52 protein-coding genes and 1 pseudogene (2 of these 53 running past the window's edge) are annotated in these 57,671 nt (G+C 51.5%); 39 read left to right on the forward strand and 14 right to left on the reverse strand.

From position 1 onward, the window contains the following. The 7 genes from B9L19_RS00105 to dnaA all read right to left on the reverse strand — a co-directional run. Window positions 1–913, reverse strand: partial view of an HD-GYP domain-containing protein gene (locus tag B9L19_RS00105; RefSeq protein WP_025949256.1) — the 5' portion only. It extends 155 nt beyond the left edge of the window; the window shows 913 of its 1,068 coding nt (coding positions 1–913); it begins with the start codon at window positions 911–913; the stop codon falls past the left edge of the window. A gap of 146 nt (window positions 914–1,059) precedes the next feature. Continuing rightward, window positions 1,060–3,516: a DNA gyrase subunit A gene (gene gyrA, locus B9L19_RS00110; RefSeq protein WP_025949255.1), complete on the reverse strand. Its 2,457-nt coding sequence runs from the start codon at window positions 3,514–3,516 to the stop codon at window positions 1,060–1,062. A 150-nt stretch (window positions 3,517–3,666) separates the two neighbouring features. After that, window positions 3,667–5,589, reverse strand: coding sequence for a DNA topoisomerase (ATP-hydrolyzing) subunit B (gyrB, locus tag B9L19_RS00115; RefSeq protein WP_025949254.1), 1,923 nt, complete (start codon window positions 5,587–5,589; stop codon window positions 3,667–3,669). 46 nt (window positions 5,590–5,635) lie between these two features. Beyond that, window positions 5,636–6,754, reverse strand: a complete 1,119-nt coding sequence (gene recF, locus B9L19_RS00120) for a DNA replication/repair protein RecF (protein ID WP_047752448.1) — start codon at window positions 6,752–6,754, stop codon at window positions 5,636–5,638. An 11-nt stretch (window positions 6,755–6,765) separates the two neighbouring features. Beyond that, a complete protein-coding gene (gene yaaA, locus B9L19_RS00125) occupies window positions 6,766–6,996 on the reverse strand; it encodes a S4 domain-containing protein YaaA (RefSeq protein WP_081804120.1) in 231 nt (76 codons plus the stop codon). A gap of 451 nt (window positions 6,997–7,447) precedes the next feature. Further along, window positions 7,448–8,584, reverse strand: a complete 1,137-nt coding sequence (dnaN, locus tag B9L19_RS00135) for a DNA polymerase III subunit beta (protein ID WP_047752450.1) — start codon at window positions 8,582–8,584, stop codon at window positions 7,448–7,450. A 172-nt stretch (window positions 8,585–8,756) separates the two neighbouring features. Further along, entirely contained in the window at window positions 8,757–10,109 is a 1,353-nt protein-coding gene (gene dnaA, locus B9L19_RS00140; RefSeq protein WP_047752451.1) for a chromosomal replication initiator protein DnaA, read from the reverse strand. A 477-nt stretch (window positions 10,110–10,586) separates the two neighbouring features. On the opposite strand from dnaA, the gene rpmH reads away from it, so the two are divergent. From rpmH to B9L19_RS00210, 12 genes and pseudogenes are all read left to right on the forward strand, one after another. Beyond that, window positions 10,587–10,721 (forward strand): 50S ribosomal protein L34, encoded by a 135-nt coding sequence (gene rpmH / locus B9L19_RS00145; protein ID WP_003253900.1) that lies wholly within the window; start codon window positions 10,587–10,589, stop codon window positions 10,719–10,721. A gap of 81 nt (window positions 10,722–10,802) precedes the next feature. Next, entirely contained in the window at window positions 10,803–11,168 is a 366-nt protein-coding gene (gene rnpA / locus B9L19_RS00150) for a ribonuclease P protein component (RefSeq protein ID WP_025949249.1), read from the forward strand. A 73-nt stretch (window positions 11,169–11,241) separates the two neighbouring features. Further along, a complete protein-coding gene (spoIIIJ, locus tag B9L19_RS00155; protein ID WP_025949248.1) occupies window positions 11,242–12,006 on the forward strand; it encodes a YidC family membrane integrase SpoIIIJ in 765 nt (254 codons plus the stop codon). Continuing rightward, window positions 12,003–12,659 (forward strand): RNA-binding cell elongation regulator Jag/EloR, encoded by a 657-nt coding sequence (gene jag / locus B9L19_RS00160; protein WP_025949247.1) that lies wholly within the window; start codon window positions 12,003–12,005, stop codon window positions 12,657–12,659. The genes spoIIIJ and jag overlap by 4 nt, the downstream gene beginning before the upstream one ends. 315 nt (window positions 12,660–12,974) lie before the next feature. Beyond that, the gene (gene mnmE, locus B9L19_RS00170) at window positions 12,975–14,363 is read left to right on the forward strand and encodes a tRNA uridine-5-carboxymethylaminomethyl(34) synthesis GTPase MnmE (RefSeq protein ID WP_025949246.1); all 1,389 of its coding nucleotides are present in this window, start codon (window positions 12,975–12,977) and stop codon (window positions 14,361–14,363) included. Window positions 14,364–14,381: 18 nt separating this feature from the next. Beyond that, on the forward strand, window positions 14,382–16,271 hold the full coding sequence (gene mnmG / locus B9L19_RS00175; RefSeq protein WP_047752454.1) for a tRNA uridine-5-carboxymethylaminomethyl(34) synthesis enzyme MnmG: 1,890 nt from the start codon (window positions 14,382–14,384) through the stop codon (window positions 16,269–16,271). A gap of 23 nt (window positions 16,272–16,294) precedes the next feature. Then, entirely contained in the window at window positions 16,295–17,011 is a 717-nt protein-coding gene (gene rsmG / locus B9L19_RS00180; RefSeq protein ID WP_047752455.1) for a 16S rRNA (guanine(527)-N(7))-methyltransferase RsmG, read from the forward strand. 402 nt (window positions 17,012–17,413) lie between these two features. Then, complete coding sequence (noc, locus tag B9L19_RS00190; protein WP_025949243.1) at window positions 17,414–18,259, forward strand: nucleoid occlusion protein; 846 nt, start codon at window positions 17,414–17,416, stop codon at window positions 18,257–18,259. Window positions 18,260–18,384: 125 nt separating this feature from the next. Beyond that, window positions 18,385–18,540: pseudogene (locus tag B9L19_RS00195) on the forward strand (IS701 family transposase); the annotation flags it as partial. Between the two features lie 255 nt (window positions 18,541–18,795). Next, the gene (locus tag B9L19_RS00200) at window positions 18,796–19,557 is read left to right on the forward strand and encodes a ParA family protein (protein WP_011232953.1); all 762 of its coding nucleotides are present in this window, start codon (window positions 18,796–18,798) and stop codon (window positions 19,555–19,557) included. Then, window positions 19,550–20,419, forward strand: coding sequence for a ParB/RepB/Spo0J family partition protein (locus B9L19_RS00205; RefSeq protein WP_025949242.1), 870 nt, complete (start codon window positions 19,550–19,552; stop codon window positions 20,417–20,419). Before B9L19_RS00200 ends, B9L19_RS00205 begins: the two co-directional genes overlap by 8 nt. 53 nt (window positions 20,420–20,472) lie before the next feature. After that, the gene (locus B9L19_RS00210; RefSeq protein WP_047752457.1) at window positions 20,473–21,174 is read left to right on the forward strand and encodes a DUF554 domain-containing protein; all 702 of its coding nucleotides are present in this window, start codon (window positions 20,473–20,475) and stop codon (window positions 21,172–21,174) included. 72 nt (window positions 21,175–21,246) lie between these two features. Here the strand turns inward: B9L19_RS00210 and yyaC are convergent, their stop codons facing one another. Beyond that, the gene (yyaC, locus tag B9L19_RS00215) at window positions 21,247–21,870 is read right to left on the reverse strand and encodes a spore protease YyaC (protein WP_025949240.1); all 624 of its coding nucleotides are present in this window, start codon (window positions 21,868–21,870) and stop codon (window positions 21,247–21,249) included. A gap of 184 nt (window positions 21,871–22,054) precedes the next feature. Between yyaC and B9L19_RS00220 the strand changes: the two genes are divergently transcribed. The 20 genes from B9L19_RS00220 to rlmH all read left to right on the forward strand — a co-directional run bounded on the left by B9L19_RS00220 (window position 22,055) and on the right by rlmH (window position 42,150). Continuing rightward, window positions 22,055–22,960, forward strand: a complete 906-nt coding sequence (locus B9L19_RS00220) for a mechanosensitive ion channel family protein (protein ID WP_025949239.1) — start codon at window positions 22,055–22,057, stop codon at window positions 22,958–22,960. A gap of 12 nt (window positions 22,961–22,972) precedes the next feature. Next, window positions 22,973–23,170: a DUF951 domain-containing protein gene (locus B9L19_RS00225; protein ID WP_089113806.1), complete on the forward strand. Its 198-nt coding sequence runs from the start codon at window positions 22,973–22,975 to the stop codon at window positions 23,168–23,170. A 56-nt stretch (window positions 23,171–23,226) separates the two neighbouring features. Continuing rightward, window positions 23,227–25,248 (forward strand): molybdopterin-dependent oxidoreductase, encoded by a 2,022-nt coding sequence (locus tag B9L19_RS00230; RefSeq protein ID WP_089113807.1) that lies wholly within the window; start codon window positions 23,227–23,229, stop codon window positions 25,246–25,248. Between the two features lie 239 nt (window positions 25,249–25,487). Continuing rightward, window positions 25,488–26,588 (forward strand): redox-regulated ATPase YchF, encoded by a 1,101-nt coding sequence (ychF, locus tag B9L19_RS00240; protein ID WP_025949235.1) that lies wholly within the window; start codon window positions 25,488–25,490, stop codon window positions 26,586–26,588. A gap of 214 nt (window positions 26,589–26,802) precedes the next feature. Then, window positions 26,803–27,090: a 30S ribosomal protein S6 gene (gene rpsF, locus B9L19_RS00245; protein ID WP_011232945.1), complete on the forward strand. Its 288-nt coding sequence runs from the start codon at window positions 26,803–26,805 to the stop codon at window positions 27,088–27,090. A 30-nt stretch (window positions 27,091–27,120) separates the two neighbouring features. Then, the gene (gene ssb, locus B9L19_RS00250) at window positions 27,121–27,615 is read left to right on the forward strand and encodes a single-stranded DNA-binding protein (RefSeq protein WP_011232944.1); all 495 of its coding nucleotides are present in this window, start codon (window positions 27,121–27,123) and stop codon (window positions 27,613–27,615) included. Between the two features lie 97 nt (window positions 27,616–27,712). Continuing rightward, window positions 27,713–27,949, forward strand: a complete 237-nt coding sequence (rpsR, locus tag B9L19_RS00255; protein WP_008880812.1) for a 30S ribosomal protein S18 — start codon at window positions 27,713–27,715, stop codon at window positions 27,947–27,949. 136 nt (window positions 27,950–28,085) lie between these two features. Beyond that, complete coding sequence (locus B9L19_RS00260; protein ID WP_025949234.1) at window positions 28,086–29,012, forward strand: YybS family protein; 927 nt, start codon at window positions 28,086–28,088, stop codon at window positions 29,010–29,012. A gap of 46 nt (window positions 29,013–29,058) precedes the next feature. Beyond that, window positions 29,059–31,035 (forward strand): DHH family phosphoesterase, encoded by a 1,977-nt coding sequence (locus B9L19_RS00265; RefSeq protein ID WP_089113808.1) that lies wholly within the window; start codon window positions 29,059–29,061, stop codon window positions 31,033–31,035. Next, the gene (gene rplI / locus B9L19_RS00270; RefSeq protein WP_025949232.1) at window positions 31,032–31,481 is read left to right on the forward strand and encodes a 50S ribosomal protein L9; all 450 of its coding nucleotides are present in this window, start codon (window positions 31,032–31,034) and stop codon (window positions 31,479–31,481) included. The genes B9L19_RS00265 and rplI overlap by 4 nt, the downstream gene beginning before the upstream one ends. A 78-nt stretch (window positions 31,482–31,559) precedes the next feature. Further along, a complete protein-coding gene (gene dnaB, locus B9L19_RS00275; protein ID WP_025949231.1) occupies window positions 31,560–32,924 on the forward strand; it encodes a replicative DNA helicase in 1,365 nt (454 codons plus the stop codon). A 217-nt stretch (window positions 32,925–33,141) separates the two neighbouring features. Next, complete coding sequence (locus B9L19_RS00280) at window positions 33,142–34,428, forward strand: adenylosuccinate synthase (protein ID WP_025949230.1); 1,287 nt, start codon at window positions 33,142–33,144, stop codon at window positions 34,426–34,428. 188 nt (window positions 34,429–34,616) lie between these two features. Beyond that, the gene (gene yycF, locus B9L19_RS00285; protein ID WP_025949229.1) at window positions 34,617–35,330 is read left to right on the forward strand and encodes a response regulator YycF; all 714 of its coding nucleotides are present in this window, start codon (window positions 34,617–34,619) and stop codon (window positions 35,328–35,330) included. 6 nt (window positions 35,331–35,336) lie between these two features. Beyond that, window positions 35,337–37,166 carry a cell wall metabolism sensor histidine kinase WalK gene (gene walK / locus B9L19_RS00290; RefSeq protein ID WP_025949228.1) on the forward strand — a complete coding sequence of 610 codons (1,830 nt, stop codon included), beginning with the start codon at window positions 35,337–35,339 and terminating at the stop codon, window positions 37,164–37,166. Then, complete coding sequence (locus B9L19_RS00295) at window positions 37,159–38,487, forward strand: YycH family regulatory protein (RefSeq protein WP_025949227.1); 1,329 nt, start codon at window positions 37,159–37,161, stop codon at window positions 38,485–38,487. Before walK ends, B9L19_RS00295 begins: the two co-directional genes overlap by 8 nt. After that, a complete protein-coding gene (locus B9L19_RS00300; RefSeq protein ID WP_025949226.1) occupies window positions 38,474–39,256 on the forward strand; it encodes a two-component system regulatory protein YycI in 783 nt (260 codons plus the stop codon). The genes B9L19_RS00295 and B9L19_RS00300 overlap by 14 nt, the downstream gene beginning before the upstream one ends. Before the next feature lie 6 nt (window positions 39,257–39,262). Then, the gene (locus B9L19_RS00305) at window positions 39,263–40,057 is read left to right on the forward strand and encodes an MBL fold metallo-hydrolase (RefSeq protein ID WP_025949225.1); all 795 of its coding nucleotides are present in this window, start codon (window positions 39,263–39,265) and stop codon (window positions 40,055–40,057) included. 101 nt (window positions 40,058–40,158) lie between these two features. Continuing rightward, a complete protein-coding gene (locus B9L19_RS00310) occupies window positions 40,159–41,379 on the forward strand; it encodes a S1C family serine protease (RefSeq protein WP_025949224.1) in 1,221 nt (406 codons plus the stop codon). A 54-nt stretch (window positions 41,380–41,433) separates the two neighbouring features. Next, entirely contained in the window at window positions 41,434–41,586 is a 153-nt protein-coding gene (locus tag B9L19_RS00315) for a CxxH/CxxC protein (protein ID WP_011232932.1), read from the forward strand. 84 nt (window positions 41,587–41,670) lie between these two features. Next, window positions 41,671–42,150, forward strand: a complete 480-nt coding sequence (gene rlmH / locus B9L19_RS00320) for a 23S rRNA (pseudouridine(1915)-N(3))-methyltransferase RlmH (protein ID WP_025949223.1) — start codon at window positions 41,671–41,673, stop codon at window positions 42,148–42,150. Window positions 42,151–42,231: 81 nt separating this feature from the next. Here the strand turns inward: rlmH and B9L19_RS00325 are convergent, their stop codons facing one another. Continuing rightward, a complete protein-coding gene (locus B9L19_RS00325; protein ID WP_025949222.1) occupies window positions 42,232–43,470 on the reverse strand; it encodes a GGDEF domain-containing protein in 1,239 nt (412 codons plus the stop codon). Window positions 43,471–44,147: 677 nt separating this feature from the next. On the opposite strand from B9L19_RS00325, the gene B9L19_RS00330 reads away from it, so the two are divergent. Beyond that, entirely contained in the window at window positions 44,148–45,302 is a 1,155-nt protein-coding gene (locus B9L19_RS00330) for a glycerate kinase (RefSeq protein WP_047752460.1), read from the forward strand. Window positions 45,303–45,430: 128 nt separating this feature from the next. On the opposite strand, the gene manA is transcribed toward B9L19_RS00330, so the two are convergent. After that, window positions 45,431–46,393: a mannose-6-phosphate isomerase, class I gene (manA, locus tag B9L19_RS00335; protein ID WP_047752461.1), complete on the reverse strand. Its 963-nt coding sequence runs from the start codon at window positions 46,391–46,393 to the stop codon at window positions 45,431–45,433. 191 nt (window positions 46,394–46,584) lie between these two features. After that, on the reverse strand, window positions 46,585–48,111 hold the full coding sequence (locus B9L19_RS00340; protein ID WP_047752462.1) for an FAD-dependent oxidoreductase: 1,527 nt from the start codon (window positions 48,109–48,111) through the stop codon (window positions 46,585–46,587). A gap of 183 nt (window positions 48,112–48,294) precedes the next feature. Between B9L19_RS00340 and B9L19_RS00350 the strand changes: the two genes are divergently transcribed. After that, on the forward strand, window positions 48,295–49,674 hold the full coding sequence (locus tag B9L19_RS00350) for an ATP-binding protein (protein ID WP_089113809.1): 1,380 nt from the start codon (window positions 48,295–48,297) through the stop codon (window positions 49,672–49,674). A gap of 148 nt (window positions 49,675–49,822) precedes the next feature. On the opposite strand, the gene B9L19_RS00355 is transcribed toward B9L19_RS00350, so the two are convergent. Next, the gene (locus B9L19_RS00355; RefSeq protein ID WP_025949216.1) at window positions 49,823–51,211 is read right to left on the reverse strand and encodes an amino acid permease; all 1,389 of its coding nucleotides are present in this window, start codon (window positions 51,209–51,211) and stop codon (window positions 49,823–49,825) included. Between the two features lie 231 nt (window positions 51,212–51,442). Here B9L19_RS00355 and B9L19_RS00360 point away from each other — a divergent pair, with 231 nt between their 5' ends. From B9L19_RS00360 to qoxD, 5 genes are all read left to right on the forward strand, one after another. Continuing rightward, the gene (locus tag B9L19_RS00360; protein ID WP_025949215.1) at window positions 51,443–52,186 is read left to right on the forward strand and encodes a TrmH family RNA methyltransferase; all 744 of its coding nucleotides are present in this window, start codon (window positions 51,443–51,445) and stop codon (window positions 52,184–52,186) included. A gap of 251 nt (window positions 52,187–52,437) precedes the next feature. Then, window positions 52,438–53,343 (forward strand): cytochrome aa3 quinol oxidase subunit II, encoded by a 906-nt coding sequence (gene qoxA, locus B9L19_RS00365; RefSeq protein WP_033024080.1) that lies wholly within the window; start codon window positions 52,438–52,440, stop codon window positions 53,341–53,343. A 17-nt stretch (window positions 53,344–53,360) separates the two neighbouring features. After that, window positions 53,361–55,307, forward strand: coding sequence for a cytochrome aa3 quinol oxidase subunit I (gene qoxB, locus B9L19_RS00370; protein WP_025949213.1), 1,947 nt, complete (start codon window positions 53,361–53,363; stop codon window positions 55,305–55,307). A 3-nt stretch (window positions 55,308–55,310) separates the two neighbouring features. Beyond that, window positions 55,311–55,925, forward strand: coding sequence for a cytochrome aa3 quinol oxidase subunit III (gene qoxC / locus B9L19_RS00375; protein WP_025949212.1), 615 nt, complete (start codon window positions 55,311–55,313; stop codon window positions 55,923–55,925). A 1-nt stretch (window position 55,926) separates the two neighbouring features. Beyond that, entirely contained in the window at window positions 55,927–56,226 is a 300-nt protein-coding gene (qoxD, locus tag B9L19_RS00380; protein WP_025949211.1) for a cytochrome aa3 quinol oxidase subunit IV, read from the forward strand. A gap of 187 nt (window positions 56,227–56,413) precedes the next feature. Here the strand turns inward: qoxD and B9L19_RS00385 are convergent, their stop codons facing one another. Together B9L19_RS00385 and B9L19_RS00390 are read right to left on the reverse strand one after the other, a co-directional pair. Then, window positions 56,414–57,136, reverse strand: coding sequence for an amino acid ABC transporter ATP-binding protein (locus B9L19_RS00385; protein WP_025949210.1), 723 nt, complete (start codon window positions 57,134–57,136; stop codon window positions 56,414–56,416). Then, a protein-coding gene (locus B9L19_RS00390) for an amino acid ABC transporter permease (RefSeq protein ID WP_025949209.1) crosses the window boundary here: on the reverse strand, window positions 57,133–57,671 show its 3' portion. 118 nt of this gene lie beyond the right edge of the window; only the last 539 of its 657 coding nucleotides appear in the window; its start codon lies off the right edge, out of view — the gene reads right to left on this strand; its stop codon occupies window positions 57,133–57,135. Before B9L19_RS00390 ends, B9L19_RS00385 begins: the two co-directional genes overlap by 4 nt.

A 57,671-nucleotide genomic window follows, 5' to 3' on the forward strand; every position in this document is an offset into this window, starting at 1 on the left:
CTCCTGTTTGCAGGCCGATGAGATTGTTCACCAGCGCGGCGACAGCTTCTGTACTCAGTTTGCCGAACTGCTCCCTTTGCATCGTTTCAATGGCCCGAAACGGCGACTGTTTGCGACGGTATAACCGTTCTGAAGTCATGGCATGGTAGACATCAGCGACGGCAACGATCTGGCTGTAAGGGTGAATTCTTTCTGCTTTTACTCCGAGCGGGTAGCCGCTGCCGTCATTTCGTTCATGATGCTGCAACACGGCAAGTTTTGCCCCATAGTTTAGCGCAGGGATTTTTTGCACCATGCGGTAGCTGAAGACAGGGTGCTGCTTTACTTCATTGAACTCGGCTTCAGTGAGCGCTGACGGATTTGTCAAAATTCTCCTACTTACTTTCGCCATGCCACAGTCTGCTAGCACACCGGCAAGGGCGATTTGGTGGCATTCCCCTTCGCTGTATCCAAGCTGCATGGCCAAAAAGCCCGCGAGCAGCCCGACGCTGACGGCATGATGGTGCAAATATTCGTCCTTTGTTGCGTAATGATGCAACATAAGCAACTCCCGTTTTTGGCCCGCCATTCGTTCAAAAAGCGAAATGATGACCCCTCTGATTTCGCCGATATCAACCGGCAAACCGGCTTGCCACGATTGAAACCATGTTTTGTATCGTTGGACCGCCTCTAAGTAGAAGGACATCGGCTGTTTGGCAGCCGCCGTTGATGCGGAATCGACGTTGGGAAATGGTTCACCGTTAGCAAGCAATGGTTCAACGTCCACTTCCTCAACGAGGAATTTTTCAAGTACGAGTAGCAACGGTTTCGTGATCACAGTGTTTTTCGGTATAATTGGACGTTTCGTCTTGCCGAGCACATCTTCAGCGAGCACGCATCCTTCGCGAAGCTGGGAGCGTTTCACACGGACCATCGATTCGTGCCCCCTTTGTCTTTTTTTCATCTGTATTTCTATCGTAACATGATTTTGGCCGTGATGGCAGGCTTTTGAAACAGAAAAACGACGCCCCGCGCCTATAGGCGAAGCGCCGTTTCCGTTAGGCTGAATGATCTTCTTCTTTATTCCTCGTCCCTTTCTTCCTCAGGCACTTTCGCCACCGTAGCGACGCACTCATGCCCATCTTCGCCAGAGAGGCGAATGAGCTTAACGCCTTGGGCGATTCTTCCCGTCCGAGAAATATCGCTGACGGCAATGCGAATGAGCACGCCACCGGTCGTGATCACCATGATGTCTTCATTGCCGACGACGGTTGTCACCGCAACGACAGGACCGTTTTTATTCGTGACGTTGCACGTTTTCAATCCTTTGCCCCCGCGGCTTTGCACGCGGTATTCCGAGGCCGGAGTGCGCTTGCCGAACCCTTTTTTCGTGACGACAAGCACATCATGATGGTCTTCTAAAATTTCCATGCCAACGACTTCATCCCCGTCATCAAGCGTGATCGCTTTGACTCCAGTCGCGCTTCGGCCCATCGCCCGCACGTCGGTTTCCGGAAAACGGATGAGCATGCCGTTTTTCGTACCGATGATCAAATGCTTTTTGCCATCCGTCAGCCGGACAGAAATCAGTTCATCCCCTTCGCGCAAATGGATGGCAATAAGCCCGTTGTTGCGAATATGGGCGAACGCTGAAAGCGGGGAACGTTTGGCAATTCCTTGCTTTGTCGCAAACACGAGGTAGCGTTCATCGCTAAACTCGCTTTCAATCGGAATCATGGCGTTGATCCACTCATCTTTATCGAGCTCAAGCAAGTTGATGATCGGCAGCCCTTTGGCTGTGCGGCCGAATTCCGGGATCTCGTAGCCTTTTGCCTGATACACTTTCCCTTTATTCGTGAAAAACAGCACGGTGTCATGAGTCGACGTAATGAGCAAATGTTCGACAAAATCGTCCTCCGCCGTATGCATGCCTTGCACGCCCCGTCCGCCGCGTTTTTGGCTCCGGTACGTCGATAAAGGCAAGCGCTTGATGTAGCCTTTATGAGTAAGCGTGATGACGACATGCTCTTGTGGAATTAAATCCTCGTCATCGAACTGCTCAACGGCTCCTGAAACGATTTCCGTGCGCCGCTCATCGTTGAACCGCTCCTTAATTTCGCTCAGTTCATCGCGAATGATTTGCAATACTTTCTCTTCGTCGGCCAATACGCCTCTCAGTTCTGCGATCAGACGGACAAGGTCTTGGTATTCTTGTTCGATTTTTTCCCGCTCAAGGCCGGTTAACCGTTGCAGGCGCATATCCAAAATCGCCTGCGCTTGCCGTTCACTGAGTGAGAACCGCGCCATCAGCCCTTCGCGCGCCGCCTCCGTTGTCTGTGAGCGGCGGATGAGGTCGATCACTTCATCCAAATGGTCAAGGGCGATGCGCAACCCTTCCAGAATGTGAGCACGCGCCTCGGCTTTTTTCAGCTCAAACGCCGTCCGCCGGCGGATGACGGTTTTTTGATGGTTTAAATAATGCTCCAAACACTCTTTTAAGTTCAGCACTTTCGGCTCGCCGTTTACCAAAGCAAGCATGTTGATGCCAAAACTCGTTTGCAATGCCGTATGTTTGTACAAATTGTTCAACACAACCTTCGCGTTGGCATCGCGCCGCACTTCGATCACGATGCGCATGCCGCTCCGATCGGACTCGTCGCGCAAGTCGGTGATGCCGTCAATTTTTTTGTCGCGCACAAGTTCGGCGATCCGCTCGATCAGTTTCGCCTTGTTTACTTGGTAAGGGAGCTCAGTCACAATGATCGTTTCCTTGCCGTTTGGCTGCTGCTCGATTTCGGCCTTGGCGCGCAATGTAATGGAGCCGCGACCCGTTTCGTACGCCTTGCGGATGCCGCTGCGGCCGATAATTTGTCCAGCGGTTGGAAAGTCAGGTCCTGGGATGTATTCCATCAAATCGGCAACCGTCATCTCCGGATTTTGGCTTAATGCCAACAAGGCATCAATCACTTCGCCAAGCTGGTGCGGCGGAATGTTCGTCGCCATTCCGACAGCGATGCCGGATGAACCGTTGACAAGCAAATTAGGAAACCGGGACGGCAGCACGACCGGTTCTTTTTCCGAACCGTCATAGTTGTCTTGATAGTCGATCGTGTCTTTGTTGATATCGCGCAAAAGCTCCATGGCGATTTTCGACATGCGCGCTTCCGTGTAGCGCATCGCTGCTGCCGCGTCGCCATCAATCGATCCGAAGTTGCCATGTCCGTCGACAAGCATGTAGCGGTAGTTGAAATCTTGCGCCATGCGCACCATCGTGTCATACACGGCGGCATCGCCATGCGGATGATATTTCCCGATCACTTCGCCGACGATGCGAGCCGACTTTTTATACGGTTTATCGGCAGTCATGCCGAGGTCGTGCATGGCATATAAAATGCGGCGATGCACCGGCTTCAGCCCGTCGCGCACGTCCGGCAGGGCGCGCGAAACGATGACGCTCATCGCATAGTCAAGAAACGAAGAACGCATTTCCTGGCTGATGTTCACTTCGCGGATGCGCGGTTGTTCGTGTTCTGCCATTCGTTCAAACCTCCCTTTGAAACCTCCTCCAGTCCGGACCGCCCGGCCAGGCGGACGCGGACGGACGGCGGGCGCCGCTTCGCTCGCGCGCCGGGTGTCCCCGTCGGCAAGGCGAAGCGAGGAGGGCGACTGATTCCCTCTTTTTTTAGCCTAAATGTCCAAGTTTTTCACATAACGGGCATTTTCTTCGATGAACTGGCGGCGCGGCTCAACTTTATCGCCCATTAAAATTTCAAACGTTTCATCTGCGTCAATGGCGTCTTGCAAGCTCACTTGCAGCAACGTTCTCGTTTCCGGATTCATCGTCGTTTCCCAAAGCTGCTCCGGATTCATTTCGCCCAATCCTTTATAGCGTTGAATCGTCGGTTTTGGCTGATCCGGCAGCTCGGCAAGGATTTTCTCAAGCTGGCGGTCGTTGTAAGCGTAACGCACCTGTTTTCCCTGCTCGATTTTATACAGGGGCGGCTGAGCGATATAAATGTAGCCGTGTTCAATCAATTCCCGCATATAACGGTAAAAAAATGTTAAAAGAAGCGTACGAATATGGGCCCCGTCAACATCGGCGTCGGTCATGATGATGACCTTATGGTAACGCGCCTTTGAGATGTCAAACTCTTCGCCAATGCCCGTGCCAAGGGCAGTAATAATCGCCCGCACCTCATTGTTCGACAAAATTTTGTCCAAGCGCGCTTTTTCCACGTTAAGGATTTTCCCGCGCAGCGGCAAAATCGCTTGGAAATGGCGGTCGCGCCCTTGTTTCGCGGAGCCGCCGGCCGAATCCCCCTCAACGACGTACAGCTCGCTGATCGACGGGTCTCTTGACGAACAATCAGCCAGTTTGCCCGGCAAATTGGAAATGTCAAGCGCACTTTTGCGCCGCGTCAGTTCGCGCGCTTTTTTCGCTGCCAGCCGCGCCCGCGCCGCCATCATGCCTTTTTCGACGATTTTTCGGGCAATCGTCGGATTTTCAAGCAAAAACATTTCAAATTGTTCGGAAAAGACAGCGTCGGTCACCGTGCGCGCATCGCTGTTGCCGAGCTTTGTTTTGGTCTGCCCTTCAAACTGCGGCGATGGATGCTTGATCGACACGATGGCCGTCAGCCCTTCGCGCACATCTTCGCCAGTCAAATTCGCGTCGTTTTCTTTAAAAATTTGCTGCTTGCGAGCGTAATCATTGATAATGCGCGTCAGCGCCATTTTAAAGCCAGATTCATGTGTGCCGCCTTCATGCGTATGAATGTTGTTGACAAACGAATAAATATTGCTCGTATAGCCGTCGTTGTACTGCAAAGCGATTTCTACGGCAATGCCGTCACGCTCGCCAGCGATATAAATTGGCTCTTCGTGCAGCACTTCCCGTGTTCGGTTCAAATGACGGACGTATGAACGAATGCCGCCTTCGTAAATATATTCGTTTTTTCGGCTGTCAACTCGTTCGTCCGTCAGCGTAATTTTTAAGCCGCGATTTAGAAAAGCGAGCTCACGCAACCGAGTGGCCAACGTTTCATAGTCAAATTCGGTCGTCTCAGTGAAAATTTCCGGGTCCGGCTTAAAACGGGTCGTTGTTCCGGTCCGGTCTGTCTCGCCGATGACTTGCAAGTCGGTGGACGGTTCTCCGCGCTCGTACCGCTGGTAATGGATTTTTCCATCCCGATAGACGTACACTTCGAGCCATTCCGATAAGGCGTTGACGACCGAAGCGCCAACGCCGTGCAAGCCGCCGGACACTTTATAGCCCCCTCCGCCAAATTTCCCGCCGGCATGAAGGACGGTCATAATGACTTCGACGGCGGGACGTCCGGTCGCCTCGTGAATGTCAACCGGAATGCCACGTCCGTTGTCGGCGACGGTGATGCTGTTGTCTTTGCCGATCGTCACATCGATGTTTGTGCAATAGCCCGCCAACGCCTCGTCGATGCTGTTGTCGACGATTTCCCAAACGAGATGGTGCAGTCCTTTCGACCCTGTGGAGCCGATGTACATCCCCGGGCGCTTGCGAACCGCTTCAAGGCCTTCAAGCACTTGGATTTTGCTTGCATCGTACGTCTGCTCAACCCGTTGTTCCATTGTCATGCCTGATCACCTACGCTTTCTTTGCAAACGTTCAACGGTCTCGCGGTTAAGAAGGAGCGGTTATCGAACCAGAATGGACTCGATAAATGGCCGCTTCTTGAATGATATCGTGTTTAATGCCGTCAATGCTTGTTGTTGTGACGAAAGTTTGCACTTTTTTCCGGATGGCATCAAGGAGGTGGGTTTGCCGAAAGTCATCAAGTTCTGACAACACATCATCCAGCAATAAAATGGGGTAATCGCCTAACTCGGAAAAGATGAGCTCAAGTTCTGCCAGCTTGACCGCTAGCGCGGTTGTACGTTGTTGCCCCTGGGAACCGAAAGTTTGCACGTTTTTTCCATTCACGAAAAACGCGATGTCATCGCGATGCGGGCCGACCAACGTTGTTCCCCGCTGAACTTCCCGTTCCCTCATGGCGGCGAACGTTTCACTGTATGCTTCTACTATTCTCGACAATTCCGCCTTTTCTGATACGTCGACTGACGGTTCGTATCGGATGCAAAGGCGTTCGGCGCCGCGGCTGATTTCATAGTGGATTGGCATCGCCCATTGCTCAAGCAGCGACAAAAACTGGCGGCGCCGCAACGTAATTTTGGCCGCCAACAATACAAGCTGCTCAGTTAACACATCAAGAACCGCCTCATCGCTTTGCTTGTGCGCCTGCATCATTTTTAAGTAATGATTGCGCTGCTGCAGCAGCTTTTGGTATTGGCTCAAATCATGTATATACACAGGCGACACTTGCCCAATTTCCATATCGACAAATCGGCGCCGTACTTGTGGACTTCCCTTGACTAGATTCAAATCTTCGGGAGCAAACATGACGACATTCAAATGGCCGACATATTGGCTGAGCCGCTGCTGTTCAATATGGTTACATCTTGCTCTTTTTCCTTTTTTGGAGATAAGTAACTCAAGCGTTAACGACCCGCTTCGTTTTTCCGCTCTTCCCTCTATTTTAGCATACTCTTCATTCCAACGGATAAGGTCTTTATCGTTGGACGTGCGGTGCGACTTCGCCATAGCCAAAACATAAATGGCCTCCATCATGTTCGTCTTTCCTTGGGCATTTTCTCCTAAGATGACATTCACGCCCTCGCCGAAATTCAACGTTTCATAATCGTAATTCCGGTAATTCGTCAACGTTAAGTTGGTCAAAAACACCGAACCTTCACCTACTCCACTTTCACGACGACGAACGTGCCAAACGGTTCAATGTCGATCCGGTCGCCGTCTCTCAGCTTTCGCCCGCGCCGGTTTTCCCGTTCTCCATTGACAAGCACGTGATGTTCCTGCAAAAACCATTTGGCCGCACCGCCCGTATCAATCAATCGCACAAGTTTTAAAAGCTGTCCCAGCGTAATCGTTTCCGTTGTAATCGTCACCCGTTGTTCCATCTGTGTCATCGCTCGCTTTCCTTCAAACTGCCTATTCTTTTATTTTACCGGAAAATCCGCCCATTCGCAAAGAAAGCCGATGGGAAGAGTCAGTCAAGACTTTGTGGAGAACATTTTTTCGGTTCACTACGGGTGTTGTCAATCACTAGTTAGCGAACCATTTTCAGGAATTGATATCGTAAGCGCTTTCGGACTCTCATCCCTCATCTTGAGTTTTGCATGACATTTGCTTTTTTCTACCGCGCTTCGCTTGGTGGCCCCGACGAGTGTCGCGAACAAAAGTTCGCAACCCTCGTCGGGGATCATTTCGGAATGTCACCCACAAATATTTTACTCACACCGATGGGAAGGATAGGCATAGATGTTGCCCGCCTTCTCATCGGACTTGAGAAAAAGCAGCGTTGTCGGGCGGCTTTTGCCCTTGAAGCTGAATCGTTTTCGCCAATAGGAGGGCGCTGGATCAATATGTTCTCACCGGCAAAATGAGCTGAAGCATCGAGTCGGTGTGAAGCGGACGCAACAGGAACGGCCGCATGGCCCCAGTGAAGCTGATTTGAATGTCTGTTCCATCAAGCGCCCGCAACGCGTCCATCATATATTTCGCGCTGAACGAAATGTTCAACTCTTCCCCTTCAAGAGACTCCGTTTGCAGCTGCTCCGTCACTTTCCCGATCTCCGGAGAAATCGAAGAAATTTCGAGCATTCCTCCAGGAAGCGTCGTCAGTTTCACAACGTTGTTCCTTCCTTCTCGAGCAAGCAAGGACGCTCGGTCGATTGCCTGCAAAAACTCTTTTGCATTGACGATCATGGTCGTTTTGCTTTCTGTTGGAATCAAACGGGCCGTCTCCGGATAGTTGCCGTCAAGCAGCCGGGAAAAGAAGAGAAGGTGCTCGGCCTTAAATAGCACTTGATTGGTTGTCATGACGATGTCCACCGGGTGGTTGCCGTCATCCAAAATTTTGCTGAGCTCATGAAGACTTTTTCCAGGGATGACGACGTTGTATGATACTTCATTCTCCGACTCAATTTTCACTTTGCGCATGGCTAAGCGATGACTGTCGGTCGCTGTGCAGACAAGCTCGCCATGTTCAACTTTCCAGTTGACACCTGTCAAGATTGGGCGCGTTTCCGATGTAGAAACGGCGAACACCGTTTGCCGAATCACGGTTTTCAATAAATCAGCCGGGATTTGAAACACGTTTTCTTCTTCAATTTGCGGCAGGCGCGGATATTCGTCGGCGTTTAGCCCATTGAGGCGGAATTCTGAGTGCCCCGAGCGGATGATCGTCAAAAAGTTGTCTTCCGTTTCGATTTCCACCGTTTGTTGCGGCAGTTTTTTCACGATTTCAGAGAAAAAGCGCGCCTGCAGTACGATGCTCCCCGGTCTTTTCACATCAACGAGCAACTTGCCTTCTTTTTCAAGCGGAATAAACGATTCAATTGAAATGTCGGAATCGCTTCCGGTCAGTGTGACTCCCGAGGCAGTTGCTGTTAGTTTGATTCCGGTCAAAATCGGGATCGTCGTTCTTGTCGATACGGCTTTCATCACATCTTGGACGCTCTTGGCTAATGCTTCGCGGTCAATGGAAATGTTCACGTTGCTGTTCCTCCTCATTTCTTTAGATCGTCGGAAATAAATTATAAAAATATAAAAATAAAAGCCGTAGTACTAGTCGTATGGCTTGTTAGTATGTGGATAAATAAAAAAAGCGAAGCAAGCACAGCCTGTCCACATGTGGATAAGCTGTGCATGAAACCGCTACAGTTGTTCACAGTTGTTTCAGCTTTTCTTGAATCTCTTGTATATGCCTTTGCAGCTGCGTGTCAGTTTGCAAAAGTTTTGATATTTTTTCATGGGCGTGGATGACGGTTGTATGATCGCGTCCCCCAAATTCGTCGCCGATTTTCGGCAACGAACAGTCGGTCAGTTCGCGGGAGAGATACATGGCAATTTGCCGAGGAAACGCAACCGATTTTGTTCGCTTTTTCGCTTTAAAATCTTCCATCTTGATGTTGAAATGCTGTCCAACAACGCGTTGAATGTCTTGAATCGTGATTACCTTCGGCTTTGCGCTTGGGATGATGTCTTTCAATGCCTCTGCTGCCAAGTCAGCGGTGATCTCTTTGTTGATGAGCGACGAATAAGCAACGACGCGAATGAGCGCCCCCTCAAGCTCGCGGATGTTCGAGTCAATTTGATTGGCAATATAAAGCATTACCTCGTTTGGAATGTCAAACCCCTCCGCCTTCGCCTTTTTGCGGAGGATAGCGATCCGTGTCTCTAGATCAGGCGGCGTAATGTCAGTGATGAGCCCCCACTCAAAGCGCGAACGCAAGCGGTCTTCAAGCGTTGGGATTTCTTTCGGCGGTCGATCGCTTGAGATGACGATTTGCTTGCTCTCCTCGTGCAGCGTATTAAACGTATGGAAAAATTCTTCTTGCGTTTGTTCTTTCCCGGCCAAAAACTGAATATCATCGATCAGTAGGACGTCAACGTTCCGGTACTTGTTGCGAAAGTCGTCAGGGCGGTTGTCTCGGATGGCGTTAATAAACTCATTCGTAAACTTCTCTGAAGATAAATAGACCACTTTCGCTGATGGGTTATGTTCAATCACGTAATGGCCGATCGCGTGCATTAAGTGTGTTTTCCCAAGTCCAACGCCGCCATAGATAAACAAGGGGTTGTATGCTTTGGCTGGAGCCTCAGCGACCGCCAATGAAGCGGCATGGGCGAAACGGTTGCCAGAGCCGATGACAAACGTATCGAACGTGTATTTCGGATTTAACATGCTTTGTGGGAAATCGTTTGTCTCTTCATACGGCTTCTGTTGCTTTTTCTTCGATGACTGGAACTCTAGTTCTTCATCATCCTGATTTGGCGGAATGATAAACTTGACAGCCAATTCTTCACCCGTGATGGTGTAGATCGTTTCTGCAATCAAATGAGAGTAGCGAGAATCAAGCCAATCTCTAGCAAACTCGTTCGGGGCTACGATGACGAGCGTGTCACCTCGTAAAGAGTGGGCTTTGGTTGACTTGAGCCAAGTTTCAAAGCTCGGCTTGCTGATTTTTTGTTCAATTTCCGCGAGCACACGATCCCATAAGTCATGGATATTTTCCACCCGTTGCCCCTCCCTTAAGTCAGAGGATGATCGTTTGTTTAAAAAAATAAGTTTGTGGAAAAAGCATATTAATGAAATAAAGAAGCTTTTCGACAAAATCCACCATCTGTGGGTAACATGATTAACGCGTTGTGAAAAAACTATCCACAATCTATCCACAAAATGTGGATAGATTCATCTTATCCACATGATTATCCATAGTGAAAACACAATAATAATAGCAAATAAAGCGGCTTGTTGCAACGAGATTTTTTGATTATCCACAAAATAGGCGGGGTGTGAAAAAATCATTATCCACACCATTGAATATGTGAAAAAAATGTCGATAAATGTTGTGGATTGTTGATAGGGAGAAAAAAATGATCCACAACGCTGATCAAAGTTGGAAAAACGAAGAGGCGGTTGACATTTGCTAAGATTGTTCAATATAATGAGAAAGACTGCCCGTAACTGTTATTCCCTAGGGAGGTGTCATAGATGAAACGGACGTATCAACCGAATAGACGGAAGCGAAGCAAAGTGCATGGATTCCGCGCGCGCATGAGCACGAGAAACGGCAGAAAAGTGTTGGCGCGCCGCCGCCGCAAAGGAAGAAAAGTTTTGTCTGCATAATAGGCCACTGAAGTTTCAGTGGTCTTTTTTCTCAATATTTTGCCGCCGGGAAATTAGGCGCAAATGGAGTGTTTGGGGAGAATGAAAAAAAAGTATCGGATCAAGAAAAGCGAAGAGTTCCAGGAAGTGTTTCAGAGGGGCGCTTCGACGGCCAACCGCCAGTTTGTCATCTACACGCTTGACCGCCCGGAGCAGCCTTATTTTCGCATCGGGCTGTCTGTCAGCAAAAAACTCGGCAAGGCTGTCGTCCGAAATCGAATCAAGCGCTACATCCGCCAATGCTTCCTCGAATTGAAGGAGGAGATTGCCCCTGGCAAAGACTATGTCGTGATTGCTAGACAGCCGGTGGCGGAGATGAATTATGCGGAAGTAAAAAAAAGTTTAATCCATGTGCTCCGGAAATCCGGAGGGCTGAAAAAAGGAGGCCAACCGCCGCATTCGGCTTGAAAAAATGCTCCACGCGGCAAAAAAAGATGGTAAAATACATACGTGAACTTGTATATGTGGGAGGAAAAAGAAGGTGAAAAGGCGAATCGGATTCATTATTTTGTTCGGTGCGTTAGCGGCTGTGCTGGCCGGATGCACGGAAATTCACAAACCGATTACCCCGGAAAGCAAGGGGTTTTGGAACGAGTATATCGTTTATCCGCTTTCTTGGCTGATCAAATATGTCGCCGGGCTGCTCGGCGGAAGCTTTGGATTGTCGATCATTGTCGTCACCATTTTGATCCGCTTATTGATTTTGCCGCTGATGATCCAACAGACGCGCAACGCGAAGGCGATGCAAGCGCTTCAGCCGGAAATGGAAGCGCTCCGCAAAAAATACAGCTCAAAAGACGCGCAAACTCAACAAAAGCTCCAGCAAGAGATGATGCTCTTATTCCAAAAGCACGGCGTCAACCCAATGGCCGGCTGCTTCCCGATTTTGATTCAGATGCCGATTTTAATTGGATTTTACCATGCCATCATGCGGACGAGAGAAATTGCCCAACATAATTTTTTATGGTTTGACCTTGGCGAAAAAGACCCATACTACATTTTGCCGGTCATTGCCGGCGTGACGACGTTCATTCAGCAGAAAATCATGATGGCCGGCTCCGCTCAGCAAAACCCGCAAATGGCAATGATGCTTTGGATGATGCCGATTATGATCGTCATTTTCGCGATCAACTTCCCAGCTGCTTTGTCACTTTACTGGGTCGTCGGAAATATTTTCTCCATTGTGCAAACGTATCTCATTAAAGGGCCGGAGATTGCCGCCCATTCAGGAGGAGCGAAAAAGTGAAAGAAGTGACCGCGACTGCCCGGACAGTTGAAGAGGCGGTGCAGTTGGCGCTCGCGCAGCTTGGCGTGCCGCAAGAGCGTGTGGTTATTGTTGTGCTCGATGAAGGGAAAAGAGGTTGGTTTGGCTTGTTTGGCGGCCGCCCGGCGGTTGTGAAAGCCGTGCTGAAAATCGACCCGGTTGAGGAGACGGTTCGCTTTTTGCAGCAAGTCATCGCGCAAATGGGGGCGGAAGGGGCAAGCATCGAAGCCGTCCGCCGCGGCAAGCGGGTGACGCTTCATGTGCGCGGGGGGCCGGTCGGTCTATTGATCGGCAAGCACGGGCAAACGTTAAACGCTCTTCAGTTTTTGGCGCAGCTCGTCGCCAACCGCCATGCTGATGAATACGTGTCGATTGCCGTCGATGTCGAAAATTACCGCGAACGAAGGGAAAAGGCGCTGATCGAACTGGCGCACAAGCTGGCCGCCCGGGCGGTGAAGACAGGAGAAGAAGTAAGGTTGGAGCCGTTGCCGGCGCATGAACGGAAGATCATCCATGCAGCGCTGGCTGACAACAAGCACGTCTTGACCTATTCCGTTGGCGTTGATCCGCACCGTTCGATTGTCGTCGCTCCGAAAACAGGCAAAATGTCGCCGAAAAAAGAGGCGCCTCGCTAAACGGTAGAGAGGCAGCCTCTTTTTTTATAGTATTGGCGATGGAAATGGGGGAAACGCTCCAGCAAGAGCTTCTTCAAATGGGAAAACAGGGAAGAAACAGTCTTTTTTGCCTATCCGTCCAGATGATTGTGAAGCAATCCACTAACTTTTTTTGACGGCCGCCGCTCCTATTTTTCAACAACAGCGTTGAGCGCGCCGTATTGTTATTCACATGTGGATAAGTTAAAATTGAACTAAGTGAATATGCACAAGGAAAAAAGCGGCCAAAACGGGCTGTGGATATAGAGAAAGCGGAGCAAAGAGAGGTGAACAGCTTTGACGGAATTTGATACGATCGCCGCCATTTCGACGCCAATGGGCGAAGGGGCGATTGCCATCGTTCGGTTGAGCGGAGATCAAGCGGTTGAGATTGCGGACCGGCTTTTTCGGAGCCCGAGCGGAAAGCGGCTCGAAGACGTTCCATCACACACGATCCACTACGGGCATATCATCGATCCGAAAAGCGGACGGGTCGTTGAAGAAGTAATGGTATCAGTTATGCGCGCACCGAAGACGTTTACGCGCGAGGACGTGGTCGAGATCAACTGCCATGGCGGGTTTGTTTCCGTCAATCGGGTGCTGCAGCTCGTGCTGGCAAACGGGGCGCGGCTCGCCGAGCCGGGGGAGTTTACGAAGCGGGCGTTTTTAAATGGGCGCATCGATTTATCTCAAGCTGAGGCAGTCATCGACCTAATCCGCGCCAAAACCGACCGAGCGATGAACGTCGCCCTGCAGCAAATGGAAGGGCGCCTGTCAAAATTGATTCGCGAGTTGCGGCAGACGATTTTGGAGACGCTGGCACATGTTGAAGTCAATATTGACTATCCGGAATACGATGATGTCGAAGAAATGACGCCGCGCCTTTTGCGGGAAAAGGCGGAATATGTGCGCGGGCAAATTGAAAAGCTGCTGTCGACCGCCGCGCAAGGAAAAATATTGCGCGAAGGGCTGGCAACGGTCATCATCGGGCGGCCGAACGTCGGCAAATCGTCGCTTTTGAATGCGCTCGCCCATGAAAATCGGGCGATCGTCACCGATATTCCGGGGACGACGCGCGACGTCATCGAGGAATATGTCAACGTCCGTGGTGTACCGCTTCGTTTGATCGATACGGCTGGCATCCGCGAAACCGAAGATGTCGTCGAACGGATCGGCGTCGAGCGCTCGCAGCAAATGTTGAAGCGGGCCGACTTAATTTTGCTCGTTTTGAATTATCATGAACCGCTGACGGAAGAGGACGAGCGGCTGTTTGCCATGATCGAGGGAATGGACGCCATCGTCATTGTGAATAAAACCGATTTGCCCCGGCGGATCGATATGGAGCGGGTTAAGGAACTGGCGGCCGGCCGGCCGGTCGTGGCGACATCTCTGTTGCATGAACAAGGAATTGATGAACTGGAAAAAGCGATTGCTGACCTGTTTTTTGGAGGTGAGCTGGAGGCCGGCGATTTGACGTACGTTTCCAACTCTCGCCATATCGCCTTGCTCGAGCAGGCGAAAACAGCGATTGAAGAAGCGCTTTCCGGCATTGACGCCGGCATGCCGGTTGATCTCGTCCAAATTGATTTGCGCCGGGCATGGGAGTTGCTTGGCGAAATCATTGGTGATACGGTCCATGAAAGCTTGATTGATCAGCTGTTTGCTCAGTTTTGTTTAGGAAAATAAGCGAGGAGGAAATGCCATATGGATTACCATGGAGGAACGTATGACGTCATTGTCGTTGGCGCCGGCCATGCTGGCTGCGAAGCGGCATTAGCTTCGGCGCGCATCGGAGCGAAGACGCTTGTTATTACGCTTAACCTGGATATGATCGCGTTCATGCCGTGCAACCCGTCGATCGGCGGCCCGGCGAAAGGAATCGTCGTGCGCGAAATCGACGCTCTCGGCGGGGAAATGGCAAAAAACATTGACAAAACATACATTCAAATGAGGATGCTAAACACCGGCAAAGGGCCAGCCGTCCGCGCGCTGCGGGCGCAAGCCGATAAAGTGCTGTACCAGCGGGAAATGAAAAAAACACTCGAAAATCAAGAAAATTTGACGCTTCTGCAAGGAAAAGTCGAGCGGCTGATCGTCGAAGACGGCGTTTGCAAAGGTGTCATCACTCACACGGGCGCGCATTATTACGCCAAGGCGGTCGTCATTACGACCGGGACGTTTTTGCGCGGGGAAATCATCATCGGAGACATTAAATATTCGAGCGGCCCGAACAACCAGCAACCGTCGATTAAGCTGTCCGAGCATTTAGAAGAGCTTGGGTTTAAGCTTGTTCGCTTCAAAACGGGCACACCGCCGCGCGTCAACAGCCGGACGATCGATTACAGCAAAACGGAAATCCAGCCGGGCGACGAGGAGCCGCGGGCGTTTTCGTACGAGACGACAAAATACATCACGGATCAGCTGCCGTGCTGGCTGACGTACACGACGGAGGAAACACACCGCATCATCGATGAAAACTTGCACTTGTCGCCGATGTACTCAGGCATGATCAAAGGAACCGGGCCGCGCTATTGCCCATCGATCGAGGATAAAGTCGTCCGGTTTCACGATAAGCCGCGCCATCAAATTTTCCTCGAGCCGGAAGGGCGGGAAACGGAAGAAGTGTACGTGCAAGGGTTGTCAACAAGTTTGCCGGAACATATCCAGCGCAAGCTGCTCGAGACGATCCCGGGACTTGAGAAGGCGCAGCTCATGCGGGCTGGCTATGCGATCGAGTATGATGCCATCGTGCCGACGCAGCTATGGCCGACCCTCGAGACGAAGCTTGTGAAAAACTTGTATACCGCAGGACAAATCAACGGCACGTCCGGCTATGAAGAAGCGGCAGGCCAAGGCATTATGGCCGGCATTAACGCCGCCCACCGGGCGCTCGGCCGCGAAGAAATCATTTTAAGCCGTTCGGATGCCTATATCGGCGTTTTAATCGACGACTTGGTGACGAAAGGGACGAATGAGCCGTACCGCCTGCTGACGTCGCGTGCCGAGTACCGGCTTTTGCTTCGCCATGACAACGCCGATTTGCGCCTGACCGAGCTCGGCTATCGGATCGGTCTCATTTCCGAAGAGCGGTATCAAAAATTTTTGGCGAAAAAAGAGGCGATCGAACGGGAGAAAAAGCGGTTGCAAACGGTGATCATCAAACCGACGCCAAACGTGCAGGAAGTCATCCGTGAAGCGGGTGGAAGCGAGCTGAAAGACGGCATTCGCGCCGCCGATTTGCTCCGACGCCCGGAGATGACGTACGAGCACATCCGAAAACTGGCGCCGGCTGACGAGGAGATCGCTCCGGAAGTGGCTGAGCAAGTCGAAATTCAAATCAAGTACGAGGGCTACATCCAAAAATCGCTGCAGGAAGTCGAACGGCTCAAAAAAATGGAAAACAAAAAAATCCCGGAAGATATCGATTACGACGCCATCCAAGGGCTGGCAACCGAGGCGCGGCAAAAGCTCAAACAAGTGCGCCCGCTTTCGATCGCCCAGGCGTCGCGCATTTCCGGCGTCAATCCGGCCGATATTTCGATATTATTAGTGTATTTGGAACAAGGAAGAATCGCGCGCGTGTCGAATGAATAAACAATGAGGGAAAGGATTGGCTTATGGAGGCGACACAATTTCAAACCATGCTCGAAGAGAGGGGAATTCTCCTCTCTTCCCGGGCGCTTGGGCAGTTTGAGCGCTATTACGAACTGCTCGTTGAGTGGAACGAGAAAATGAATTTGACCGCTATTACGGACAAGCCCGGCGTCTATGTGAAGCACTTTTTTGACTCGGTATCCCCGGCTTTTTACTACGACTTTTCAGCGCCGCTTGCGCTTTGCGACGTCGGATCCGGGGCGGGATTTCCGAGCCTTCCGCTCAAAATTTGTTTTCCGCATTTGCGCGTTTCCATCGTTGATTCGCTGCAAAAACGCATCCGTTTTTTAGAGCATCTGATCACCGAGCTCGGGCTTGCGGACGTGGCGCTTTATCACGAACGCGCTGAGACGTTCGCCCGTCAAAAAGGGATGCGCGAATCATTTGACGTCGTCACGGCCAGAGCGGTGGCGCGCATGCCAGTGCTTGTCGAACTTTGCCTTCCGCTCGTGAAAATGGGCGGGACATTCATTGCGATGAAAGCTGCTTCGGCGCCCGAGGAGCTGAAAGAGGGAAACAAGGCGATTTCTGTGCTTGGTGGAGAAGTGACGGCGACGGAAACGTTCACGTTGCCGTTTGACGAAGGCGAACGAACGATCATTTTCATTCAAAAAATGAGAAAAACGCCGAACCAATACCCGCGCAAACCGGGAATGCCGAACAAACAACCGATTCAGTAGCGTCTTTGCGGGCGGGGGAGGGCTTTGCCGGCTGAAAGAGAGAAACTATATAGATGCAACGAAAAAGTTTACCATATCCTTTGATGGAAAAGTCGCTTGTTCATTTTTCGACTGTCGAAGGCAAGCCACAGGCTTGCCTCCGTCACGCCTTGGCGTGACGGAAGACCGAACAACATCGCTTCACAGACCCATACATGGGTCTGAAAGCGATGTTGTTCGGTCGCCCGACAGTCAATCAAATGCCAATGCTCGGTAAACGCTACAGTTAAAGCTTCAAATTGCATCTATATAGCTGTTTTGCTCCCTGCCTTCGTCCCGCGCCAAAAAACCGACCGTAAGGCGGCGTATGCCGGGCGAGACAGAGACATTTTGGCCAAGTATGTCCAAAGGTGGTGTAGGGGGATGAAGCATCCATTTTCGCGCTTGTTCAGCTTTGGAGAAAAAGAACAGGAAGAAATGGAGGAAAAGCAAGAGCGGGAGGAAGTTCGCCACATTCCGGTCAAAAGCATTATTCCGAACCGCTTTCAGCCGCGCACGATGTTTGATGAAGAGAAGATCGACGAGTTGGCGCTGACGATCCGCACGCACGGCATCATCCAGCCGATCGTCGTCCGCGAATGCGAGAACGGACGGTTTGAAATCATCGCCGGCGAGCGGAGATGGAGAGCGGTGCAAAAGCTTGGCTGGACGGAAATCCCCGCGATCATCAAAAACTTAAATGACAAAGAAACCGCCTCCGTCGCCCTCATTGAAAACTTACAGCGCGAAGAGTTGACGCCGATTGAAGAGGCGATGGCGTACGCCAAATTGATCGAGCTCCATGATTTGACGCAAGAAGCGCTCGCTCAGCGGCTCGGCAAAGGACAGTCGACGATCGCCAATAAGCTGCGTCTGCTGAAACTCCCGCAAGAGGTGCAAGAAGCGCTCTTGCAACGGGCGATTACGGAACGTCATGCGCGCGCGTTGATTGCCTTGAAAGATAAAGAAAAACAGCTGAAACTGCTGCAAGAAATCATCGACAAACAGTTGAATGTCAAGCAGACGGAAGATCGGGTGTTAAAGCTGCTCGAGGCGGGGGAACGGAAGCCAAAACCGAAGCGAAAGGCGTTCAGCCGCGATATGCGCATCGCTGTCAACACGATCCGCCAGTCGCTTTCCATGGTCGAAAATAGCGGGGTGTCCGTCCAATCTGAAGAAGAAGAATTTGATGACTACTATCAAATTACGATTCGAATCGCGAAAAAATAATGAAAAACTGTAGATGAGCAAATTCGCTAACATAAATTGACAATCAAACAAAAAAGGAGACATGAACCGGACTCCTTGGTTAGAATAGATGTGCTACCAACTACCCACAAGGAGGTTCATGTCCCATGAATAGATTAGCACATCACCAAGGAATCTACAAGTTTTTCTTCACTTTGGGGTTGACGCTGCAACTTTCCAAACCGGTCTTGAAGCATCTCGTTCACATTGTCGATGCCTTGACCACCAAGGGATTTTCGGGAACGTTGACCGATGTCCATCACTGTTATGACGCCGCGAAGCAAGATATTCCCATTGATGTGATCAAAAAACAGCTCCATGTGGCCTAAGGGGTATCCTGTTTGTCTCTTAGAACATGGAAATTATTGTAATTAAAAATGCTCATCTACAGTGAAAAAGTCACCTTTTGCCTCATCAAGCACAGCTGATGGGGTTTTTTCTTTCAGAAAACAAAGTCATTTTCCTGTTTTCGTGCTAAAATAAAATGGATTGAGGAAGAGATAGAGGTAGGTGGCATCGTGGGAAAAGTCATTGCTATTGCAAACCAAAAAGGCGGAGTTGGAAAAACGACGACGGCGGTCAATTTATCGGCCTGCTTGGCGCATCTTGGAAAAAAAGTGTTGCTTGTTGACGCCGATCCGCAAGGCAATGCGACGAGCGGCATCGGCATTGAGCGAGGCGATGTCGACGAATGTATTTACAATGTCATCATTGGCGACATGAAAGCAAAAGATGTCATTCGACCGACGGACATCGAAAATTTATACGTCATTCCAGCGACGATCCAGCTCGCCGGCGCAGAAATTGAGCTCGTCTCGGTCATTTCCCGCGAAATCCGGCTGAGAAACGCGATCGAGCCGCTGAAAGACAAATACGACTTCATTATTATCGACTGTCCTCCTTCGCTCGGCTTGCTGACGCTCAACGCGCTGACAGCGGCCAATTCTGTGCTCATCCCTGTCCAATGCGAATATTATGCGTTAGAAGGGCTCAGCCAGCTGCTGAACACGATCCGGCTTGTGCAGCGGCACTTAAACTATGATTTGCGCCTCGAAGGCGTTCTGTTGACGATGCTTGATGCAAGGACGAATTTAGGCTTGCAGGTCATTCAAGAAGTCAAAAAGTATTTCCGTGAAAAGGTGTACCAGACGATCATCCCGCGAAACGTGCGGCTGAGCGAGGCGCCAAGCCATGGCAAGCCGATCATTTTGTACGATGTGAAATCGCGGGGGGCGGAAGTGTATTTGGAACTGGCGAAGGAGGTGCTTGAACGTGGCTAAAGGTCTCGGCAAAGGCATCAGTGCGCTGTTTGACAACCTTTCTCTCAATGAACTGAATGGGAAAGAGGAAACGGTGCGGGAAGTAAGCATTCACGACCTTCATCCCAACCCGTACCAGCCGCGGAAAACGTTTCAGCCTGAGGCGATTGAGGAGTTGAAGCAATCGATTTTGCAGCACGGCATTTTGCAGCCGCTCATCGTCCGCCGTGTACCGAACGGATTTGAAATCGTCGTTGGCGAACGGCGCTACCGGGCGGCCAAGGAGGCGAATTTGCCGTCAGTGCCGGTCGTGGTGCGCGAGTTGACTGATGAGCAAATGATGGAATTCGCCCTTCTTGAAAACTTGCAGCGCGAGGATTTGAACCCGATCGAGGAAGCGATGGCGTACAAAATGTTGATGGACAAGCTGCACTTAACCCAAGAGGAAGTCGCGAGCCGCGTTGGGAAGAGCCGTCCGCACATCGCCAATCATTTGCGTTTGTTGTCCCTCCCTCTAGATGTGCAAAAGCTGCTTATGGACGGCACACTTTCGATGGGACATGGCCGTGCGCTTTTAGGTCTGAAACAAAAAAGCAAAATGAAACCGATCGTGGAACGGACGATTCGCGAAGGGTTGAACGTCCGCCAGCTTGAAAAACTGATCCAACAAGCGAACGAAAATGTTTCACGTGAAACATCAAAGCGGAAAACGCCGGAAAAAAGCGTGTTTATTCGGGAAAGCGAATCGTTGCTGCGCGAAAAATTCGGGACGAACGTCACGATTAAACAAACGAGGAAAAGAGGAAAAATTGAAATTGAGTTTTTTTCTCCGGAAGATTTAGAGCGAATATTAGAACTGCTCGATGTGCGGTTTGACGACTAAGTCGGCCCTTTGATCAAGGCCGGTTTATTTTTTGCTGGGAAGGATTGGACAGCATGGTTTTGTTAGGAACGATTGTAAACGGATTGAGCATTATCGTAGGGGCGTTGATCGGAAAGTGGTTCCATCGCATTCCTGAACAGGTGAAGGAGACGGTGATGGGGGGGATTGGACTGGCGGTGGCGCTGCTTGGCATACAAATGGGAATGAAAAGCGAACAGTTTCTCGTTGTTATTTTCAGCCTTGTTTTCGGCGGCATTCTCGGTGAGTGGTGGAACTGGGAAGAAAAGCTGAACCGGCTCGGTCAATGGCTCGAGGCGAAAGTGAGCGGAAACGGGCAAGGAAGCATCGCGAAAGGGTTTGTCAGCGCGACGCTGTTGTTTGTCATTGGAGCGATGGCCATCGTTGGAGCGCTTGACAGCGGGTTGCGCGGTGACCATAGCGTTCTGTATATGAAATCGATTTTAGACGGTTTCGCCAGCGTCATTTTGACGACGACGCTCGGCATCGGCGTCATCTTCTCCGCCTTGCCGGTCGTTGTTTATGAGGGGAGCATCGCGCTGTTGGCGACGCAAATCGACCGGTTTGTGCCGAAGGAAGTGTTGGATTCGTTCATTGCGGAGTCAACGGCGACCGGCGGCATCCTCATTATGGCCATTGGACTCAATATGCTCGGTTTAACGAATATTCGCGTGGCCAATTTGCTGCCGAGCATTCTCATTACGGCAGCCGCTGTTTTCTTTCTTTCACTCGTTTAATGACCGGTTGTTTTGGCCGGACAGAAAAGAAATCCCCTCTTTGAACAGCTGATCAAGAGGGGGATTTGCTGCCTACCATAATGAATGCCGGTCTGTTGGGAGCGGAGGGGCAGCGAGCCGCTCTTTTCGGAGGATGAACCGCTCTGCATCGTAAATGCCGTTGGCGATTGTTTTCGCCATATTCATGACAAGGTGAAGGCGTGTATTTTGCAGGACGAAAAACTCCATAAATCCGCTGACATTGACAACCCCGGTAATATGGGCGTCGCCGACGGGAAGGAGCTGTTTGTTGACCCCAGCTCCAGGGCGGACCGGTCCTTTGGCAATCGTGATGGCGCCGACGCTTTTCAGCCGCCCCAGGCAGGCATCGACCGCGATCATGAACGGATCGTGATGAATGAGTCGAATGGCTTCTACCTTTTCTTCCAAATTAACGGCATGGATTGGTTCTTCGAGTGTTCCGTACACGTGGAAGCGAGCCAACGGCTTCTCTTTGAGCATTGTGCCGACGAGCGGTCCAAGCGAATCGCCGGTCGAGCGGTCTGTGCCGATGCAAACGATAGCGACCGGCTGAACGAGCGGATCGGGGAGCAGTGAGGCGATCCGCCAAGCGATCGACGACACCGCCCCTTGCTCATTGTAAAACACGCGGTCCTTTTCCTCCTTGGACGAGAAAAATATCGATGGTATGCTCATTCACTTCACTCCTACTTTCGTTTCAAAAGTATTAACAGTATACGGAAAATAAAAGAATGATATACATTTCATGTTCGTTTTCTTGCCTTTTCTTCGTGATAATGGGAGATCGGGCTACAAATCAGCGGCCGGTCTTGTTAAAATAAAAGCGCAGAGCAAGAAAAAGATTGAGGTGTCGCCAACGTTGAACACGATGGAAAAAACGATGAGCCGATTGTTTGCATTTTTGATAGATGAGAAATTGTGGCTCCAGATCGGAAAAGGGACGCTGAAGATCGTTCTGATCCTACTTATATGCGCCATTGCAGTGAAAGTGTTGAAAATCGCCGTTCATAACATGTTCAAAGTGCGCGAGAAGGCGCCGATCCGCATTTCTGAACGGCGGGAGGCCACGCTCGTTCGGCTGCTCGACAACGTCATTACGTACGTACTATATTTTATTGCGCTCTTGATGATTTTAGATACGTTTGGCGTTCCCGTTAAAGCGCTGCTCGCCGGGGCTGGGGTCGTCGGGCTGGCCGTCGGTTTTGGCGCACAAAGCTTAGTGAAAGACATCATCACTGGATTTTTCATCATTTTTGAAGACCAGTTCGCGGTCGGCGATTATGTGCGCATCGGCAATTTTGAAGGGTATGTTGAAACAATTGGGCTTCGGGTGACGAAAATTAAAAGTTGGACCGGGGAAGTGCACATTTTGCCCAACGGCAGCATCACTCAAGTGACGAACTATTCACTGCACAACAGCCTCGCTGTCGTCGACGTCAGCATCTCCTATGAAGAAGACATTGAAGAGGCCGAGAAAGCCATCCGCGAGCTTCTTCCGCAGCTGCCGGCGAAGTATGAAGACATGGTCGCCCCGCCGGAATTGCTTGGCGTGCAAAATTTAGCCAGCTCAGAAGTCGTATTGCGCATCACGTGCGAAACGAAGCCGATGCGCCATCTGGCGGTCGCTCGGGCGATCCGCAAGGAAGTGAAGTTGCTGTTGGACGAACGGGGAATCGAAATCCCGTATCCGCGGCTTGTGCTGCATCGCCGCGACGGACAAGAGCAGCCGGAGGCAAAGCCGCAACGGGAGCAATCGTTGTCATAGGGAGGTGGATCGATGGAAGAGAAACAGTTCGGCCTATACGATATCGTCGAAATGAAAAAGCCGCACCCATGTGGAACGAATCGTTGGAAAGTGATCCGCTTGGGCGCTGACATCCGCATTAAATGCGAAGGGTGCGCCCATAGCGTTTTGTTGCCGCGCAAAGAGTTTATCCGCAAAATGAAAAAAGTGCTCATCAAGCATGAAGAATAAGCAAATGAAGCATGGCGGCGGGGTCATGCTCTTTTGTTGCAAAAGGGGGGGAGAAAATGACGGAAACGACGCATGTGACATCATGTCCGCTCAACTGCTGGGACGTATGCGGGCTGAAGGTGACGGTGAACGAGGGGAAAGTCGTACGGGTTGACGGCGACGAACACCATCCCATCACGAAAGGGAACATTTGCGGACGCGGGCGGATGTTGAAAGAGCGGGTAAACGCCAAAGAACGCCTTCTCTATCCGTTGAAAAAAGTAAACGGGCAGTTTGTTCGCATTTCTTGGGAAGAGGCGCTTGATGACATTGCCGGGAAAATGCGGAAGTTGAAAGAACAATTTGGGCCGACAGCGGTGCTTCACAGCCATGATTACGCCAACAACGGGCTGCTGAAAAACCTGGACCGCCGTTTTTTTCATTGTTATGGTGGGGCAACAGAGCTTATCGGCAGCCTTTGCTGGGGTGCGGGCATTGAGGCGCAGACATGGGATTTTGGCAACGCCTACAGCCATGCGCCAGAAGATATCGACAACAGCCGCCACATCGTCATTTGGGGGCGAAACGTCGCCCGCACGAACATGCATTTATTCGAGCGGTTGCTTGCCGCGAAAAAACGCGGGGCGACCATTGTGGTCATCGATCCGCTGTTTGGCCCGACGGCGCGCATCGCCGATCATTACGTATGCATCAAGCCGGGAATGGACGCTTTTTTGGCGATGGGCATTATGAAAGAACTGCTTCGACTCGGGTTGGAGGACCGGGCCTTTATCAAGCAACACACAATGGGGTTTGATGATGTCAAACAACTATTGCAGACAATGTCATTGAGGGAGATTGAGCGGCATACCGGTGTTAGCTGCGATCAAATGACGGAGCTGGCCCGGTTTTACGGGGACCGGCCGACCGCAACGTATCTTGGACTTGGCATGCAACGCTATGCGAACGGCGGCAATACAATCCGATGGATCGATGCCCTTGTCGCTGCCAGTGGCAACGTTGGCATTCCGGGTGGAGGGGCGAATTTTGGCAACTTGCAGGTGGGCGAGTGTTTTGATAAAGCCGCATTGACGCTCCCAGAGCGGAAAACGGCATCGCGCACATGGACGATGATGAAGCAGGGAGAAGAGATATTGCGGGCGAATGATCCACCGATCGGCATGGTGATCGTCACGTGCGGCAATCCGCTCGCTCAAGCGCCGAACACGAACTTGATGAAAAAAGCGTTCGCTTCCGTTGAAACGGTGGTTGTGTTTGAGCAGTTCATGACCGATACGGCTGCAATGGCTGATTATGTTTTGCCAGTAGCGGCTTCGTTTGAAGAGGAAGACGTCTATTGTTCATCGATGTACCATGCGTATTTGAACTACGGGCCGAAGCTTGTCGACCCGCCGGGTGAGGCGAAGCCGGATTTGTGGATTTGGACGGAGCTGGCAAAAAGGCTCGGGTTTGGGGAGGATTTTGCCTATACGCGTGAGCAGTTTCTTGCGATGGCGCTCCGGCCGTTGGAGCATCACGGCATTACGCTGAAGCGATTGAAAACAGAACACCGCGTCCTTTTGCCTGTCGAACCGGTGCCATGGCGCGACCGCCGGTTTCAAACGCCAAGCGGAAAATACGAATTTACGTCAACCATCGCCAAGCAAAAAGGGATGGACGGCCGGTTGCAAATCATGTATCCGGCCGAATCGGAGGAGTCCAATCCGGCACGAGCCGCCAAATATCCGTATCGGCTGTTGACGATCCATCCACTCCGTTCGAATCATTCGCAACATTATCCGCTCATCCCAGCGCTTCAGACAGTTCGCATTGAGGTAGCGGCTGATGTTGCTGCGGCAAAAGGTCTTGCCGATGGCGATCGGGCGCTTGTTTACAACGACCGTGGATCGCTCGTGGGAACGGTCAAGGTGCTTGATGGCGCCTACCCAGGCACGATCAACATTGACGAAGGACAATGGGGAGTGTTCGGCGGGCCGGTCAACGTCCTCACGTCCGATTTGGAGTCGGATAACGGCTGCGGCAGCACGCTGTATGACTGTTTGGTCAATATTGAAAAAGTCACGTCGGAAGCAAAGTAAGCGGTTCACAGTTGCTTCGGATCAGTAGAAAAAAAGATATTGTCGACGACAAAATGTGGTTTGAGGCTGTTGATCCGAAAAGATGATTTTGTCATCCAAGTGTTGGGAAAAGGGCGCAAACTTCCGCCTTTTTTGAAGCGATGGGAGAGGAAACATTCCCCGCTTGCGGCGCGCTTGTCATTTTCTGCGCCAGCCCATATAATGAGGAAAGATGTGAACGGGAAAGAGGAGTGGAACGAATGGGATTGACAGCAGGAATCGTCGGATTGCCGAACGTCGGCAAATCGACGCTGTTTAACGCCATTACAAAAGCAGGTGCTGAGTCAGCCAACTATCCGTTTTGCACCATTGAGCCGAACGTCGGTGTCGTCGAAGTGCCCGATGAGCGGCTCGATGTATTGACGGAAATGTTTCGGCCGAAGCGGACGGTGCCGACTGTTTTTGAATTTACCGATATCGCGGGCATCGTCAAAGGGGCGAGCAAAGGAGAGGGGCTTGGCAACAAGTTTTTGTCTCACATCCGCCAAGTCGATGCAATTTGCCAAGTCGTCCGCTGCTTCAGTGATGAAAACATCACCCACGTGGCGGGCAAAGTCGACCCGCTCGCCGATATCGAAACGATCAATTTGGAGCTCGTGTTGGCTGATTTAGAAACGATTGACAAACGAATCGAGCGGGTCGGCAAAATCGCCAAGCAAAAGGATCAAGAGGCGGCGTTTGAATACGACATTTTGCGGCGGTTGAAGGAGACGCTCGAAGCCGGCAAGCCGGCGCGCACACTCGAGTTCACTGATGAAGAGATGAAAGTCGTCAAGCAGCTGCATTTGTTGACGATAAAGCCGATGCTTTACGTCGCCAATGTCGGCGAGGAAGATGTCGCCGACCCTAGCAGCAATCCGTTTGTCAAGGACGTGCGCGAGTTTGCGAAGCGCGACAACGCTGAAGTCATTGTTGTCTGCGCTAAAATCGAAGAGGAAATCGCTGAGTTCAGCGATGAGGAAAAACGGCAATTTTTACAGGAGCTCGGCATCGAGCAGTCCGGCCTTGACCAGCTCATCCGCGCTGCTTACAGCTTGCTCGGATTGGCGACGTTTTTCACCGCCGGCGAGCAGGAGGTGCGGGCGTGGACGTTCCGCAAAGGGATGAAAGCGCCGCAATGCGCCGGCATCATTCATTCCGACTTTGAGCGAGGGTTTATTCGCGCGGAAACGGTGTCGTACGATGACCTTGTCGCGGCTGGATCGATGGCGGCGGCGCGCGAAGCCGGAAAAGTGCGCTTGGAGGGAAAAGACTACGAAGTGCAAGACGGCGACATTATGCATTTCCGGTTCAACGTGTAACCATTGGTTCGAGGGCAGGGCGGATGCAGCAGGCACGACGCGGAAGCCGTTTTTGGCTTGACCATACCGATGGAAGATGTTTGCGCCGACGGAATGCGGCAAACTGCCTTGCTTATCGTTGTCGGTCGTGGTATAATCAACAAATGTGAGTAATGATGATTGCTCCTTGCTCTTCCAATGGAAGGGCCGCTTAGACCAAAAGGAGGTGACGAGCGTGAGAAAGTACGAAATCATGTATATCATCCGCCCGAACATGGACGATGAAGCGAGACAAGCTCTCGTGGAACGGTTCAACAACGTGTTGAAAGAAAACGGCGCGGAGATTACGAACGTGACGGATTGGGGCAAGCGCCGCTTAGCCTATGAAATTCAAAAATACCGCGACGGCTATTACATGATCGTCAATGTCGTATCGGAGCCGAAAGCGGTGCAAGAATTCGACCGCTTAGCGCGCATCAGCGAAGACATCATCCGTCATATCGTCGTCAAAGAAGAAGAATAATCTTTTCGACATGATGAAGAGGTGGTTCTGATGATTAACCGCGTCATTTTGGTCGGCAGGTTAACGAGAGATCCGGAGCTGCGTTATACTCCAAGCGGAGTGGCTGTTGCCACGTTTACGCTCGCGGTCAACCGTCCGTTTACAAATCAGCAGGGCGAGCGGGAAACGGATTTTATTCAATGTGTCGTTTGGCGCCGCCAGGCGGAAAACGTCGCCAACTTTTTGAAAAAGGGGAGCTTGGCTGGTGTCGATGGCCGACTGCAAACCCGCAGCTATGAAAATCAAGAAGGTCGGCGCGTGTACGTAACGGAAGTGGTGGCTGATAGCGTCCAATTTCTTGAGCCGAAAGGAACGAGCGAGCAGCGAGGGGCGACAGCAGGCGGCTACTATGGGGATCCATTCCCATTCGGGCAAGATCAGAACCACCAATATCCGAACGAAAAAGGGTTTGGCCGCATCGATGACGATCCTTTCGCCAATGACGGCCAGCCGATCGATATTTCTGATGATGATTTGCCGTTTTAATAAACCAATCGCTTGAAGCCCCTGTCTCTAAACAACGCGCAGGCAGCGGGCCATTCCACCGATGAGGAAACGATGGCAACGGAAAGGAGGAAACAGCATGGCAGGACGGAAAGGCGGCCGCGGCAAACGCCGCAAAGTATGTTACTTCACGGCGAACAACATTACGCATATCGACTACAAAGATGTCGATTTGCTGAAAAAGTTCATTTCTGAACGCGGCAAAATTTTGCCGCGCCGTGTAACGGGAACGAGCGCGAAATATCAGCGCAAATTGACGGTCGCGATCAAACGCGCGCGCCAAATGGCGCTTCTGCCGTACGTTGCGGATGAGTGAGACGAAAGCAAGCAGTAAGGGGGGATCCTTACTGCTTTTTTTATCTCCTCTGACTGAGCGGACACCCACTCCCAAGCAGAGTGAAAGTGGGGAAGGAGGTCAAATCACCAAAAAAACAAAGAAAGGGGAACATCCATTGCGAAAAACGCACGCCCTCACTGAAGCGGCGATTGAGCTCGCGCTGTTTGCTGTTTTGTTTTTGCTTGCGCTGTACGCGCCGGTCATTGGGATTGTCGCCGCTTTGTTTTTAGCGCTTCCGTTTATGGTGTTTACGATGCGCCATGGGTGGATTTCGGCTATGTTGCTGCTGGCAGCGGCCCTTGTCATCTCCGGTTTGATCGGCTCGCTTTTGTCGCTGCCGATGGCGCTTATGTTCGGCACCGTCGGTATGGCAGTTGGCGCGATGCTTTCGAAACAGAAAAACCGTTATCTTGTTCTTCTTGTCGGCGCGCTTGTCTTTTTGGCGAATATCGTGCTTGATTACATCATTTCGATTCAATTTTTGCACGTCGATATGATCCAAGATACGCTTGCGCTCGTGCGAGAATCGTTTGACACGGCAATGAATCTAATGAAGGGAATGGGACAAGCGCCGCCTTTGGAGATGCAAAGGCAGTTCGAACAAGGGCTGAAGCTGATCGGCTATATGGTTCCGACGCTGTTTGTCATCGCTTCGTTTGCGCTGGCGTACGCGACGATCATCGTCTCGCTGCCGGTGATGAAGAGGCTGAAGCTGCCGGTCGGTTCATGGCCGCCGTTTCGTGAGTTGACATGGCCGAAAACGGTATTGTGGTTGTATGTCTTCGTGCTCCTTCTCTCCTTGTTCCCGTTCAAAGAAGGATCGTTTGCCTATATCGCCGTGTTGAACGTATCGTATGTGTTGCAGCTGGCGATGATCGTGCAAGGATTTTCGTTTCTTTACTACGCCGCTTACAAAAAAGGGGTTGGCAAAGGTGTGGTGGCGGCAGGGACGGTCGTTTGCTTATTCCTGCCTTTTCTACTTTATCTTGTGGCGATATTCGGTATAATTGATTTAGGATTTGATTTGCGCCGCCGCATATGATAATTGGATAAGGTGAGTCATTTCTTCAGTGTAGGAGCTGACTTGAATGTCCCATTTTTATGAAAGGAAAGCGTATCGCTATCCGTTATATGCGTTAGCCGCCCTGGCGGTGCTTATGGCGATCGGCTTGTTTTACTTCCAATGGCTGCTTGGCCTCGTCGCCCTTCTTGGCGTCGGGTTTGTGCTTTATTATGTCATTGGGGCGCAACGCTCCTTGCATAAAGAGTTGGAGCACTATATTTCCAATTTGTCGCACCGGGTGAAAAAAGTAGGCGAGGAAGCGTTGATGCAAATGCCGATCGGCATTATGCTCATCGATGAAGGGGGAGAAATCGAGTGGTCGAACCGTTTTTTGGCCGCCTGCTTTAAGGAACAGACGCTTGTCGGCCGCTCTCTCGCCGAGCTTTCCGAATCGTTGGCCGCTTTTGTGAAAAGGGGAAAAACGGACGAAGAGATCGTCGAATTGAACGGAAAGCAGCTGAAAGTGGTCATTCGCCGCCCTGAACGGCTTCTTTACTTTTTTGATGTTACGGAGCATTTGGAATTGAAGCGGCAGTACGAAGCGGAACGGCTGGTGCTCGCCATTATTTTTCTTGACAATTATGATGAAATTACGCAAGGGATGGACGATCAGGCAAAAAGCCAACTAAACAGCCTCGTCACTTCCGTGTTGAATCGGTGGGCGAACGACTATGGCATTTTTTTGAAGCGGACGTCATCCGACCGATTTATTGCCGTATTGAACGAACATATTCTTGGGCGGCTCGAGAAAAGCAAATTTTCCATTCTCGACGAAGTGCGAGAGCAGACGGCAAAACATCATGCCCAGCTGACGCTGAGCATCGGCATCGGCGCCGGCGTGTCCCAGCTCCCAGAGCTCGGGGCGCTCGCCCAATCAAGCTTGGACTTAGCGTTGGGGCGCGGGGGCGACCAGGTCGCGATTAAGCAAGGAAATGGAAAAGTGAAGTTTTACGGCGGCAAAACGAACCCGATGGAAAAGCGGACGCGCGTCCGCGCCCGCGTTATTTCCCATGCGCTTCGCGAACTGATTGCAGGAAGCGACAAAGTGCTCATCATGGGCCATAAATATCCCGATATGGACGCCATGGGAGCGGCGATCGGCGTTTTAAAAGTCGTCCAATCGAACCAAAAGGAAGGGTTTATCGTCGTCGATCCGGCCAAAACGGATGCCGGGGCGCAACGGTTGCTTGAGGAAATGAAAAAACATGCTGAATTATGGTCAAGATGCCTAAAGCCGGAGCAGGCGCTTGAGCTCGTCACCGAGGATACGCTTTTGATCGTCGTCGATACGCATCGTCCGTCGCTCGTCATTGAAGAGCGGCTATTGTATCGCACCGACCATATCGTCGTCATTGATCACCATCGCCGCGGCGAAGAGTTCATTGAGGCGCCGATTCTCGTCTATATGGAGCCTTATGCTTCTTCGACATCGGAACTCGTCACCGAGCTGTTAGAGTACCAGCCGAAACGGATGAAGCTGACGATGCTCGAAGCGACCGCCCTGCTTGCCGGCATCGTCGTCGACACGAAAAGCTTTACGCTCCGCACCGGCTCGCGGACGTTCGACGCCGCATCATACTTGCGCGCCCAAGGAGCGGATACGGTGCTTGTGCAAAAATTGCTGCGGGAAAGCATCGCCAACTACGTGAAACGAGCAAAATTGATCGAACGGGCGGTGATCGATGAGCATGGTATCGCCATCGCCAAAGGGGGCGAGAACGAGGTGCATGACCAAGTGTTGATTGCACAAACGGCCGATACGCTTCTTACTTTAAGCGGCGTCGTTGCCTCGTTCGTTGTTTCCAAGCGGTCCGACGGGACGGTCGGCATCAGCGCCCGCTCGCTCGGCGATGTCAACGTGCAAGTCATTATGGAACGGCTTGGTGGAGGCGGACATTTGACAAATGCCGCTGCCCAATTGTCCGAAGTGACGGTGGAAGAGGCGGAGCAGCAGCTGCGTGAAGCCATTCATGACTATTTCGAGGGAGGGAAGCCATCATGAAAGTCATTTTTTTAAAAGATGTGAAAGGAAAAGGAAAAAAAGGGGAAATCAAAGACGTCGCCGACGGTTACGCAAACAACTTTTTGTTCAAACAAGGGCTCGCCATTGAAGCGACGCCGGCGAACATCAAAGCGCTCGAGGCGCAAAAACAAAAAGAACAGCGCCAAGCGGCGGAAGAACTGGCCAATGCGAAAAAACGGAAAGAAGAGCTCGAGAAGCTGACGGTGGAAATTCCGGCGAAAGCGGGCGAGGGAGGCCGTTTGTTTGGCTCGATCACGAGCAAGCAAATCGCTGAGGCGCTTCAGGCCCAGCACGGCTTGAAGCTTGACAAACGGAAAATCGAGCTTGCTGATGCCATTCGCTCCCTCGGATATACGAATGTGCCGGTGAAGCTCCATCCGGAAGTGACAGCGACCTTAAAAGTGCACGTCAAGGAACAAAAATAACGGTAGCGACGATGCCCCCGCCCGCTATGGCGGGGGCATTATCGACGGAAATGAAACGGGGGAAAAGGCGGTGAGACGATGAGCGAACTTTTTTCAGAACGAATTCCTCCGCAAAGCATTGAAGCCGAGCAGGCCGTGCTTGGCGCTGTGTTTTTGGATCCCACTGCGCTGACGCTCGCCTCGGAACGATTAATTCCCGAAGACTTCTACCGCGCGGCCCATCAAAAAATTTTCCACGCCATGCTTCGCGTTGCAGATAAAGGCGAGCCGGTCGATTTAGTGACGGTGACGGCAGAACTGGCCGCTTTGGAGCAGCTGGAGGAAGTGGGCGGCGTCTCCTACTTAAGCGAGCTTGCCGATTCTGTGCCGACAGCGGCCAACGTCGAATACTACGCCCGCATTGTGGAAGAAAAATCATTGCTTCGCCGCCTCATTCGCACGGCGACATCGATTGCCCAAGATGGCTATACAAGGGAAGATGAAATTGACGTTTTGCTCGATGAAGCAGAACGGAAAATTATGGAGGTTTCCCAACGGAAACATTCAGGCGCCTTTAAAAATATTAAAGATGTTCTTGTACAGACGTATGACAACATTGAAATGCTCCATAACCGGAACGGGGACATCACCGGCATCCCGACCGGATTCACGGAACTCGACCGGATGACGTCCGGATTTCAGCGCAGCGACTTGATTATCGTTGCCGCCCGGCCATCGGTCGGGAAGACGGCATTCGCATTAAACATCGCCCAAAATGTGGCGACGAAGACGAACGAAAATGTTGCGATTTTCAGCTTGGAAATGAGCGCCCAGCAGCTTGTGATGCGGATGCTTTGCGCCGAAGGCAACATCAACGCCCAAAACTTGCGCACCGGCAGGCTGACGCCGGAAGATTGGGGCAAGCTGACGATGGCGATGGGCAGTTTGTCAAACGCCGGCATTTATATTGACGACACACCGAGCATCCGCGTCAGCGACATTCGCGCCAAATGCCGCCGCTTGAAACAGGAAAGCGGCCTCGGCATGGTGGTGATCGATTATTTGCAGCTCATTCAAGGAAGTGGGCGCAACCGGGAAAACCGCCAGCAGGAAGTGTCGGAAATCTCCCGTTCGTTAAAGGCGCTCGCCCGCGAGCTCGAAGTGCCGGTCATCGCTTTGTCACAGCTGTCGCGCAGCGTTGAGCAGCGCCAGGACAAGCGGCCGATGATGTCCGATCTTCGCGAATCGGGGAGTATTGAGCAAGACGCTGATATCGTCGCCTTTTTGTATCGCGACGACTACTACAACAAAGATTCCGAGAACAAAAACATCATCGAAATCATTATCGCCAAACAGCGGAACGGCCCGGTCGGGACGGTGCAGCTCGCCTTTATTAAAGAGTACAATAAATTCGTCAACTTAGAGCGCCGTTTCGATGAGGCGCAAATTCCACCGGGGGCGTAAGATGGACCACGCTGCCGGCGGCGAGCGCCTTTTTGTTCGTTTGGCCTTTGACGATTTCCCCGTTTACACCCGCGGTGTTGAAGAGGGAGCCTTCCTGATCATTAATAAACGAATAAAAAAGGCGATATTTTCTTTTAATGTTCGTGTTTCATTGACTTTATGTCTGAAAACTGGTACACTGACAATGTTTAGACCGAGGAAACTGGAGGTGCTCGCCATGTCGTCAGTCGTTGTTGTCGGCACGCAATGGGGCGATGAAGGAAAAGGGAAAATTACAGACTTTTTATCGGAAAACGCGGAAGTCATTGCCCGGTACCAGGGAGGGAACAACGCCGGACACACGATCGTGTTTAACGGGGAGCGGTATAAGCTTCACTTAATCCCGTCGGGCATTTTTTATAAAGACAAAATTTGCGTCATCGGCAACGGCATGGTCGTTGATCCGAAAGCGCTTGTCGCCGAGCTTTCCTATTTGCATGAGCGCGGCGTTTCGACCGATAATTTGCGCATCAGCAACCGCGCCCATGTCATTTTGCCGTATCATTTGAAATTGGACGGACTCGAGGAAGAGCGGAAAGGCGCCAATAAAATCGGCACGACGAAAAAAGGAATCGGGCCGGCGTACATGGATAAAGCGGCGCGAATCGGCATCCGCATCATCGATTTGCTCGACCGCGATGTGTTCGCGGAAAAGCTGGCCCGCAACTTGGAAGAGAAAAACATGTTGTTCGAAAAAGTGTACGGTACCGAAGGGTTCCGCTTCGAGGACATTTTTGAAGAGTATTACGAGTACGGCCAGCAAATCGCAAAATACGTCTGTGACACATCTGTCGTATTGAACAATGCGCTCGATGAAGGGCGCCGCGTCTTGTTCGAAGGAGCGCAAGGCGTCATGCTTGATATTGACCAAGGAACGTATCCGTTTGTCACGTCGTCGAATCCAGTCGCTGGCGGGGTCACGATCGGCGCCGGTGTTGGGCCGACGAAAATCAAGCATGTCGTCGGGGTGGCGAAAGCCTATACGACGCGCGTCGGCGACGGGCCGTTCCCGACAGAGCTGCACGATGAAATCGGCGACCGCATTCGCGAAGTCGGCCGCGAGTATGGGACGACGACCGGCCGTCCGCGCCGCGTCGGTTGGTTTGACAGTGTTGTTGTCCGTCATGCCCGCCGGGTGAGCGGCATTACGGACTTGTCGCTTAACTCGATCGACGTGTTGACTGGCATTGAAACGTTGAAAATTTGCGTCGCCTATCGCTACCGCGGCCAAGTGCTCGAAGAATTTCCAGCCAGCTTAAAAGTGTTGGCCGAATGCGAGCCGATCTATGAAGAACTTCCTGGCTGGACGGAAGATATCACCGGGGTGAAAAGTCTAGACGGGCTGCCGGCGAACGCCCGCCATTACGTCGAGCGCATTTCCCAGCTCACCGGCATCCCTCTTTCGATTTTCTCCGTCGGACCGGACCGTTCGCAAACGAACGTCGTCCGCAGCGTCTACGCGTAAGCGGCAACAGTGGACGGTGGCAGGCAGCGTATAAACAATGCAAACGACAGGCATAGATGCGCGCGCGTCTATGCTTTTTTCTTTGATCGGCTCCTCAAAATGGCAATCGGCAAAGGATGATTTCATGTTCATAACATGGTAAATTAGTAATGATAGGATTCCATCGCAAATGGAAGGATGTGAGCGAGATGGAAAAACGCATTTTAGTCGTTGATGATGAAAAACCGATTGCTGATATTTTGCAATTTAATTTGCAAAAAGAAGGATATGAAGTCATTTGCGCCTACGACGGCGAAGAAGCGCTGCAAAAAGTCGAAGAAACGATGCCGGACTTGATTTTATTGGATATTATGCTGCCGCTGAAAGACGGCATGGAAGTATGCCGTGAAGTGCGGAAAAAGTATGATATGCCGATCATTATGCTGACAGCGAAAGATTCCGAGATTGATAAAGTGCTTGGGTTGGAGCTTGGTGCGGACGATTATGTGACAAAGCCGTTCAGCACGCGCGAGCTCCTGGCGCGGGTGAAGGCAAACTTGCGCCGCCATGCGCAAACGGCCAACCAAGAAGAAGGAGAAAACGAAACAAATGAAATTGTCATTGGCCCGCTCGTCATCCGTCCGGACGCATATGCCGTGCAAAAGCGGGGGGAAACGATTGAACTGACCCACCGCGAATTTGAACTGCTTCATTACTTGGCAAAGCATATCGGCCAAGTGATGACGCGCGAGCATTTGCTGCAAACCGTCTGGGGCTACGATTACTATGGCGATGTGCGCACCGTGGACGTGACAGTAAGACGTCTGCGTGAAAAAATTGAGGACAACCCTTCCCACCCGAATTGGATCGTCACAAGACGGGGCGTCGGCTATTACTTGCGCAATCCCGAACAGGAGTCATGAGCCAGCATGAAAAAAGTAGGTCCATTCCGTTCGATTCATTTTAAGTTTGTCATCATTTATGTATTACTGATTCTCGTCGCCATGCAAATCATCGGCGTGTACTTCGTTCGCAAGCTGGAAACGGAGCTTGTGCAGAACTTTAAAAACTCATTAAACGAACGGGTGACGTTGCTCGCCTATAACGTCGAGCAGGCGATGAATCGGGAGCGCGATGAAAAAAGCCCGACATTGGAAGAAGACATCCGTTCGCTTCTTCATGATTTCGTTTCCCAAGACATTTCCGAAGTGCGCGTCATTGATGCCAAAGGGAAGGTGTTGGCGACATCGAATCCATACACGCAAAACATCGTCGGAAAACGAACAACAGAAATTTATGTAAAGCGTTCACTTGTTACGGGTGAAATGGTTGACCAGATGCTGCTCGATTCGAAAACAGGACATCGCATGTACATTTCGTCGACTCCGATCAAAACGAGCGGCGAAATCAAAGGTGTCATTTACGTCATCGCCTCGATGGAAAACGTCTTTTCGCAAATGCGGCAAATTAATATGATTTTGGCGACCGGGACGGGGATCGCTCTCGCCATTACCGCCGTGCTCGGCATTTTTTTGTCGCGCACGATCACCCGGCCGATTTCCGATATGCGCCGGCAAGCGCTGGCGATGACGAGGGGAGATTTCTCCCGCAAGGTCAAAGTGTACGGCTATGATGAAATCGGCCAATTGGCGATGACGTTCAATAACCTGACCAAAAAACTGCAGGAAGCGCAGGCGACGACGGAAGGGGAACGGCGCAAGCTCGAGTCCGTCTTGACGCATATGACGGATGGCGTCATTGCGACCGACCGTCGCGGGCGCGTCATTCTCATTAACGATGCAGCGTTAAACATTTTGAATGTTTCACGTGAAACAGTGCTGTCGAGTTCGATCGTCGACGTGCTTGGCATTGCCGACCAGTATACGTTTGAAACGTTGCTTGAGGAGCGCGATTCGCTCATTTTAGATTTCAGCACGGATGAGGAACTATATATTTTGCGCGCGTCGTTGTCGGTGATTCAAAAAGAGGGCGGATTTGTCAATGGGTTGATCGTCGTTTTGCACGACATTACCGAACAGGAAAAAATCGACCGCGAGCGGCGGCAGTTTGTCGCCAATGTGTCGCATGAATTGCGCACGCCGCTCACCACGATGAAAAGCTACTTAGAAGCGCTTGCTGACGGCGCTTGGCAAGATAAAGACATCGCGCCGAGGTTCATTCAAGTCGTGCAAAATGAAACGGAACGGATGATTCGGCTCGTCAACGACTTGCTCCATCTGTCCAAGCTCGACAGCAAAGACTACAAGCTGAAGAAAACGTGGATCAATTTTTCAGCCTATTTCCATAAAGTCATTGACCGATTTGAGTTGACGAAAAGCGACAACATTCGGTTCGTTCGCAAAATTCCGCGCGAGGCGATTTTTATTGAAGTTGATGAAGATAAAATTACGCAAGTGTTAGACAACATTATTTCGAACGCTTTGAAATACTCTCCGCAAGGCGGGACGATTACATTTCGCGTCCGCAAACTTTCTGATGAAATCATTGTCAGCGTCAGCGACGAAGGAGTCGGCATTCCGAAAGCCGACTTGGCCAAAATTTTCGAACGGTTTTACCGGGTCGACAAGGCTAGGTCGCGCAAATTGGGCGGTACGGGGCTTGGGCTGGCCATTGCCAAAGAAGTCGTTCTTGCCCATGGCGGGGCGATTTGGGCAGAAAGCAAGGAGCATAAAGGAACGACGATTTATTTTACGCTGCCGCTAGAACGCGAGCAAAAGGATGACTGGTGCGATGTATGAAACGATCAAAACCATCGTGTTGACGTTGCTTGTGCTCATCAGCATTACCTTAACGTTTGCTTTATGGACCTATCATCCGAAATACGATGTGTTGCAAAACGATGAATACATTCAACATGTCTCCGTGAGCAACACGCAAGTGGACACAGCGATGGTCGTGCAGCCAAAGCAGATTCTCATTCATAAAAACGGCGTCCCCTATGCTGTGACGAAAGACGAAGAGAAAAATGAAGTGCTGAAAGAAATGAGAAGATGGACGCTTGACGATTTCGAAGATGTTTCATCTTCTGTTCCGCAAGGGAAGTTTTTATCGTTTTTAAATGGCAAAGAGCGGCTTGAGATCATTTACCCCGATGAGGTGCCGATCGACATATACCGATTGATTTTCACGATCGATGACAGGGGGCTCGACGGCTTGGCGTTTGACCGCCTGCTCGTCCCGCTCGGCGGGAAGGACGAGTTCCCCATCTACTTCATCGCGACCGACAAACGCAAAATTTACAAAGCGATTGCCAGCGATGCCTCCTTATCGGCGATCGGCCGGCTGGCGAAAGAAGCGAGCCATTTTCCGCGTTATTTTGCTTATCCGGTCAGCGAAACGAAGCAGTTGTATTTGCCGGAAAAAGAAGTGGTGCTCAGCAGTCTGCAATATTATACCGACGAGCTGGACGCAGACAAGTTTAAAGAAGCGCTCTTTAGCGATCCAAGCTTTGTCAAAAAAGATTTGATTCCGTTTGGCGAAGAATATACAGACGGTTCGCGGCTGATGGACGTCGATTTTCTTCAACGGATGCTGCTGTATGTGAATCCAGCAGCGCGCGTCTCGAATATGGGACAAACGGAGCAAGAAACCCATATCATCCAAAAAAGCATTGATTTCGTCAATGAGCATGGCGGTTGGACGGATCTGTATCATTTCGCCCGCTGGAGCGAGGAGGATCGAAAAGTCACGTTCCGGCTTGTCGTCAACGGCTATCCAGTCTTTAATGAATACGGCATGTCAGAAATCGTGGAGACGTGGGGAGCGTCCGATTTGATGAAATACCAGCGTCCGCTCTTCCGCCTTGAAATCGCGGATCGCAACCGCACACCAAAAACGCTGCCGTCCGGCCATGAGGTCGTCAACTGGTTCGAACAGACGAAAGGCGTTCGCAAATCGCTCATCAAAGATATCGCCATCGGCTATGAGCTCATCAAAGATCCGGAGCGGGAAAAAGTCATCCGCCTTGAACCGGCATGGTTCTACTTGTACGGACAAACGTGGAAAAAGGTGGACACGAGCGATGAGGCGGGAGGAGGGGGAACAAATGGACTGGAGTAAAACGAAGACGATTTTTATTATGGTGTTCCTCATCCTCGACTGCTTTTTAGGCTATCAGTTTATGGAAAAACGAAACAGCAGCCAGCTCGATGTCATTTTGGAAACGACGATTGAAGAGCAGCTTGAGGCGAACGGCATTACGTATGTGGATCTGCCTAAAGAAGTGACGAAAGCGGCGTATGTCAGCGGCAAAAGCCGCTCATTCACCATGGCGGATGTAAAAAAGCTGCCCGGGCAAAAAGTGAAAATCGAAGGAGAAACGAAAGTCAAAGGGACGTTCATCGATCCGGTTGCGCTGCCGATTGACGATCCATACCAGCTGCGTGAGTTTTTGCAGCGCTACATCATCGGCGGCGGGCAATATGCCTTTTGGTCGTTTGATGAAAAACAAGGAATCTTGACCTGCTACCAAGTGTATGACGGTAAGATGATTTACGGCAATGAAAACAGCAAGCTCGTCATCCATGTCAACGGGAGACGGGAAGCGCTGTCGTATGAACAGACGATGCTCAGCGACTTGGAAAAGTACGAGCGGAAGCAAGATATCGTCCCGGCGATTAAAGCCATTGAGACGTTGTACCGAAAAGGGCATTTGCAGCCGGGCGACCGCGTCACGAAAGTGGAGCTTGGCTATTACGGGCTTGTTCAATTTACTGCATCCCAAGTGTTGACTCCAACTTGGCATATTGTTGTCAATCGGAAGGAAGACTATTTCGTCAATGCGTTTGAAGGGCAAGTGATCAATGATCAAGGAAATGTGCTGGAGTGAAAGAACATGACGATGCGATTTAGTGTGCTGGCCAGCGGCAGCACCGGCAATGCCTTTTACATTGAGACAAACCGTCAGCGCCTGCTTGTTGACGCCGGTTTGAGCGGCAAGCAGCTTGAGGAGTTGTTTGCCCAGATCGGCCGCCATCCCAAGCAGCTTGATGCGCTGCTTGTCACCCATGAACATAGCGACCATATTAAAGGGCTCGGGGTGCTTGCCCGCAAGTATCGGCTGCCGGTGTATGCCAATGAAAAAACGTGGCGGGCGATGGAACAAGCGGTAGGCGACATTCCGCCCGAGCAAAAATTTGTCTTTCCGCTCGGCGCGGTAAGGACGTTCGGCGATGTTGACGTCGAATCGTTCGGCGTCTCTCACGACGCCGCCGAGCCGATGTTTTACGTTTTCCACTATGAAGGGAAAAAGCTTGCGTTGCTCACCGATACCGGCTACGTGAGCGAGCGGATCAAAAAGACGATTGAAAACGCGGATGTGTTCGTGTTGGAAAGCAATCATGACGTTGGCATGCTGAGGATGGGGAGATATCCATGGAGCGTCAAGCGCCGCATTTTAAGCGATGTCGGCCATATTTCGAATGAGGAAGCGGGTTTGGCGCTTGCTGACGTGATTGGCGACCGGACAAAGCAAATTTATTTGGCCCATTTGAGCCAAGATAACAATATGAAAGAGCTGGCGCGCATGACCGTGACGCAAGTGTTGGAACAGAAAGGCTTAGCGGTCGGCGCCCGCTTTCGTTTGTATGATACCGATCCGCGTCGGGCGACGGCGCTGGCGTATGTATAAAGCCCGTTTTGCCGAAACGGAGGGAGACGCATTTGTTGGATTTTTTCTCCTGTTCATGATTATAATGAGGGATGGAGACGAATGTGGAAAGGATGGTGAGCATGGGATACTACGACGACCATTATGAGCCGTACGAACAAACGAGGAGGAAGCGGCGCAGCGGATCGTTTGTTTCCGCGCTTGTCGGCGCCGTGTTAGGAGGGCTGCTCGTCCTCATGTCCATTCCGGCGCTTTCCCGTTGGGATATCCTCCCGTATGATGTTGTGCCGAATCAAAGAGCAGAGGAAGAGCCAAAAACAGAGGAAAATGGAACTCCACCGATTCGGCAGAGTGTTTCCGTTGATGTGACGACGGCGGTGACAAAGGCGATCGACCAAGTGTCGGATGCGGTTGTCGGCGTTGTCAACATTCAAGAAGCCAGCTTCTGGTCGCAAGGAGGCGAGGCTGGCGTCGGATCGGGCGTCATTTACAAGAAAGCGGGAGGACGGGCGTTTATCGTCACGAACCATCATGTTGTTGAAAACGCCAGTCAGCTCGAAGTGAGCCTCAAAGATGGGACGAGAGTGCCGGCGAAGTTGCTGGGCAGCGATGTGCTGATGGATTTAGCCGTCTTGGAAATTGACGCGAAGCATGTGAAAAAAGTCGCCCAGTTCGGCAACTCCGATACGGTGAAGCCAGGCGAGCCAGTCATTGCCATCGGCAACCCGCTCGGTTTGCAGTTTGCCGGCTCGGTGACACAAGGCATTATTTCCGGAACGAACCGGACGGTCGAAGTTGATTTGGACGAAGACGGCGCTCCAGACTGGAACGCAGAAGTATTGCAGACAGATGCAGCGATCAACCCGGGCAACAGCGGCGGCGCTCTCGTCAATATCAAAGGGCAAGTCATCGGCATCAACTCGATGAAAATCGCCCAAGAGGCGGTTGAAGGCATCGGGTTCGCGATCCCGATCAACACGGCCATTCCGATCATTTCGGACTTGGAAAAATACGGACAAGTGCGCCGTCCGTATATGGGCGTTGAACTTCGCTCGCTGAGCGACATCCCATCGTACCATTTGCAGGCGACGCTCCATTTGCCGCCGAACGTAACAGAAGGAGCGGCGGTCATTCAAGTCGTGCCGATGTCGCCGGCCGCACAGGCGGGCTTAAAACAGTTTGATGTCATCGTGGCGCTTGACGGCGAAAAAATCCGGAATGTGCTCGATTTGCGCAAGTATTTGTATACGAAAAAATCGATTGGTGACCGGATGGAAGTCACGTTTTATCGTGATGGGAAAAAACGCACGGTCACGATGAAGCTGGCGCGTGAGTCATATTAAAAACAGGGAGGAGCGGAAACGCTCCTTCTTTTTTCCACAAGGAAAGGAGCGAGAATGATGATATTCACATGTGAAGAACATGTCGACATCGCCATTGATCAATATGTAGATGAAACAGAACAGGCGCCGGATCTCCTGCCTGTGGACAACAGCGAAAAACAGTGCTATTTTTGCTCGAAACAAGCTGTATATGTCGTAGGAGGATAACAGTTTTTTCACAACATGTGGATATGTGTTGTGTATATGTGGATAAATCTTGTTGATAAGCTGTTTATAAGGCAGGGGTTGTTTGTGCATATTTCCATTGTCGCTGTGGGTAAATTGAAGGAAAAATATTTAATCGCTGGAATTCATGAATATACAAAGCGTCTGTCCGCATACGCCAAAATCGACATCATCGAAGTCGCTGATGAAAAAACGCCGGAGCGGGCGAGCGAACTTGAGGAGGAACAAATCAAAGAGCGCGAGGGGGGACGGCTGCTGGCGAAAATTCCGCATGACGCCCACGTCATCGCGCTCGCGATTGAAGGAAAGATGAAATCGTCCGAGCAATTCGCCGCCCGTCTCGATGAGCTCGCCACCTATGGCAAAAGCAAAGTAGTGTTCGTCATCGGCGGTTCGCTTGGCTTAAGCAAACAAGTGATGGCGCGCGCTGATGAGACGCTGTCGTTTTCGAAAATGACGTTTCCACACCAGCTGATGCGCCTCATTTTGCTCGAGCAGATTTATCGCGCATTTCGGATCAACCGGGGGGAACCGTATCATAAGTAAGGGAAATTTCCGCTTGTTTATCAATTGAACCGTTTTACCGTAGGTTGCGCTAAGGAAAAAGTCAAGGGAGAGCCGCCTAATTTATGCAGCTCCCCCGCATTGGGCTGATACTTTATTTTTGCCGCTTTCTTTCGAACGGAGCAATAAATGGTCGGCATAAATGTACGCTTTTTCAATTGACATCGTTCCTTCTGCTTGACAAAAGTAAAGACCGAACGACGACGTATAGGCAATGGGACGTTTCGCCGCCATATAATCGACCAACACGGTGCTGCGGCGCACTGCTTCTCGAATCTCTTCGACAAGCCGGACGCTTTCTTCAAACGTGCGATGGCGCAAAAACATCGTAAACTCTTCGCCGCCGCTGCGGAACAAAAAATCATCTTCCTGAAGAAATTGCTTCAACGTCGAGGCGAAATGGCGGATTACTTCGTCGCCGACGGCGTGGCTATACGTGTCGTTGATCGTTTTAAAATTGTCGATATCGGCGACGACGACGCCAATCCATTCACCGGATCCGTTTAGCTTGGCGATCGTTTGATCCATGTAGGCGCGGTTGTGAACGCCGGTCAAAAAGTCAGTGTAGGCCATTTTTTCGAAGTGGTCGCGTTCTAGTTTATGCTGGATGCTTTGTGATTTGGAAAAGAACGAGCGACTCACGAAGTAATTAAGCAAAAATAAGCTTAAGAGTATATCCCACCGCCGTTCTTGCAAAAAGAGAAACAACAGACCGTTTGTCAGCGCTGTTTTTCCCATGTCTGTCCAGCTTCTTGTTTTAATAAAATCAAGCGCTTCGCCTTGTGTCCGAATATCGCCAGTGAGATAAAAAACGATGATGAGACAGCAATCGGTCAGCAATGAAACGATGGCGACGAGCAGAAAAACGAGCAGCCAAAACCCGATAAGCGGAACGGATTGAAACAGCGGGTTGAGGAGGTTGTATAGAGCGAATGCCAATGAGTTGAACGTCACAAATGAGCCGATGTTGTACAACGTGTGCAGCCATTCATCCGGTTCCGCTGTTTTTAAATATTTTTTTGTCAGATGTTCGGTCAAGCGAAACAGCGATTCAAAAATAAGCAATCCGAGAGGGCCGGCAAACAAGGCGAACGACAAGCTGTAATTGATGCCGTAGTCAACCGGGATATTGTTTTTTGTTTTATCGACGACGCGCAAGTGTGAATACAAGCTGGAAAACAGCCAATAAAACAACAAAGCGATGACATAGGTGCGATCGAAGGAAGGCGGTTTTGACACAAACACAACAGCAATGGATGCGGAAAAAATAGCAAAAATGATCGGTCGTGCTCGGTGTAACATCTCGGCTCTCTCTCCTATAAATCTGACATCTGACAACTTCGGCCGCGGCGAAGCGACGTCAAAAAAGAGAATGACCACCCCTATGCCAGTCGGTGGCTTTTGGCTATCAACCTGGATCATTGGACAGACGATGCTTGGCGGCGTCCATCATGTGCTTCAACACCTACAACATGTATTGGACAACTGAGGTGTCTTCTTGCGCTGTCATGTATCCCAAACATCGATTTACTGACGATTCCCCTTAAGCAGGTTCTGAAACAGCTAAGCGCTGCTTTTGGCAAAGACCCCATTATGTCCCCTATAGGAACAAACGAACATCATTCCTAATCTTATTATAGTACTATATGACCAATTCTGAAAATAGGGAAAAGAACGTCCGTTTTCATCTTTTTTCGTCAAAATTTGACACGATGAATGATGCGGCTCGATTCTTTATAAAAAAGGGAGAGCTGCGACGGCCGCCAATTTGTCTTGTATCTACGTTTCACTGGCTTGACGGTGGATAAAGGAAGCAGCCTTCTAGTTGGCGAAAACAATATAAAAGGGCGGCGTTGTCACGGTGATCACATATGTCGCTTCAGGCCGGCGTTTGCATTGTGCGGGTGTTTGCCGGCTTCGTTCGCCTCGTTATGGTTTGTAGGTCGTTCCATTATGATATTTCAGGGAGGAAAACAAGTATGAAAGTCGTCATTGCTCCAGATTCGTTTAAAGAAAGCCTTTCAGCGCTCGAAGTCGCCGAGGCGGTCGAGCGTGGGTTTCGCACGGTGTTTCCGGAGGCAGAATACGTTAAGGTGCCGATGGCCGACGGCGGGGAAGGGACGGTGCGTTCGCTCGTTGATGCGACCGGCGGCCGCATCGTCGAAACGGAAGTGACCGGTCCGCTCGGCGAGCCGGTGCGGGCGTTTTTTGGCTTGCTTGGCGATGGGAAGACGGCGGTGATTGAGATGGCCGCCGCCTCAGGGCTGCACCTTGTCCCGCGCGAACAGCGCAACCCATTGGTGACGACGACGCGAGGGACAGGGGAGTTGATCCTTGCAGCGCTGGATGCCGGCGCCACCCACCTCATCATCGGCATTGGCGGCAGCGCGACGAACGACGGTGGGGCGGGCATGGTGCAGGCGCTTGGGGGAAGGCTTTTGGACGAAGACGGCTGCGACATCGGTCCGGGCGGCGGCGCGCTAGCCGATTTGCATGCGATTGACCTTTCCGGTCTCGACCCGCGTCTTGGGGGAGTCCGCATTGACGTGGCGTGCGACGTCGACAACCCGCTTACCGGTCCGAACGGAGCGTCGGCCATTTTCGGTCCGCAAAAGGGGGCGACACCGGACATGGTCGCCGTTCTCGACCGGAATTTGGCGCATTACGCAGATGTCATCCGACGCGATCTCGGCAAACAAGTCGGCGACATTCCCGGCGCCGGCGCGGCCGGGGGCTTGGGAGCGGGGCTGCTTGCGTTTCTTCCGGCTGAGCTGAAGCGCGGCGTTGATATTGTGATCGAGACGGTTCAGCTCGCCGAGCGCGTCAAAGGGGCAGACTTAGTCATCACCGGAGAAGGGCGAATCGATGGACAAACGGTATTTGGCAAAACACCGATTGGCGTCGCCAAGACAGCGAAGCGGTTCGGCGTCCCCGTCATCGGCATCGCCGGATCGCTGGGCGACGACAGTGCGGCCGTATTGGACCACGGCATTGACGCGCTATTTACGATCGTTCCGGGCGTCATTCCGCTTGAGAAAGCGTTTGAGCAGGCGGAACAGTATGTGACACAAACGGCGCGGCATATTGCGTCCGTATACCGTCTTGGCCAAATAGGAAAACAATCCTTCCGTTAATATTTTCGACAAAAAGAAGGGGCTGGCCCAAAAAGGCGACGCCCCTTAAATGGAACACCATTCGGTCATTATTGTTGCTATATACGATAATGAGAACGGGTGTCCCCAATCTTTTGGGACACCCGCGTTTATTTGCCTGTCCGCGGCCACGACGCGATCGCCTGGAGGGAGCCGCGAATGGTGAAACGGCCGAATTGGTGCGGCAAAATGAAATGGTCGCCACAGCGAAGCGAGTATGTCTGTCCTTCGCGGACGAGCTCGCCTTCGCCTTCGAGGATGCTGACGATGAGAAACGGTTTCGCCTGCTCTGATTCGAATGCGCCGCGGATGTCCCATTTTTGGACGCCGAAGTAGTCGCCTTCCACGAATGTCGTCACGGTCGCGCCCGGGACTTCGGCGACATGGGGGCGGATGTTGATGTCGCAGTGCGGGACAGTCGTGACGTCAATCGCTTTCTCGAGATGAAGTTCCCGCCTGCGCCCTTGGCTGTCCACACGGTCGTAGTCGTAGACGCGATATGTCGTATCCGAGCTTTGCTGCGTCTCGAGGACGAGCGTTCCTTCGCAAAGGGCGTGGATCGTGCCGCTCGGGACATAGAAGAAGTCGCCCGGGCGGATCGGCACTTTCCGGAGCAAGCGCTCCCACTCCCCCGCCTCCATCATGGCGCGCAGCTGCTCCTTCGTCTCGGCGTAATGGCCGTAAATGAGCTCAGCGCCCGGCTTGCAATCGATAATGTACCAACATTCCGTTTTGCCGAGCTCTCCGCCTTCGTGCGTTTTTGCGTATTCATCATCCGGGTGAACCTGGACGGACAAATCGGCGTTGGCGTCTAAAATTTTCGTCAACAACGGAAAGCGGTCAGACGGGAAGTGGCCGAACAAATCGCGGCGTTCCTCCCATAATTGACCAAGCGTCATCCCTTGAAATGGTCCGCTGGCGACGACCGTCTGCCCATGCGGATGAGCGGACACCGCCCAGCATTCCCCTATTTGCGAAGACGGAATGTCGTAGCCGAATCGTTCGGCGAGCTTCGTGCCGCCCCAAATCCGTTCTTGGAAGACAGGGGTGAGAAAAATCGGTTCAAGGTCCATGCGTCATCCCTCCCGAAAACATCATGCAACATACAGTCCACTCTCATTTTCATCTTATCACGAAATGCGCGATCGGCAAATGAAAACGATAAAGAGGTTAGGAACATACGTTCCCAACCCCCATTGGAACTCAAGGTCGACATGTCGATTGTGACGATGTTCTACACGCGCCGCCGTCCTGCGTCAGCGCGTCACTTCGCGTCATCAAGTTCAATGCGCGCGAGCGGCTGTTTCGCCGGTCCTTCGATCACATCGCCATCGATCGAGAAGCGCGAGCCATGACACGGGCAGTCCCATGTCCGGTCGCCGCTGTTCCACTCCAGCTCGCAACCCATATGGGTGCACGTCGTGTCGACGACATGGAGCCCCCCGGCTTCGTCCTTATAGGCGCCAGCCCGCTTTCCGTTGACCGAGACAACCGCCCCTTCACCATGCGCCAAATCTTGCGGCCGGCGGACAACCGGTTCGATCTTTCCCTCCAGCAAATGTTTGGCGACGTCAAGGTTTGTCGTGAAAAACTGCTTCATGCTTGGATCAGCGTAAAAGCGCGACGGGGAGTACAAGTCGCGGTATCGGTTGTCGCGGTCGAGGATGAGGTCAGACAAAAGCATCCCGGCGACCGTCCCGTTTGTCATCCCCCACTTCCGGTACCCTGTCGCGACATAAATGTTCGGCGTGTCTGCCGTCATCGGGCCGATGTACGGTACTTTGTCCAGCGTCGTCAAATCTTGGGCGGACCAACGGTAACGGATGTCGTTCACCGTAAACAGCTGCGAAGCGAACGAGGACAGCGCCTCGTAATGACGCATCGTCGGTACGCCTTGGCCGGTTTTATGGTTTTCGCCGCCAATTAGGATAAGCGTCTCGCTGCCTGCCGCTGCGGAGCGGATCGAGCGTTTCGGTTCATCGACGCTTAAATACATGCCGCCCGGGTACGGTTCCGTGATCGTCACTCCCAATACGTACGACCGTTCAGCGTACATGCGCGAAAAGTAAAAACCGCCGTCGTAAAACGGAAAGTGAGAACAGACGGCGACATGGTCGCACTCAACCCGTTTTTTGTCTCGCGTAATGACTGTCATCCTTTTTCCTTGTTCAATATCGGCCGCTGGTGTGTGTTCGTAAATGGCGCTGCCAGCCTGTGTGATCGAATCGACGAGTTTGGCCAAATATTTGAGCGGATGAAATTGCGCCTGCCTCTTCATCACGACCGCTGCCGCCACCGGCAGCGGGAGCGGGATCGACTCAACGAAGGCGCCGTCAATACCGAGCCGTTCGTACGCTTCCCATTCTTTCACTAGTTTTTGGAAAGATGAGGAAGACGTCGTGTAAAGATAGGCATCTTGCTCGCAAAAGTCGCAGTCGATTTGTTGTTCTTCGATCGTGCGGCGGATAAACTGGAGTGCGTCCATGCAGGCGTCATAATAGTGCCGTGCCTTTTCTGCACCGAAATGGTTGAGAAATTCATCATAGACGAGATCGTGCTGGGCGGTGATTTTCGCTGTCGTATGGCCGGTCGTTCCGTTCAACAGCCGGTCTGCTTCGAGAAGGGCGACGCGCACACCTTGCGTCGCCAGTAAATACGCTGTTGTAATCCCGGAAATGCCGCCGCCGATGACTGCGACGTCGACGGAAATGTCCGCATCGAGCTTCGGAAACGACGGAAGCGAAACGGAGTCGCGCCAGTAAGGCTCTACGGTGGAAGGAAGGGACGACATGATGACCTCCTCCTTGCATGTCAATGTTGTCTTCTGTAGTTTTCCTTTTATCGGGCGAACTATTCCACATATCCACAACCGTTTTCTTTTTTTGGCAACTATCCGCAAGGAGAAGGAAAGATGGTACAATAGAAAAAGAGAATCAAACTGTTTTGCAAAAATAACGTCAAAGGAAGATCGGGAGTGAATAAATATACAAATTCGTTTCATGAACGCTCCCATGCGCTGGCAGACAGCCTGATTTTAGAGCATTACAGCTTAAGTGAGCTCAATTTCGAGACCGTCGGCCATTACCGCGAGCGGTTTGCTCGGGTGAAACCGGGCCATCCGTGGAACGGGCTCGAGACAAAAGAATTTTTATACAAAATCGGCGCGTGGGGCAAGCTGCGCGACAGCAGCAAAGAAGGACTGACGCTCGCGGGATTGTTGATGTTCAGTGAGGAGCGGATCATCACCGAGGTGCTGCCGCAATACTTTTTGGAATATCGAGAGCACGTTGACGGTGAAGCGGCAGGATGGACGAAGCGGTTCACTTCACAAGACGGCACATGGTCGGGCAACATTTACGATTTTTATTTTCGCGTGTTGGCTGAGCTGGAGCGTCACGTTTGGCCGGATGAAGGGCGCGCTCTGCTTGGTGAGGCGCTTGCGAATGCCATCGTTCATGCCGATTATGGGGAGGAAGGCGGCATCACCGTCGAAAAGGAGGATCGTTCATTTCGCTTTGCCAACCCGGGACGGTTTCGCATTCCGATTGAAGCGGCAATGGCGGGGCATACGAGCAATTTGCGCAACCCGAATATTTTTAAAATGTTTTTGCTGATCGACGTATGCAAACGCGCGGGATCGGGCCTCAAGAGAATGTGCGATATGCAGGAACAGGCGCTTGCTTGCCCGATCGATATCTCGCAGCAAACGAATCCAGACCGTACAATCGTTGTGTTGTGTCCGCTGCCATTTCCAGCTGAAATGAGCCCAACAATGGAAACAGAACCGGCTGGACAGCTGGAACAGCTGGAACCCGAATGGATGGATCCGGGCAGCGGACAGGAAACCGAGAGCTTCATAACTAACGAACTAAGCTTCGTAAGTATAGACACCAACTCCGTTAACAATGAAGAAAACTCCGTAAATATAACCAAAAACTCCGTAAATAGCGGGTCGAACTCCATAAAAAACGAGCCTAACTCCGTAAATAGAACGTCGAACTCTATAAATAAAGAGCTGGAGTTCGTAAATAGCTTGCTTAGCTCCGTAAACAACGACATCCGTATGCATGACAGCAACGAAAAAGGGGAAACGATCGACGAACGGCTATGGAAGATGGCAGAATTGGCACGGCGAAAAAAACGGTTGGCTCCAGCGGTCATGGAACAATTGATCGTTCGGTTATGCCGCGAGCGGCCGCTGCGCCTGAAAGAGCTGGCAGAGCTGCTCGAACGGACGCCGGATGGATTGCGCAACAATTATTTAGGAAAGCTGTTGGAGGAAGGGAAAATCCGCTTAAAATACCCGGATCAGCCCAATCATCCGCGCCAAGCCTACATAGCGGTTGATGAATGAAAGGATTGGAGGGTGAAAGCGAGTCATGATCCAAACGGAAATACACCGATCGGAAGGATGGCGTCTGCGATTGCACATTTCCTGTTTTTTGTTTTATAAAGAGGGTGTCCCGCAAGGATGGGGACACCCTTTCTTTTGATCGGACTTATCATCCAGCTTGCTTTTCTTCGGCTTGGCCATGCTGGCGACGATGCATTCCTTTGGCGAAGTATACGGCCGTCAAAAGCAGCAGCCAGGCTGGGCCGATGATCAAGGCGATGCGCGTATCCGGGAAATACGCCATTAGGGCGGCAACGCCGATCAAAAAGGCAAGCGACACGTATGAGCTGTACGGATAAAGCGGAAGTTTGAACGTGAGACGTTGTGCTTGTTCTGCGCTCAACTGTTTGCGGAATTTCAGCTGGGACAGCAAAATTACCGCCCACGTCCAAATGGCGCCGAATGTGGCGATGCTTGTCACCCATTGGAACACTTTTTCCGATACGTAGTTTAAATAGACGCCGACAAGCATGACAAGCGCAGTGGCGATCAAGGCCGCGCCCGGAATGCCGCGCTTTGTCAGCCGGCCGAATGCGCTCGGCGCTTCTTGCTGTTCAGCGAGGTTGAACAGCATCCGGCTCGTGCTGAAAATGCCGCTGTTGCACGACGACAAGGCGGCGGTCAAGACGACAAAGTTGATGATGCCAGCCGCGGCGTGAATCCCGATTTTTTCAAACGTCAGTACGAACGGGCTTCCCTTTTCGCCAATTTCGTTCCAAGGATAAATGGACATGATGACAAACAGTGCGCCGACATAGAAGATCAAAATGCGCCAAAAGACGCTGTTAATCGCTTTTGTCAACGATTTTTGCGGGTTTTTCACTTCCCCAGCCGTTACGCCAATCATTTCGATGCCTAAATACGCAAACATGACCATTTGCAGCGACATCAAAACGCCGCTGATCCCGTGTGGGAAGAAGCCGCCGTGTCCCCAAAGATTGTGGATGCCGGTGGCGACGCCGCCGTTGCCGATGCCAAAGAGGATCATGCCAAGGCCGATGATGATCATGGCGACGATCGTCACGATTTTGATTAACGCAAACCAAAATTCAAACTCCCCGTACGCTTTTACCGCGAGAAAGTTGATGAACGTCATGAGCACTAGCGCGGCAAGCGCCCACGCCCAACGAGGCGTGTCCGGGAACCAAAACTGCATGTAAATGCCGACAGCCGTAATTTCAGCGATGCATGTGACCACCCATAAAAACCAATAATTCCAGCCTGTCAAGTAGCCAGCGAGCGGACCTAAATATTGATAAGCATAGCGGCTGAACGAACCAGCGACCGGGTGTTCGACTGCCATTTCCCCCAGCGCGCGCATGATGAAAAACATAATGGCGCCGCTGACGGCATAGCCGAGCAAAATCGCCGGCCCGGCCATTTCAATCGCAGACGCCGAACCGAGGAATAAGCCGACGCCGATCGCCGCACCGAGCGACATGAGCGAGATATGCCGTTCTTCTAAGCCTCGATGCAATTGCGGCTGTTTTTGCTCCATTGTTTCTCCCCCTTTTGATAATAAATAATATTTTTTGAAAAAGTATTTTTGAAGCGCTTACATTATAATACTAACCGATAGATAAAGAGGTTGTAAATGAGCAATGTTTTCAAGTTATTATATATTTAATAATCTGAATAGTATTTAAAAATACATAAATTGCCTTGGCATCCTGTCATTTTGTACAATGGGAAACACAGAATGTGCTACGCTTGGAAAGGGGGATGCGTTGTGGAAGAACGGGAAGCGACATCATTTTTGGAACAGCTGCGGCAAGAAGGGCTGATCACTGAATCGACGCGTCCGGTTTGGGAAATGATTTTGCCAAGGCGGCTTCGGCGGATGTATGAGGTTTTGAATGAGCGCACTCGCTATATTACCGTCTTGATCGAAGCGGTCGATGACCCGCATAACCAAGCGGCGGTGCTGCGGACGGCTGAAGCGTTTGGCGTTCAAGACGTTCATATCGTGACGGGAAAGGCGCCGTTTTCGCCGAACCGGCTTGTGACGCGCTATGCAGATCAGTGGTTGACGCTTCACCATAAGCCAGATATCAAAACGGCCATTGCCGATTTGAAAAGTCAAGGGTATCAAGTGTATGCAAGCTATCTTGGTGAGGGGACGATTCCGGTTTCCAACATCGATCTGTCCCAACCGACAGCGCTGTTGTTTGGCAACGAGCATAGCGGTGTGTCGGAAGAGGCGCTCCGCTTGGCGGACGGAACGTTTGTCATTCCGATGTACGGCTTTGTACAAAGCTTTAACATTTCCGTCGCCGCTGCGTTAGCGCTCTATGATGTCACCGAGCGGGCGCGCCGCCAGGCCGGCCGACACTACTATTTATTGCCTGGAGAGAAAAAGGCGTTGTATGAACAATGGATGTGGCAAACGTTAAACCCACGCATTCGCAAGCAGTTGCAGCAACAAGGATATGCCATTCAAACGAACGAAGGACAGCTGGGTTCTTTTTCATAAAGAATTCAGCTGTCTTGTTTTATGGCGGACTTTTCCGCAACTCTCCTTTCTCATCAATATTTCCCTAAACGAGGAAAACTAGTGGCGATTTGTTGAACAATGATTGAACAGTTTGTGACAAATGTTTTGCTGATTTATGAACTTTTTCGCTCATCCGTTTCAAACATTTTCAATTTTGATATGGTAGAGACAAAAGAAAATGCATGGAAGGCCCCGAAACGGCTGGGGCGGAAGAGGGAGGACCGATAGCGATGAAACGGGCGAGATGGCGCGCGGTGCTGGTTTTGCCGTTTTTGTTTTTGCTTGGGGGCTGTGTGGAGCGCACGGCCGTGCTCAATCCGCAAGGGCCGGTGGCGCGCATGCAGTATGATTTGATCATGTGGTCTGTCGGCTTTATGTTGTTCATTATTGTTGTTGTATTTACGTTATTTGCCGTTTTTCTCATTCGTTATCGCGAGAAGCCGGAAAATGCCGGCTATGAGCCGCCGGATGAGGAAGGGAACACGTTGCTTGAAGTCGTCTGGACGGCCATTCCGATTTTGATTGTCGCTGCGCTCGCTGTTCCAACAGTGAAGGCGACGTTTGCGTTGGAAAAGCCGCCGACCGAGAAAGTGAAACCGATCACGATTCATGTGACGGCGGCGAACTGGAAATGGATTTTCAGCTATCCGGAAGAAAACATTGAAACGGTCAACTACGTCCATATTCCGGCCGGTGTGCCGGTCAAGTTTAAGCTGACTTCGGTCGGACCGATGAACTCGTTTTGGGTGCCGGAGCTAGGCGGACAAAAATATGCGATGGACGGCATGGAGACAGAGCTGATCTTGCAAGCCGATAAGCCCGGCTCCTACATGGGGCGGAGCGCCAACTTTTCCGGGGAAAAGTTCGCCCATATGGAGTTTGAGGTCGTCGCCCAAACGGGAACGGACTTCCGCAAATGGGTAAATGAAGTGAAACAAACCGCCCCGAAGCTCGATGAGAAAAAATATACACAAATTTTAAAACCGGGGATTGTTGGGCGAATGACGTTTTCGAACACCCACTTAGAATGGATTGACCACGCAAAACAGAACAGCCATCATGGGAATGACCATTCAATGAAAAACGAGAATCAAAGTGATGAAGCGATGACAGAGAGCCATCACCATGGCGAATAGGAAAGGGGGAGTGAAAGATGAAATGGAGTGAGTTTTTTGTCACGGGCGAGCCGCTCATTTATGCCGCCGATGTCGCCATCGTCTTGACGATGGTCGGCATTGTGTTTGTGTTGACCTATTTTAAAAAATGGAAATGGCTGTGGAACGAATGGCTCACGACGGTGGATCATAAAAAGATTGGTGTCATGTACATTATTTGCGCGGTTTTGATGCTCTTCCGCGGCGGCGTCGATGCGCTTTTGATGCGGGCGCAGCTGACCGCGCCGAACATGAAGTTTCTTGACGCGCAACATTACAATGAAATATTTACGACGCACGGGACGATTATGATCTTGTTTATGGCGATGCCGTTCATCATCGGTTTGATGAACATTGTCGTTCCGTTGCAAATCGGGGCGCGCGACGTCGCGTTTCCATATTTGAATGCGTTAAGCTTTTGGCTCTTTTTCTTCGGTGCGTTGCTGTTTAACATTTCGTTCGTCATCGGCGGATCGCCGGACGCCGGTTGGACGGCGTACTTCCCGCTTGCCGGCAATGAATTCAGCCATGGCGTCGGCAACAACTACTATGCCGTTGCCTTGCAAATTTCCGGGATCGGGACATTGATGACCGGGATCAACTTCCTTGTGACGATTTTAAAAATGCGCGCGCCGGGCATGACGTTGATGCGCATGCCGATGTTTACGTGGACGATTCTCATCACATGCGTGCTCATTATTTTCGCCTTCCCGGTGTTGACGGTCGCCTTGGCGCTCATGACGTTTGACCGGCTGTTTGATACGCAGTTTTTCACGATGGCCAATGGCGGCATGTCGATGCTCTGGGCGAACTTGTTCTGGATTTGGGGCCATCCGGAAGTGTATATCGTCATTTTGCCGGCGTTCGGCATTTTCTCGGAAGTCGTCAGCACGTTTGCCGGGAAGCGGCTGTTCGGTTATAAGGCGATGGTCGGTTCGATCGTCGGCATTGCGTTTTTAAGCTTTATCGTTTGGGTGCACCACTTCTTTACGATGGGCGCCGGACCGGCAGTCAACTCGGCGTTTTCGATCACCACGATGGCGATCGCCATCCCGACCGGGGTGAAAATTTTTAACTGGCTGTTTACGCTCCGAAAAGGGAAAATCCGCTTTACGACGGCGATGCTTTGGTCGCTGGCGTTCATTCCGAACTTCGTCATCGGCGGCGTGACGGGGGTTATGCTGGCGATGGCGGCGGCCGATTATCAATACCATAACAGCTATTTTCTGATTGCCCACTTCCATTACGTGTTGATTGCGGGTACGGTGTTCGCCTGCTTTGCCGGTTTGCATTATTGGTACCCGAAAATGTTCGGCCATATCTTGAACGAGCGGCTTGGCAAGTGGACGTTTTGGCTGTTTATGATCGGCTTTAACATCTGCTTCTTCCCGATGTATTTCCTCGGGTTGATGGGGATGACGCGCCGCATGTACACGTACTCGGACGGCCTTGGCTGGACGCCGCTCAACGTCGTCGCGACGGTCGGGGCGGTGTTGATGGGCATCGGGTTCATTGTGCTTTGCTATAACATTTATTACAGCGCGCGCTACGGCGAGCGCGACATGACCGGCGACCCGTGGAACGGACGGACGCTCGAGTGGGCGACGGCGTCGCCGCCGGTGCATTACAACTTCCCGGTGACACCGGTTGTCGAAGATTTGGACGCGTATTGGGTGATGAAGAAAAAGTATGGCGGCTTTCACGTGAAAGAAGAAGACTTGAAGCCGATCCACATGCCAAGCAATTCAGGACGCCCGTTTTGGATGTCGGTGGCGTTTTTCGTCGCCGGGTTCGGCCTCGTGTTCAAATGGTTTGCGTTGGCTATCGTTGGTGCGTTGTTCATTGTGCTTGGATTGATTCTCCGCTCATTTGAAGACGATGATGGCTACTATATTCCGGTTGACGAAATCAAACGGATGGAACGAGCGGCGCGGAAGGGGGCGTAACGAATGGGAGAAGCAGCACATCGCTATGAGGAAACGCTGCCGCTGGAGTATCGGACGCAAGAGAGCCGATTGAACATATTGGGCTTTTGGATTTTCCTCGGGGCGGAAGTCGCCTTGTTTGCGACGCTATTTGCGACGTATCTCGTTTTGTTCCAACGAACCGGTTCGGGGCCGACGGCAGGCGAGCTGTTTGAGGTAAAAGATGTTCTCATTGAAACGTTGCTGCTGTTAACGAGCAGCTTTACGTGCGGGCTGGCCATTTTTGAAATGCGCCGCGGCCGCATGAGCGGGCTGATTGCCTGGCTGCTCGTGACGCTTTTGCTCGGCGCCGGGTTTATTACGTTTGAAATTCGCGAGTTCATCCATTATGTCCATGAAGGAGCGACGATGCAGACGAGCGCGTTTTTATCAAGCTTTTTCGTGCTCGTCGGCACGCACGGCGCCCACGTCAGTGTAGGAATTGGCTGGATGATTTTGATCATCATCCAGCTCCTCCAGCGCGGTTTGACGGCCAAAACAGCGCGCAAAGTGTTTATCGTCAGTTTGTATTGGCACTTTTTAGACGTCGTTTGGATTTTCATCTTCACGCTCGTCTATTTGTTAGGGATGGTGATCTAACATGGGCGCAAATGGCCATCACGAATCATTTCCGTGGAAACATATCATTGGGTTTTTGTTGTCGCTCGTCTTGACGTTTGCGGCTCTTTGGGTGGCGCTCTCGTCTGGGCTGCCGCTTAAAGCCGTGATCGTCATCATCGTCTTGTTCGCGATCATCCAAGCGAGCTTGCAGCTGTTTATGTTTATGCACGTCAACGAAAGCGACAGCGGCAAAGTGCAAACGTTCAACATGGTATACAGCTTCTTTATTGCTGTTGTCGTTGTCGCTGGTTCGATTTGGGTGATGCAGTTTGTGTTGTAAAGCGAGGCTGGCCGGGGATTCGGCCGGCTTTTTATGTTCAGAAGGGCTTTTGTGGTGTCATAGATGCCTGAAATGGGGGAGCCGTTGACGGAACATTGAAGAGATGGAGAGGCAACATGGTTGCATTATAGGGGGCATGATATGTGCCTAAAAAAGTCGTCTTGCCTCGAACAGGCAAGACGATTTTTTACAGCACTTTTGATAAAAACGCTTTCGTCCGCTCGTGCTGTGGGCGGTCGAACAAATCTTCCGGCTTGCCTTCTTCGATAATGTAGCCGCCGTCCATAAACAGGACGCGGTCGCCAACTTCGCGGGCAAAGCCCATTTCATGGGTGACGACAACCATCGTCATCCCTTCATTGGCCAGCTGCTTCATGACCGAGAGCACTTCCCCGACCATTTCCGGGTCGAGCGCTGATGTCGGCTCGTCAAACAGCATGATTTTTGGTTCCATAGCGAGCGCCCGGGCGATGGCAACGCGCTGCGCCTGTCCGCCGGAGAGGGAGTCCGGGTAGGCATGCGCTTTGTCTTTCAGCCCGACTTTGGCGAGCAGCTCCATCGCTTTTGCTTCCGCTTTTTCACGCGGCCATTTGCGCACTTTCATCGGCGCCAGCGTGATATTGTTCAGCACCGTCATATGCGGAAACAAGTTAAAGCGCTGGAACACCATGCCCACTTCTTCACGCACTTTGTTTAAGTTCGTGTCTTTCGCTTTTAAGTTGATGCCGTCAATGATAATTTCCCCTTCATCGAAATCTTCAAGCAAGTTTAAGCAGCGCAAAAACGTCGATTTCCCCGAGCCGGACGGGCCGATGACGACCACGACTTCTCCTTCGCGAATATGGGCATCGATTCCTTTTAAAACCTGGAGCGAACCGAACGATTTTTTCAACTGGCGTACGTCGATCATTGGGTCGAATACTTCCTTTCAAGATAGTGTGACAGTTTGCTTAACGAAAGCGTTAAGAGCAAATAGATGAACGCCACCGTTAAATATGGCTCCCAAACGCGGTAATACTCACCCGCGGCCGCTTTCCCCCAATACATGATTTCCGGAGCGGCGATGACCATCCCGAGCGACGAATCTTTGATCAGGACGATAAATTCGTTGGCAAACGGGGGGATCATGCGTTTTAACGCCTGCGGCAAAATAATGTAGCGCATGGCTTGCGCATGCGTCATGCCAAGCGAACGGGCGGCTTCCATTTGCCCTTTGTCGATGGACTGGATGCCGGCGCGGAAAATCTCTGCTACGTATGCCGCTGAATTGAGCGAAAGAGAGACCGCTAGTGATACAAGGCCATTGGGTTGAGCGAAAAAGAGAGGCATGACGCCGAAATGGACGAGCAAAATTTGCACGACAAGCGGCGTACCGCGGAAAAAGTTAATGTACCATGAAAATGGCAAACGGACAATCCATTTGGATGACATTCTGCCAAGGCCGA

The sequence above is a fragment of the Geobacillus thermocatenulatus genome (genome assembly GCF_002217655.1).
Taxonomy (GTDB): domain Bacteria; phylum Bacillota; class Bacilli; order Bacillales; family Anoxybacillaceae; genus Geobacillus; species Geobacillus thermocatenulatus.

Excerpts from the sequence above, each read along its gene's own strand:
- B9L19_RS00300 (WP_025949226.1), top strand. The coding sequence starts at position 38,474 with ATGGACTGGAGTAAAACGAAGACGATTTTTATTATGGTGTTCCTCATC.
- B9L19_RS00305 (WP_025949225.1), top strand. The coding sequence starts at position 39,263 with ATGACGATGCGATTTAGTGTGCTGGCCAGCGGCAGCACCGGCAATGCC.
- qoxA (WP_033024080.1), top strand. The coding sequence starts at position 52,438 with ATGAAACGGGCGAGATGGCGCGCGGTGCTGGTTTTGCCGTTTTTGTTT.
- qoxB (WP_025949213.1), top strand. The coding sequence starts at position 53,361 with ATGAAATGGAGTGAGTTTTTTGTCACGGGCGAGCCGCTCATTTATGCC.
- ychF (WP_025949235.1), top strand. The coding sequence starts at position 25,488 with ATGGGATTGACAGCAGGAATCGTCGGATTGCCGAACGTCGGCAAATCG.
- B9L19_RS00310 (WP_025949224.1), top strand. The coding sequence starts at position 40,159 with ATGGGATACTACGACGACCATTATGAGCCGTACGAACAAACGAGGAGG.
- B9L19_RS00265 (WP_089113808.1), top strand. The coding sequence starts at position 29,059 with ATGTCCCATTTTTATGAAAGGAAAGCGTATCGCTATCCGTTATATGCG.
- B9L19_RS00385 (WP_025949210.1), bottom strand. The coding sequence starts at position 57,136 with ATGATCGACGTACGCCAGTTGAAAAAATCGTTCGGTTCGCTCCAGGTT.
- B9L19_RS00295 (WP_025949227.1), top strand. The coding sequence starts at position 37,159 with ATGTATGAAACGATCAAAACCATCGTGTTGACGTTGCTTGTGCTCATC.
- dnaB (WP_025949231.1), top strand. The coding sequence starts at position 31,560 with ATGAGCGAACTTTTTTCAGAACGAATTCCTCCGCAAAGCATTGAAGCC.
- B9L19_RS00210 (WP_047752457.1), top strand. The coding sequence starts at position 20,473 with ATGGTTTTGTTAGGAACGATTGTAAACGGATTGAGCATTATCGTAGGG.
- B9L19_RS00355 (WP_025949216.1), bottom strand. The coding sequence starts at position 51,211 with ATGGAGCAAAAACAGCCGCAATTGCATCGAGGCTTAGAAGAACGGCAT.
- qoxD (WP_025949211.1), top strand. The coding sequence starts at position 55,927 with ATGGGCGCAAATGGCCATCACGAATCATTTCCGTGGAAACATATCATT.
- noc (WP_025949243.1), top strand. The coding sequence starts at position 17,414 with ATGAAGCATCCATTTTCGCGCTTGTTCAGCTTTGGAGAAAAAGAACAG.
- yyaC (WP_025949240.1), bottom strand. The coding sequence starts at position 21,870 with ATGAGCATACCATCGATATTTTTCTCGTCCAAGGAGGAAAAGGACCGC.
- gyrB (WP_025949254.1), bottom strand. The coding sequence starts at position 5,589 with ATGACAATGGAACAACGGGTTGAGCAGACGTACGATGCAAGCAAAATC.
- rnpA (WP_025949249.1), top strand. The coding sequence starts at position 10,803 with ATGAAAAAAAAGTATCGGATCAAGAAAAGCGAAGAGTTCCAGGAAGTG.
- yaaA (WP_081804120.1), bottom strand. The coding sequence starts at position 6,996 with ATGACACAGATGGAACAACGGGTGACGATTACAACGGAAACGATTACG.
- manA (WP_047752461.1), bottom strand. The coding sequence starts at position 46,393 with ATGGACCTTGAACCGATTTTTCTCACCCCTGTCTTCCAAGAACGGATT.
- rpsR (WP_008880812.1), top strand. The coding sequence starts at position 27,713 with ATGGCAGGACGGAAAGGCGGCCGCGGCAAACGCCGCAAAGTATGTTAC.
- gyrA (WP_025949255.1), bottom strand. The coding sequence starts at position 3,516 with ATGGCAGAACACGAACAACCGCGCATCCGCGAAGTGAACATCAGCCAG.
- yycF (WP_025949229.1), top strand. The coding sequence starts at position 34,617 with ATGGAAAAACGCATTTTAGTCGTTGATGATGAAAAACCGATTGCTGAT.
- B9L19_RS00340 (WP_047752462.1), bottom strand. The coding sequence starts at position 48,111 with ATGTCGTCCCTTCCTTCCACCGTAGAGCCTTACTGGCGCGACTCCGTT.
- rpmH (WP_003253900.1), top strand. The coding sequence starts at position 10,587 with ATGAAACGGACGTATCAACCGAATAGACGGAAGCGAAGCAAAGTGCAT.
- B9L19_RS00325 (WP_025949222.1), bottom strand. The coding sequence starts at position 43,470 with ATGTTACACCGAGCACGACCGATCATTTTTGCTATTTTTTCCGCATCC.
- qoxC (WP_025949212.1), top strand. The coding sequence starts at position 55,311 with ATGGGAGAAGCAGCACATCGCTATGAGGAAACGCTGCCGCTGGAGTAT.
- rplI (WP_025949232.1), top strand. The coding sequence starts at position 31,032 with ATGAAAGTCATTTTTTTAAAAGATGTGAAAGGAAAAGGAAAAAAAGGG.
- B9L19_RS00225 (WP_089113806.1), top strand. The coding sequence starts at position 22,973 with ATGGAAGAGAAACAGTTCGGCCTATACGATATCGTCGAAATGAAAAAG.
- B9L19_RS00230 (WP_089113807.1), top strand. The coding sequence starts at position 23,227 with ATGACGGAAACGACGCATGTGACATCATGTCCGCTCAACTGCTGGGAC.
- mnmG (WP_047752454.1), top strand. The coding sequence starts at position 14,382 with ATGGATTACCATGGAGGAACGTATGACGTCATTGTCGTTGGCGCCGGC.
- ssb (WP_011232944.1), top strand. The coding sequence starts at position 27,121 with ATGATTAACCGCGTCATTTTGGTCGGCAGGTTAACGAGAGATCCGGAG.
- walK (WP_025949228.1), top strand. The coding sequence starts at position 35,337 with ATGAAAAAAGTAGGTCCATTCCGTTCGATTCATTTTAAGTTTGTCATC.
- rsmG (WP_047752455.1), top strand. The coding sequence starts at position 16,295 with ATGGAGGCGACACAATTTCAAACCATGCTCGAAGAGAGGGGAATTCTC.
- B9L19_RS00280 (WP_025949230.1), top strand. The coding sequence starts at position 33,142 with ATGTCGTCAGTCGTTGTTGTCGGCACGCAATGGGGCGATGAAGGAAAA.
- B9L19_RS00315 (WP_011232932.1), top strand. The coding sequence starts at position 41,434 with ATGATGATATTCACATGTGAAGAACATGTCGACATCGCCATTGATCAA.
- B9L19_RS00330 (WP_047752460.1), top strand. The coding sequence starts at position 44,148 with ATGAAAGTCGTCATTGCTCCAGATTCGTTTAAAGAAAGCCTTTCAGCG.